The sequence below is a fragment of the Nocardioides sp. FY1077 genome, assembly GCF_058681775.1.
The window spans coordinates 2,501-59,225 of sequence record NZ_JBZWDB010000002.1; the positions used below are offsets into that span (position 1 = coordinate 2,501).

Annotated in this window: 52 protein-coding genes, 1 tRNA gene and 2 rRNA genes (2 of these 55 cut by a window edge); 36 read left to right on the forward strand and 19 right to left on the reverse strand. The window is 73.1% G+C overall.

All coding sequences use genetic code 11. The annotated features are described in order from the left end of the window. Together AC4OR8_RS04915 and rrf are read left to right on the forward strand one after the other, a co-directional pair. Positions 1–2,705 (forward strand): 23S ribosomal RNA (locus tag AC4OR8_RS04915); it begins 433 nt to the left of the window's first position. A 188-nt stretch (positions 2,706–2,893) separates the two neighbouring features. Continuing rightward, positions 2,894–3,010 (forward strand): 5S ribosomal RNA (gene rrf / locus AC4OR8_RS04920). 160 nt (positions 3,011–3,170) lie between these two features. Here the strand turns inward: rrf and AC4OR8_RS04925 are convergent. Beyond that, entirely contained in the window at positions 3,171–3,413 is a 243-nt protein-coding gene (locus tag AC4OR8_RS04925; RefSeq protein WP_492164476.1) for a hypothetical protein, read from the reverse strand. 55 nt (positions 3,414–3,468) lie between these two features. On the opposite strand from AC4OR8_RS04925, the gene AC4OR8_RS04930 reads away from it, so the two are divergent. Continuing rightward, positions 3,469–3,780, forward strand: coding sequence for a DUF4229 domain-containing protein (locus AC4OR8_RS04930; RefSeq protein WP_492164477.1), 312 nt, complete (start codon positions 3,469–3,471; stop codon positions 3,778–3,780). Positions 3,781–3,796: 16 nt separating this feature from the next. Here AC4OR8_RS04930 and AC4OR8_RS04935 read toward each other — a convergent pair whose 3' ends face one another. From AC4OR8_RS04935 to AC4OR8_RS04945, 3 genes are read right to left on the reverse strand one after another with little or no spacing between them, the layout of a single operon-like run. Further along, positions 3,797–3,931 (reverse strand): hypothetical protein, encoded by a 135-nt coding sequence (locus tag AC4OR8_RS04935; protein WP_492164478.1) that lies wholly within the window; start codon positions 3,929–3,931, stop codon positions 3,797–3,799. Between the two features lie 9 nt (positions 3,932–3,940). Further along, entirely contained in the window at positions 3,941–4,828 is an 888-nt protein-coding gene (locus tag AC4OR8_RS04940) for a 1,4-dihydroxy-2-naphthoate polyprenyltransferase (RefSeq protein WP_492164479.1), read from the reverse strand. A gap of 28 nt (positions 4,829–4,856) precedes the next feature. Next, a complete protein-coding gene (locus tag AC4OR8_RS04945) occupies positions 4,857–6,137 on the reverse strand; it encodes an MFS transporter (RefSeq protein ID WP_492164480.1) in 1,281 nt (426 codons plus the stop codon). Positions 6,138–6,174: 37 nt separating this feature from the next. Between AC4OR8_RS04945 and AC4OR8_RS04950 the strand changes: the two genes are divergently transcribed. From AC4OR8_RS04950 to AC4OR8_RS04970, 5 genes are all read left to right on the forward strand, one after another. Next, entirely contained in the window at positions 6,175–7,239 is a 1,065-nt protein-coding gene (locus tag AC4OR8_RS04950; protein ID WP_492164481.1) for an AMP-binding protein, read from the forward strand. Then, entirely contained in the window at positions 7,236–8,216 is a 981-nt protein-coding gene (locus AC4OR8_RS04955) for an o-succinylbenzoate synthase (protein WP_492164482.1), read from the forward strand. Before AC4OR8_RS04950 ends, AC4OR8_RS04955 begins: the two co-directional genes overlap by 4 nt. Further along, complete coding sequence (gene menD, locus AC4OR8_RS04960; RefSeq protein ID WP_492164483.1) at positions 8,213–9,832, forward strand: 2-succinyl-5-enolpyruvyl-6-hydroxy-3-cyclohexene-1-carboxylic-acid synthase; 1,620 nt, start codon at positions 8,213–8,215, stop codon at positions 9,830–9,832. The genes AC4OR8_RS04955 and menD overlap by 4 nt, the downstream gene beginning before the upstream one ends. A gap of 35 nt (positions 9,833–9,867) precedes the next feature. Beyond that, complete coding sequence (locus tag AC4OR8_RS04965; RefSeq protein WP_492164484.1) at positions 9,868–10,212, forward strand: hypothetical protein; 345 nt, start codon at positions 9,868–9,870, stop codon at positions 10,210–10,212. An 88-nt stretch (positions 10,213–10,300) separates the two neighbouring features. Continuing rightward, on the forward strand, positions 10,301–12,163 hold the full coding sequence (locus AC4OR8_RS04970) for a Na+/H+ antiporter (RefSeq protein WP_492164485.1): 1,863 nt from the start codon (positions 10,301–10,303) through the stop codon (positions 12,161–12,163). Positions 12,164–12,200: 37 nt separating this feature from the next. Here the strand turns inward: AC4OR8_RS04970 and AC4OR8_RS04975 are convergent, their stop codons facing one another. From AC4OR8_RS04975 to AC4OR8_RS04985, 3 genes are read right to left on the reverse strand one after another with little or no spacing between them, the layout of a single operon-like run. Next, positions 12,201–13,061: an NAD(P)H-binding protein gene (locus AC4OR8_RS04975; protein WP_492164486.1), complete on the reverse strand. Its 861-nt coding sequence runs from the start codon at positions 13,059–13,061 to the stop codon at positions 12,201–12,203. Then, a complete protein-coding gene (locus AC4OR8_RS04980; RefSeq protein WP_492164487.1) occupies positions 13,058–14,254 on the reverse strand; it encodes a cytochrome P450 in 1,197 nt (398 codons plus the stop codon). Before AC4OR8_RS04980 ends, AC4OR8_RS04975 begins: the two co-directional genes overlap by 4 nt. Beyond that, positions 14,251–14,763, reverse strand: coding sequence for a GNAT family N-acetyltransferase (locus AC4OR8_RS04985; protein WP_492164488.1), 513 nt, complete (start codon positions 14,761–14,763; stop codon positions 14,251–14,253). The genes AC4OR8_RS04980 and AC4OR8_RS04985 overlap by 4 nt, the downstream gene beginning before the upstream one ends. A gap of 39 nt (positions 14,764–14,802) precedes the next feature. Here AC4OR8_RS04985 and AC4OR8_RS04990 point away from each other — a divergent pair, with 39 nt between their 5' ends. After that, positions 14,803–15,438 carry an MBL fold metallo-hydrolase gene (locus tag AC4OR8_RS04990; protein WP_492164489.1) on the forward strand — a complete coding sequence of 212 codons (636 nt, stop codon included), beginning with the start codon at positions 14,803–14,805 and terminating at the stop codon, positions 15,436–15,438. A gap of 28 nt (positions 15,439–15,466) precedes the next feature. Here the strand turns inward: AC4OR8_RS04990 and AC4OR8_RS04995 are convergent, their stop codons facing one another. Beyond that, complete coding sequence (locus AC4OR8_RS04995; protein ID WP_492164490.1) at positions 15,467–16,792, reverse strand: isochorismate synthase; 1,326 nt, start codon at positions 16,790–16,792, stop codon at positions 15,467–15,469. A 60-nt stretch (positions 16,793–16,852) separates the two neighbouring features. On the opposite strand from AC4OR8_RS04995, the gene AC4OR8_RS05000 reads away from it, so the two are divergent. Further along, complete coding sequence (locus AC4OR8_RS05000) at positions 16,853–17,485, forward strand: hypothetical protein (protein WP_492164491.1); 633 nt, start codon at positions 16,853–16,855, stop codon at positions 17,483–17,485. A gap of 30 nt (positions 17,486–17,515) precedes the next feature. Here the strand turns inward: AC4OR8_RS05000 and AC4OR8_RS05005 are convergent, their stop codons facing one another. Next, positions 17,516–18,445 carry a L,D-transpeptidase family protein gene (locus tag AC4OR8_RS05005; RefSeq protein ID WP_492164492.1) on the reverse strand — a complete coding sequence of 310 codons (930 nt, stop codon included), beginning with the start codon at positions 18,443–18,445 and terminating at the stop codon, positions 17,516–17,518. A 176-nt stretch (positions 18,446–18,621) separates the two neighbouring features. Here AC4OR8_RS05005 and AC4OR8_RS05010 point away from each other — a divergent pair, with 176 nt between their 5' ends. The 16 genes from AC4OR8_RS05010 to AC4OR8_RS05085 all read left to right on the forward strand — a co-directional run bounded on the left by AC4OR8_RS05010 (position 18,622) and on the right by AC4OR8_RS05085 (position 36,785). After that, a complete protein-coding gene (locus tag AC4OR8_RS05010) occupies positions 18,622–19,311 on the forward strand; it encodes a demethylmenaquinone methyltransferase (RefSeq protein ID WP_492164493.1) in 690 nt (229 codons plus the stop codon). A gap of 233 nt (positions 19,312–19,544) precedes the next feature. Next, on the forward strand, positions 19,545–19,904 hold the full coding sequence (locus AC4OR8_RS05015; RefSeq protein WP_492164494.1) for an NADH-quinone oxidoreductase subunit A: 360 nt from the start codon (positions 19,545–19,547) through the stop codon (positions 19,902–19,904). A gap of 142 nt (positions 19,905–20,046) precedes the next feature. Then, on the forward strand, positions 20,047–20,601 hold the full coding sequence (locus tag AC4OR8_RS05020) for a NuoB/complex I 20 kDa subunit family protein (protein ID WP_492164495.1): 555 nt from the start codon (positions 20,047–20,049) through the stop codon (positions 20,599–20,601). Beyond that, positions 20,598–21,356 carry an NADH-quinone oxidoreductase subunit C gene (locus tag AC4OR8_RS05025; RefSeq protein WP_492164496.1) on the forward strand — a complete coding sequence of 253 codons (759 nt, stop codon included), beginning with the start codon at positions 20,598–20,600 and terminating at the stop codon, positions 21,354–21,356. The genes AC4OR8_RS05020 and AC4OR8_RS05025 overlap by 4 nt, the downstream gene beginning before the upstream one ends. Positions 21,357–21,378: 22 nt before the next feature. After that, entirely contained in the window at positions 21,379–22,719 is a 1,341-nt protein-coding gene (locus AC4OR8_RS05030; RefSeq protein WP_492164497.1) for an NADH-quinone oxidoreductase subunit D, read from the forward strand. Then, entirely contained in the window at positions 22,716–23,510 is a 795-nt protein-coding gene (gene nuoE, locus AC4OR8_RS05035) for an NADH-quinone oxidoreductase subunit NuoE (protein WP_492164498.1), read from the forward strand. The genes AC4OR8_RS05030 and nuoE overlap by 4 nt, the downstream gene beginning before the upstream one ends. A gap of 59 nt (positions 23,511–23,569) precedes the next feature. Next, positions 23,570–24,883, forward strand: a complete 1,314-nt coding sequence (gene nuoF / locus AC4OR8_RS05040; protein ID WP_492165304.1) for an NADH-quinone oxidoreductase subunit NuoF — start codon at positions 23,570–23,572, stop codon at positions 24,881–24,883. After that, the gene (locus tag AC4OR8_RS05045; RefSeq protein ID WP_492164499.1) at positions 24,880–27,339 is read left to right on the forward strand and encodes an NADH-quinone oxidoreductase subunit G; all 2,460 of its coding nucleotides are present in this window, start codon (positions 24,880–24,882) and stop codon (positions 27,337–27,339) included. The genes nuoF and AC4OR8_RS05045 overlap by 4 nt, the downstream gene beginning before the upstream one ends. Beyond that, positions 27,336–28,667: an NADH-quinone oxidoreductase subunit NuoH gene (nuoH, locus tag AC4OR8_RS05050; protein WP_492164500.1), complete on the forward strand. Its 1,332-nt coding sequence runs from the start codon at positions 27,336–27,338 to the stop codon at positions 28,665–28,667. The genes AC4OR8_RS05045 and nuoH overlap by 4 nt, the downstream gene beginning before the upstream one ends. Next, positions 28,667–29,335 carry an NADH-quinone oxidoreductase subunit NuoI gene (nuoI, locus tag AC4OR8_RS05055; protein WP_492164501.1) on the forward strand — a complete coding sequence of 223 codons (669 nt, stop codon included), beginning with the start codon at positions 28,667–28,669 and terminating at the stop codon, positions 29,333–29,335. Before nuoH ends, nuoI begins: the two co-directional genes overlap by 1 nt. Next, a complete protein-coding gene (locus tag AC4OR8_RS05060) occupies positions 29,332–30,162 on the forward strand; it encodes an NADH-quinone oxidoreductase subunit J (RefSeq protein WP_492164502.1) in 831 nt (276 codons plus the stop codon). Before nuoI ends, AC4OR8_RS05060 begins: the two co-directional genes overlap by 4 nt. Next, entirely contained in the window at positions 30,162–30,461 is a 300-nt protein-coding gene (gene nuoK / locus AC4OR8_RS05065) for an NADH-quinone oxidoreductase subunit NuoK (protein ID WP_492164503.1), read from the forward strand. The genes AC4OR8_RS05060 and nuoK overlap by 1 nt, the downstream gene beginning before the upstream one ends. Positions 30,462–30,484: 23 nt before the next feature. Continuing rightward, entirely contained in the window at positions 30,485–32,416 is a 1,932-nt protein-coding gene (gene nuoL, locus AC4OR8_RS05070) for an NADH-quinone oxidoreductase subunit L (RefSeq protein WP_492164504.1), read from the forward strand. Next, entirely contained in the window at positions 32,416–34,179 is a 1,764-nt protein-coding gene (locus tag AC4OR8_RS05075) for an NADH-quinone oxidoreductase subunit M (RefSeq protein ID WP_492164505.1), read from the forward strand. The genes nuoL and AC4OR8_RS05075 overlap by 1 nt, the downstream gene beginning before the upstream one ends. Positions 34,180–34,182: 3 nt before the next feature. After that, positions 34,183–35,775, forward strand: coding sequence for an NADH-quinone oxidoreductase subunit NuoN (gene nuoN / locus AC4OR8_RS05080; protein WP_492164506.1), 1,593 nt, complete (start codon positions 34,183–34,185; stop codon positions 35,773–35,775). Further along, positions 35,772–36,785: a polyprenyl synthetase family protein gene (locus tag AC4OR8_RS05085; protein WP_492164507.1), complete on the forward strand. Its 1,014-nt coding sequence runs from the start codon at positions 35,772–35,774 to the stop codon at positions 36,783–36,785. Before nuoN ends, AC4OR8_RS05085 begins: the two co-directional genes overlap by 4 nt. A gap of 22 nt (positions 36,786–36,807) precedes the next feature. Here AC4OR8_RS05085 and AC4OR8_RS05090 read toward each other — a convergent pair whose 3' ends face one another. Beyond that, the gene (locus AC4OR8_RS05090) at positions 36,808–37,305 is read right to left on the reverse strand and encodes a MarR family winged helix-turn-helix transcriptional regulator (protein ID WP_492164508.1); all 498 of its coding nucleotides are present in this window, start codon (positions 37,303–37,305) and stop codon (positions 36,808–36,810) included. Positions 37,306–37,422: 117 nt separating this feature from the next. Between AC4OR8_RS05090 and AC4OR8_RS05095 the strand changes: the two genes are divergently transcribed. After that, a complete protein-coding gene (locus AC4OR8_RS05095; protein WP_492164509.1) occupies positions 37,423–38,385 on the forward strand; it encodes an NADP-dependent oxidoreductase in 963 nt (320 codons plus the stop codon). 39 nt (positions 38,386–38,424) lie between these two features. Here the strand turns inward: AC4OR8_RS05095 and rarD are convergent, their stop codons facing one another. Continuing rightward, the gene (rarD, locus tag AC4OR8_RS05100; protein WP_492164510.1) at positions 38,425–39,333 is read right to left on the reverse strand and encodes an EamA family transporter RarD; all 909 of its coding nucleotides are present in this window, start codon (positions 39,331–39,333) and stop codon (positions 38,425–38,427) included. Between the two features lie 101 nt (positions 39,334–39,434). Between rarD and AC4OR8_RS05105 the strand changes: the two genes are divergently transcribed. Further along, on the forward strand, positions 39,435–39,869 hold the full coding sequence (locus AC4OR8_RS05105) for a hypothetical protein (RefSeq protein WP_492164511.1): 435 nt from the start codon (positions 39,435–39,437) through the stop codon (positions 39,867–39,869). 175 nt (positions 39,870–40,044) lie between these two features. Then, complete coding sequence (locus AC4OR8_RS05110) at positions 40,045–40,500, forward strand: hypothetical protein (RefSeq protein WP_492164512.1); 456 nt, start codon at positions 40,045–40,047, stop codon at positions 40,498–40,500. A gap of 42 nt (positions 40,501–40,542) precedes the next feature. Here AC4OR8_RS05110 and AC4OR8_RS05115 read toward each other — a convergent pair whose 3' ends face one another. Both AC4OR8_RS05115 and AC4OR8_RS05120 read right to left on the reverse strand, forming a co-directional pair. Beyond that, positions 40,543–41,646 carry a 2-oxoacid:ferredoxin oxidoreductase subunit beta gene (locus AC4OR8_RS05115; protein WP_492164513.1) on the reverse strand — a complete coding sequence of 368 codons (1,104 nt, stop codon included), beginning with the start codon at positions 41,644–41,646 and terminating at the stop codon, positions 40,543–40,545. Beyond that, positions 41,643–43,685, reverse strand: a complete 2,043-nt coding sequence (locus tag AC4OR8_RS05120) for a 2-oxoacid:acceptor oxidoreductase subunit alpha (protein ID WP_492164514.1) — start codon at positions 43,683–43,685, stop codon at positions 41,643–41,645. The genes AC4OR8_RS05115 and AC4OR8_RS05120 overlap by 4 nt, the downstream gene beginning before the upstream one ends. 281 nt (positions 43,686–43,966) lie before the next feature. On the opposite strand from AC4OR8_RS05120, the gene AC4OR8_RS05125 reads away from it, so the two are divergent. From AC4OR8_RS05125 to AC4OR8_RS05140, 4 genes are read left to right on the forward strand one after another with little or no spacing between them, the layout of a single operon-like run. Then, entirely contained in the window at positions 43,967–45,016 is a 1,050-nt protein-coding gene (locus AC4OR8_RS05125) for a sulfate ABC transporter substrate-binding protein (RefSeq protein ID WP_492164515.1), read from the forward strand. Further along, positions 45,013–45,912, forward strand: coding sequence for a sulfate ABC transporter permease subunit CysT (gene cysT / locus AC4OR8_RS05130; protein ID WP_492164516.1), 900 nt, complete (start codon positions 45,013–45,015; stop codon positions 45,910–45,912). The genes AC4OR8_RS05125 and cysT overlap by 4 nt, the downstream gene beginning before the upstream one ends. Further along, entirely contained in the window at positions 45,905–46,735 is an 831-nt protein-coding gene (locus tag AC4OR8_RS05135; protein ID WP_492164517.1) for a sulfate ABC transporter permease, read from the forward strand. The genes cysT and AC4OR8_RS05135 overlap by 8 nt, the downstream gene beginning before the upstream one ends. A gap of 19 nt (positions 46,736–46,754) precedes the next feature. After that, on the forward strand, positions 46,755–47,783 hold the full coding sequence (locus AC4OR8_RS05140) for a sulfate/molybdate ABC transporter ATP-binding protein (protein ID WP_492164518.1): 1,029 nt from the start codon (positions 46,755–46,757) through the stop codon (positions 47,781–47,783). A gap of 54 nt (positions 47,784–47,837) precedes the next feature. Here the strand turns inward: AC4OR8_RS05140 and AC4OR8_RS05145 are convergent, their stop codons facing one another. After that, positions 47,838–48,329, reverse strand: coding sequence for a YajQ family cyclic di-GMP-binding protein (locus AC4OR8_RS05145; RefSeq protein ID WP_492164519.1), 492 nt, complete (start codon positions 48,327–48,329; stop codon positions 47,838–47,840). 126 nt (positions 48,330–48,455) lie between these two features. Between AC4OR8_RS05145 and AC4OR8_RS05150 the strand changes: the two genes are divergently transcribed. After that, a tRNA-Tyr gene (locus tag AC4OR8_RS05150) sits at positions 48,456–48,537 on the forward strand. An 89-nt stretch (positions 48,538–48,626) separates the two neighbouring features. On the opposite strand, the gene AC4OR8_RS05155 is transcribed toward AC4OR8_RS05150, so the two are convergent. The 3 genes from AC4OR8_RS05155 to AC4OR8_RS05165 all read right to left on the reverse strand — a co-directional run bounded on the left by AC4OR8_RS05155 (position 48,627) and on the right by AC4OR8_RS05165 (position 52,533). Beyond that, the gene (locus tag AC4OR8_RS05155; protein ID WP_492164520.1) at positions 48,627–50,435 is read right to left on the reverse strand and encodes a thiamine pyrophosphate-requiring protein; all 1,809 of its coding nucleotides are present in this window, start codon (positions 50,433–50,435) and stop codon (positions 48,627–48,629) included. Next, complete coding sequence (locus AC4OR8_RS05160; protein ID WP_492164521.1) at positions 50,432–51,391, reverse strand: SDR family NAD(P)-dependent oxidoreductase; 960 nt, start codon at positions 51,389–51,391, stop codon at positions 50,432–50,434. Before AC4OR8_RS05160 ends, AC4OR8_RS05155 begins: the two co-directional genes overlap by 4 nt. Before the next feature lie 86 nt (positions 51,392–51,477). Continuing rightward, on the reverse strand, positions 51,478–52,533 hold the full coding sequence (locus tag AC4OR8_RS05165; RefSeq protein WP_492164522.1) for an SDR family NAD(P)-dependent oxidoreductase: 1,056 nt from the start codon (positions 52,531–52,533) through the stop codon (positions 51,478–51,480). A 191-nt stretch (positions 52,534–52,724) separates the two neighbouring features. On the opposite strand from AC4OR8_RS05165, the gene AC4OR8_RS05170 reads away from it, so the two are divergent. Together AC4OR8_RS05170 and mptB are read left to right on the forward strand one after the other, a co-directional pair. Beyond that, positions 52,725–53,468: a hypothetical protein gene (locus AC4OR8_RS05170; protein WP_492164523.1), complete on the forward strand. Its 744-nt coding sequence runs from the start codon at positions 52,725–52,727 to the stop codon at positions 53,466–53,468. A gap of 166 nt (positions 53,469–53,634) precedes the next feature. Further along, positions 53,635–55,230, forward strand: a complete 1,596-nt coding sequence (mptB, locus tag AC4OR8_RS05175) for a polyprenol phosphomannose-dependent alpha 1,6 mannosyltransferase MptB (RefSeq protein ID WP_492164524.1) — start codon at positions 53,635–53,637, stop codon at positions 55,228–55,230. Here mptB and AC4OR8_RS05180 read toward each other — a convergent pair. Continuing rightward, complete coding sequence (locus AC4OR8_RS05180; RefSeq protein ID WP_492164525.1) at positions 55,152–56,315, reverse strand: fumarylacetoacetate hydrolase family protein; 1,164 nt, start codon at positions 56,313–56,315, stop codon at positions 55,152–55,154. The genes mptB and AC4OR8_RS05180 overlap by 79 nt on opposite strands. Next, positions 56,312–56,725 carry the 3' end of a hypothetical protein gene (locus AC4OR8_RS05185; RefSeq protein ID WP_492164526.1) on the reverse strand. 420 nt of this gene lie beyond the right edge of the window, so 414 of the gene's 834 nt are visible here — the last part of the coding sequence; its start codon lies off the right edge, out of view; the stop codon is at positions 56,312–56,314. The genes AC4OR8_RS05180 and AC4OR8_RS05185 overlap by 4 nt, the downstream gene beginning before the upstream one ends.

Sequence of the window (56,725 nt, forward strand, 5' to 3'; positions counted from 1 at the left end):
GTGACTCTGATGCGTTTTCCCAAGTAACACGGAACCCCTGAAATTCCGTGTGAATCTGGCGGGACCACCCGTTAAGCCTAAATACTCCTTGATGACCGATAGCGGACAAGTACCGTGAGGGAAAGGTGAAAAGTACCCCTGGCGGGGAGTGAAATAGTACCTGAAACCATGTGCCTACAATCCGTCGGAGCCTGGATCGCCCTTGTGGTGGACGGGTGACGGCGTGCCTTTTGAAGAATGAGCCTGCGAGTTTGCGTTGTGTTGCGAGGTTAACCCGTGTGGGGTAGCCGTAGCGAAAGCGAGTCTGAATAGGGCGCCTGAGTAGCACGATCAAGACCCGAAGCGAAGTGATCTATCCATGGGCAGGTTGAAGCGCGGGTAAGACCGCGTGGAGGACCGAACCCACTTAGGTTGAAAACTGAGGGGATGACCTGTGGATAGGGGTGAAAGGCCAATCAAACTTCGTGATAGCTGGTTCTCCCCGAAATGCATTTAGGTGCAGCGTTGCGTGTTTCTTGCCGGAGGTAGAGCACTGGATAGCTAATGGGCCCTACAAGGTTACTGACGTTAGCCAAACTCCGAATGCCGGTAAGTGAGAGCGCAGCAGTGAGACAGTGGGGGATAAGCTCCATTGTCGAGAGGGAAACAGCCCAGACCATCAGCTAAGGCCCCTAAGCGGTGACTAAGTGGAAAAGGATGTGGAGTCGCAGTGACAACCAGGAGGTTGGCTTGGAAGCAGCCACCCTTGAAAGAGTGCGTAATAGCTCACTGGTCAAGTGATTCCGCGCCGACAATGTAGCGGGGCTCAAGTCATCCGCCGAAGCTATGGCATTCATGCGTGTACTTAGCGCACCCTCGAGGTGTGTTCAGGTGTGTGGATGGGTAGGGGAGCGTCGTGTCGCGAGTGAAGCTCCGGAGTGATCCAGGGGTGGATGCGACACGAGTGAGAATGCAGGCATGAGTAGCGAATCACGTGTGAGAAACACGTGCGCCGAATGATCAAGGGTTCCAGGGTCAAGCTAATCTGCCCTGGGTAAGTCGGGACCTAAGGCGAGGCCGACAGGCGTAGTCGATGGACAACGGGTTGATATTCCCGTACCGGCAAAACAGCGCCCATGACGAACCTGGTGATGCTAACCATCTGAAACTCGTTTGACCGGACCCTTCGGGGCGAGGCGGGCGAGCGTAGCGTGGGACCCGAACTGGTAGTAGTCAAGCGATGGGGTGACGCAGGAAGGTAGTCCAACCGTACCGATGGTGGTGTACGGCCAAGGATGTAGGGCGCCAGGTAGGTAAATCCGTCTGGCTGACTTCGATGTCGAGTCTGAGATCTGATGGGGAGCCGTTAGGCGAAGTGGGTGATCCTATGCTGTCGAGAAAAACCTCTAGCGAGCTGTGCGCCGCCCGTACCCCAAACCGACTCAGGTGATCAGGTAGAGAATACCAAGGCGATCGAGCGAACCATGGTTAAGGAACTCGGCAAAATGCCCCCGTAACTTCGGGAGAAGGGGGGCCGGATGCGTGAACCCACTTGCTGGGGGAGCGTTGATGGCCGCAGAGACCAGGCCCAAGCGACTGTTTACTAAAAACACAGGTCCGTGCGAAGTTGTAAGACGATGTATACGGACTGACTCCTGCCCGGTGCTGGAAGGTTAAGGGGACCGGTTAGAGACACTTGTGTTTCGAAGCTGAGAACTTAAGCCCCAGTAAACGGCGGTGGTAACTATAACCATCCTAAGGTAGCGAAATTCCTTGTCGGGTAAGTTCCGACCTGCACGAATGGAGTAACGACTTGGGCGCTGTCTCAACCGTGGACTCGGCGAAATTGCACTACGAGTAAAGATGCTCGTTACGCGCGGCAGGACGGAAAGACCCCGGGACCTTTACTATAGTTTGGTATTGGTGTTTGGTTCGGCTTGTGTAGGATAGGTGGGAGACTGTGAAGTGCACACGCCAGTGTGTGTGGAGTCATCGTTGAAATACCACTCTGGTCGTACTAGATGTCTAACCTAGGTCCATTATCTGGATCAGGGACAGTGCCTGATGGGTAGTTTAACTGGGGCGGTTGCCTCCTAAAATGTAACGGAGGCGCTCAAAGGTTCCCTCAGCCTGGTTGGCAATCAGGTTTTGAGTGTAAGTGCACAAGGGAGCTTGACTGTGAGACAGACATGTCGAGCAGGGACGAAAGTCGGAACTAGTGATCCGGCGCCAGCAGGTGGAAGCGGCGTCGCTCAACGGATAAAAGGTACCCCGGGGATAACAGGCTGATCTTCCCCAAGAGTCCATATCGACGGGATGGTTTGGCACCTCGATGTCGGCTCGTCGCATCCTGGGGCTGGAGTAGGTCCCAAGGGTTGGGCTGTTCGCCCATTAAAGCGGCACGCGAGCTGGGTTTAGAACGTCGTGAGACAGTTCGGTCCCTATCCGCCGCGCGCGTAGGAAACTTGAGAAAGGCTGTCCCTAGTACGAGAGGACCGGGATGGACGAACCTCTGGTGTGCCAGTTGTCCCGCCAGGGGCACGGCTGGTTAGCTACGTTCGGGAGTGATAACCGCTGAATGCATCTAAGCGGGAAGCACGTTTCAAGATGAGGTTTCCCACCCCGTAAGGGGGTAAGGCCCCCAGCAGAACACTGGGTTGATAGGCCGGAGGTGTACAGCAGTGATGCCTAGCCGACCGGTACTAATAGGCCGAGGGCTTGTCCCACACTCATTCAACACAACCTGCAAAGGCTGTTGTTGACAACGATTGTGTGTCTACACGCCGCACGTTATAGCGTATGTTCGCGTCCACGAACCAGTCACGATCAGTGACATTCATAGTCTTGGAGCCCCCAAGACCGCCCTCGACGTGTGTGTTGTCGGGGTGTGTGGTGTGGGGGTGTCCGTCAGAGTTACGGCGGCCATGGCGAAAGGGAAACACCCGGTCCCATCCCGAACCCGGAAGTTAAGCCTTTCAGCGCCGATGGTACTGCAACCGAGAGGTTGTGGGAGAGTAGGACGCCGCCGGGCATCTTTTTCCTCGTGGGGCCACCCGACTTCGGTCGGGTGGCCCCACGAGTCATTTCAGGGCATTCCCGCGTGGGGTCGTCGAGGCGCTCGGGGGTCGCCGTGAATGCAGAAGGCCCACCACGTGGTCGTGGTGGGCCTCTCGTGCGTCCGCGGTTCGCTGCTAGGGGGTGCTGCCCGCAGCGGGCGGGGCGTCCGGGTCGTCAGGGTGCAGCCGCTTGCGGTCGAGGTCGCGCAGGAAGTCCTCGTCGTCGTCCGGGGCCACCAGCTTCGGCTTCGCCGGCGGGCGCTGCCGGGCGGCGGGCCGCTGGGGTGCCTGGGGCAGCAGGCCGCGACGCTGCACCGCACGGATGGTGAGGTAGGTCGCGAGCCCGATGAGGGCGACGACGAGCAGGAGCCTGAGCACCCTTCCAGCGTAGGTCGGGAGTGGTGAGCAGCACAGGGGCGCCTAGGCTGGGGGTGTGAAGGAGTTCCTCGTCTACACCGTGCTGCGCCTGCTGCTGTTCCTGGCCGCGCTGGGGGTCGTCCTCGGCGGGTGGCTGCTGATCGCCGGCAAGGCCAACCTGCTGGGGTCGTTCGTGCTGGCCCTGGTCATCAGCGGCATCGGGTCCTACTACCTCCTGCGCACCCCGAGGGAGGCGTTCGCCCAGCGGGTCGACGAGCGGGCCCGGCGCGCTGCAGCGCGCTTCGAGGAGATGAAGGCCCGCGAGGACGACGAGGCGGCCGAGCAGGCCGAGGCCGAGCGGCGGCAGGGCCGGACGCCCCCGGCCTGAGCCGACCAGCGGTGGGTCAGCGCTTGCGGCGGTCGATCGCGCGCTGCACCCGGGTCTCCGACTGGCCCAGCACCTTGGCCATGATCGGGACGCGGAGCTTCCACGCGACCGCGGCGGCGACGACGACCAGGACGAAGATCAGGAAACCCATGCCTGGAGCCTACGCAGCCAGGACCAGCGCCGCAGCGACGAGCGCCGCCCACACCAGCTCTGCCGCGCCGGTGGAGGCCAGCACCGGCACCAGCTCGCGACCGGTGGCTCGTCCGAGCACCAGTCGCAGGCCCGGAGCGGCGGGTAGCAGGAACGTCAGGCCCACCAGCGCCCACCACGTGGTGAGGGCGGCCACGGCCACCACCGCTGCCGCGGCCAGGACGACCAGCGCGGTGTAGAGGCCGCGGGTGCGGGCCTGACCCAGCAGGACGGCCAGGGTGCGCTTGCCGGCGACGGTGTCGCCGGGGATGTCGCGCAGGTTGTTGACCACGAGGATCGCGCAGGCCAGCGCCCCGATGCCGACCGCGGCGGCCCACGCCGGGCCGAGGTCGTCGAGGTCGGTGCTCTCGACCTGCACGTACGTCGTACCGACCACGGCGACCAGCCCGAAGAACACGAAGACCATGACCTCGCCGAGGCCGAGGTAGCCGTAGGGGCGCGCCCCGCCGGTGTAGAACCAGGCCGCCAGCACGCTGACCAGCCCCACCGCCACCAGCCACCACGCCGTGGTCGCGGCGAGCACGAGCCCGGCCGCGGCGGCGACACCGAAGGCGAGGAACGCCGCCCGCTTCACCGCGGCGGCCGGCGCGGCGCCCGACCCGACCAGCCGCATCGGGCCCACCCGGGCGTCGTCGGTGCCGCGGATGCCGTCGGAGTAGTCGTTGGCGTAGTTGACCGCCACCTGCAGGGCCAGGCTCACCACCAGGGCCAGCAGCGCCTTCCACCACACCGCCTCGTCGACGTGGGCGGCGACGCCCGTGCCGGCGAGCACGGGGGAGACGGCAGCGGGCAGGGTGCGCGGGCGCGCACCGGCGAGCCACTCGGAGGGGGTTGCCACCCGAGGATTCAAGCAGCCGCGGGTCGGCTCACCGCGCCGGGTCGAGGTCGTGACGGACCAGGAAGCGCTGCGCGGCCCGGGCGGAGGGGTGCAGGGCCACGGTCGCTGCCAGCACGAGCGCGGCGATGGTCAGCCATCCCGCGGCGCCCCACTCGAGGGCGAGGAACGTGTAGAGCGCGGGCGCCCAGACGTAGCCGAGCTGGCCGCCCAGGTTGCCGGCGCCCTGGTACTCCCCGCGGCGGTCGGGATCGGACAGCTCGGACTCGAACGACCAGCTCGCGGCCGACAGGAAGAGCTCGGCGCCGGTGACGGTGACGTGGCCCAACCAGATGAGCGCGATGGTGAGCAGGCCGACGGTCTCGTGGGTGACCAGCGTGATGACGCACGAGACGACGAAGAAGGCGCTGCTCACCCGGGTGGCCCGCAGGGCGGTGCCGACGTCGCGCACGCCGCGCGCGGCCGCCATCGGCAGGAAGATGCACATCACGGTGTTGGTGCCGAACAGCAGCGCCAGCAGCACCCGCGGCGCGTCGGTCTCCTCCACCAGCCACAGCGGGATCACCAGGTGCAGCAGCACCTGGTTGGTCTCCAGCACGCCGGCGAAGAACGAGGTGGCGAGGAAGCCCCGGTTGCGCAGCGCCCCCGGCACGTCGACGGCCGCCCCGGCCACCGGTGCCTGCAGCGCCGTGCGCCGCGTGCGGTGCGGCGCGGCCGGCAGCCGGGTGATCCACCAGGCGTTGGCGGCGACGAGCAGCGCCGTCAGCCAGGGCAGCGCCCGGATGACGGAGTCGTCCTCGAAGGCCAGGGCGATGCCGCCGAGCGCGGCACCGAGGGTGAAGCCCAGGTTGAGCGCGGAGTACATGTAGGCCTGGGAGCGCACCCGCTCCGCCCGGGGGAGCAGGTCGAGCACGTAGGCGCCGCGCCCGGCGTTCCCGGCGCTGTTGACCACCTCCAGCACGATGCTCATGGCCAGGAACGCGGTGAACCCGTCGATGAACGGCCACACGGCGTACATCCCGGCGGTGCCGAGCGCGCCGAGGGCCCAGGTGTGCTGTGGGCCGATCCGGTCGGCGAGGCGGCCCGCGGGGACGGCGACGAGCATCGAGACGACGCCGGCGATGGTGATGCCGAGCCCGACCTGGGCCGCGGAGAGCCCGACGACCTGGGTGAAGAAGACCGCGCTGGCGGTCATGAAGGTGCCGTCACCGATGGCGTAGAGCACCGACTGCACCGAGAGCCGACCGGCCAGCGGCGTGGGCGGCGCGGCCTTGCGCGCCCGCGCACGCACGGCGCCGAGGAGGGTGCTCACGCGGAGCATGGAACCACGCGTGGTTAGGGTCGGTCGCGTGGATATCGGCGGCACGACGCGCGAGGTGGTCGAGGCCCTGCGCGGGTGGCTGTCGACCGAGCCCGGGCGCGATCCCGAGCCGCTGGTGGTGAGCACGTCGGGCTCGACCGGCCGGCCCAAGCGGGTGCTGCTGTCGCGCCGGGCGGTGCTCGCGTCGGTGGCGGCCACCGAGCGGCGGCTCGGGTCGAGCGGCCCGTGGCTGCTGGCGCTGCCGGCGACCTACGTGGCCGGGGTGCAGGTGGTGGTGCGCTCGCTGGTGGCCGGCCACGACCCGGTGCTGCTCGAGGACCACGGGTCGTTCGCGCAGGCGAGCGCCGAGCTGGTGCGCCGCGGGCCGTTCGCCACCGGGGCCGCCCAGCAGGCGGGGCAGCGCGGAGACCGGTTCGTCTCGCTGGTGCCGACGCAGCTGCACCGGCTGCTCGACGACCCCGACGACGTCTGGGCGCTGCGCAGCTTCCGCACCGTGCTCCTCGGCGGCGGTCCGCTCGACCCGGCCCTGCGCGCCCGCGCCGAGGCCGCCGGCGTGCGGGTCGTGGCGACGTACGGCGCGGCGGAGACCGCAGGGGGCTGCGTCTACGACGGGGTGCCGCTCGACGGGGTGGCGCTGGCGCTGGGGCGCGACGGGCGGGTGCGCCTGGCCGGCCCCACCCTGTTCGACGGCTACGACGGCGACCCCGTGCTGACCCGTGAGGTGCTGGTGGACGGCTGGTTCCTCACCGCCGACGCCGGACGCCTCGACGCCGACGGACGCCTGGAGGTGCTGGGCCGCCTCGACGACGTGGTGGTCAGCGGCGGGGTCAACGTGCCGGCCCCCGCGGTGGCGGCGCGGCTGCGCGAGCACCCCGCGGTGGAGGCCGCCGAGGTGCTCGGGGTGCCCGACGAGGAGTGGGGCCACCGGCTGGTGGCGTTCGTGGTGGGCGACGTCGACCTGGAGGCCCTGCGCTCCTGGGTGGTCGAGACCTGCCCGCGAGCGTGGGCGCCGCGCCAGCTCGTGACCCTCGACGCCGTGCCGCTGCTCGCCAACGGCAAGCCCGACCGGCTGCGGCTGCGGGGCCTGGCGTGACGCCCGGTGCGGTGCGCGTGGTCGCGGTGCCGATGACGACCCGCTTCCGCGGCATCACCGTGCGCGAGGCGGTGCTGCTCCAGGACCCCGCGACCGGTGGGTGGGGCGAGTGGAGCCCCTTCCTCGAGTACGACGACGCGGTGGCCGAGCCGTGGCTGCGCTGCGCCGAGGAGGCCGCGGCCGGCGACTGGCCCGCCGCCGTGCGCACCAGCGTGCCGGTCAACGTGACCGTGCCGGTGGTGGGCCCGGAGCAGGCCCATGCGCTGGTGCTGCGCGGCGGCTGCCGCACCGCGAAGGTGAAGGTGGCCGACCCCGGCACCACCCTGGCCGACGACCAGGCGAGGCTGGAGGCCGTGCGGGACGCGCTGGGGCCCGAGGGCCACGTGCGCATCGACGTCAACGGGCTGTGGTCGCTGGAGGAGGCCCTGGCCGCGATCCCGGTGCTCGACCGCGCCGCCGGCGGCCTCGAGTACGTCGAGCAGCCCTGCGCCGCCGTGGAGGACCTCGCCGCGGTGCGCCGCCGCCTCGACGTGCCGGTGGCCGCCGACGAGTCCATCCGTCGCGCCGCCGACCCCTACCGCGTGCGCGAGCTCGAGGCCGCCGACGTGGCGGTGCTGAAGGTGCAGCCGCTCGGCGGGGTGCGGGCGTGCCTGCGCATCGCCGAGGACATCGGCCTGCCCGTGGTGGTCTCCTCGGCACTGGAGACGTCGGTCGGCATCGCTGCAGGGGTGGCCCTGGCCGCCGCGCTGCCCGAGCTGCCCCACGCCTGCGGGCTGTCCACCGTGCAGCTGCTCACCGACGACGTGGTGACCGAGCCGTTGCTGCCCGTCGACGGCGCCCTCCCGGTGCGCGCGCCGGCGCCCGATCCGGCCGCGCTCGACCGGCTCGCCGCCTCCCCCGACCGGGTCGCCCACTGGGAGGCCCGCCTCGCCCGGGTGCGCGCCCGGCGGGCGGTCGGGCAGGATCGGCCGCTGTGAGCACCTCCACCGACCTCGCCCGTGCCGTGGTGACCGCGCTGGTGCGCTCCGGCGTCACCGAGGTCGTGGTGGCCCCCGGCTCGCGCAACGCGCCGCTGTCGTTCGCGGTCTGGGACGCCGCGGCCGCCGGGCTGCTGCGCCTGCACACCCGCGTCGACGAGCGCTCCGCCGGCTTCCTCGCCCTCGGCCTGACCCGCGTGGGCGCGCGCGCCGCGGTGGTCTGCACCTCCGGCACGGCCGTGGCCAACCTGCACCCCGCGGTGCTGGAGGCCGCACACGCCGCCCAGCCGATGGTGGTCGTCACCGCCGACCGCCCGACCCGGCTCAGCGGCACCGACGCCAACCAGAGCACCGACCAGGTGGGGGTGTTCGGGCGCCTCGTGCCGACGCGCGACCTCGCCGACGCGGTCGACGTGCCGGTGCTCGACGACCCCTGGCAGCCCACCCACCTCAACGTGCGCCTCGACGAGCCGCTGCTGCCCGACGCCCCGTGGCGACCCGCTCTCGACCCGGCCGTGGAGCCCGGTCCGCGCCCGCCTCGGCCCGGGGCGGGCCCCGACGAGGAACCCGAGCGGCTCGCCCTGGGGCCGCGCACGGTGGTGGTCGCCGGGGACGACGCCGGCCCGCGCGCCCGCCGTCTCGCCGAGCGTGCCGGGTGGCCGCTGCTCGCCGAGCCGTCGAGCGGCTCGCGCACCGGCACCCACGCGCTGCGCTGCTACCGGCTGCTCCTCGACACCGACCTCGGCCGCAGCGTGCAGCGCGTCGTGGTGGCCGGGCACCCCACGCTGTCGCGCCCGGTCAGCCGGCTGCTGGCCCGCGACGACGTGGAGGTGGTGGCGACCCCGGGTCGCGGGGTCTGGTCGCGCCGGCCCTACCGCGTCGACCGCACCCTGGCCTCCGACCACGTGGCGGCCGAGGGCGAGGACGACCCGGCCTGGCTCGCCGCCTGGCGCGACGCCGACCGCGACGTGGGCCGGCGCCTCGACGCCCTGCTGGCCGCCGAGCCCGCCCTCACGCCGTACGCCGTGGCGGGTGCGGTGGCCCGCGCCGTGCCACCGGGCGGGCTGCTGCACGTCGGCGCCTCCCACCCGGTGCGCGACCTCGACCTGATGCTGGGCGGACCCGGGAGCCGCTTCGGGGTGGGGGAGCGGCGCTTCGTCTCGGCCAACCGCGGGCTCGCCGGCATCGACGGGGTGGTCTCGACCGCCGTCGGTGCGGCGCTGGGGCGGCCCCGCAGCACCCGTGCGCTGGCGCTGATGGGCGACGTCACGTTCCTGCACGACAGCAACGGGCTGGTGCTCGGCCCCGACGAGCCGCGCCCCGACCTGACCGTCGTCGTGGTCAACGACGACGGCGGCTCGATCTTCTCCGTGCTCGAGCAGGGCGCCCCCGCCCACGCCGACCGCTTCGAGCGGCTCTTCGCGACCCCCCACGGCGTCGACCTCGCCGCGCTGTGCGCCGCCACCCGCACGCCCCACTGGCGCGTCGACAGCCTGCCCGAGCTCGAGCAGGCGCTGGCCTCCCCGAACGGTGGCATCGACGTGGTCGAGGCACGGGTCGGCCGCAGGGATCGCCGCGACCTCGACGCGCGCATCCGCGCGCTCGCCGACGGCTGAGGCGTGAGGCGGGCGGGAGGGGGCAGGATCTCGGTGTGAGCGAGCTGTCCAGGACCCCCGGCGTCATCGCGTACGTCGACCACCACGAGGGGCCGCGGCGCGCCCTCACCCTGCACCTCAGCGGTGGGGAGCGCTTCCTGCTCTCGCGCCACCGTCCGGTCGTCAGCATCGACGGCCGCCAGTACGTCGTGGTGTGGGGGCAGGTGACCTTCGAGGTGCCGGCCGACCGCAACGTGCACCTCAGCGTGCACCTCGAGGCCGAGGCCATCGTCGGGGTGGCCTCGGCGCTGCTGCCGCCCGGCGGCGAGGAGCTGGTGCTGACCTGGACCGTGCAGGGCTCGGGCACCGGCCTGCTCAGCCCGGGAGGCGCCGTCCGCTGAGCCGCCGTCGGCCGGGCCGACGGCTGGGCGGCGCCCACCGCGCGGCGCTCGGTCGGCCGCACGCCCGGCGGGCTGGGAGGATGGGGGCGTGGAGATCGCCCTGCTGCTGTGCGGACTGGCCGCCGGCGTCCTCGTGTGCACCGTGCTCGCCGAGCGCCTGGAGGTGCCGGCGCCGTTCCTGCTGATCGCGGTGGGGGTCGCGGCGTCGTACGTGCCGCAGGTGCCGCAGGTCTACCTCGACCACGACGTGGTGCTGCTCGGCCTGCTGCCGCCCCTGCTCTACGCCGCGGCGCAGCAGACCTCGCTGGTCGACTTCAACGCCAACCGGCGCTCCATCCTGCTGCTGTCGGTCGGGCTGGTGGTGTTCACCGCGGTCGGCGTGGCCTGCGTCGTCAGGCTGCTGCTGCCGGAGGTGTCGTGGGCGCTGGCGCTGGCCGTCGGGGCCGTGGTCGCCCCGCCCGACGCCGTGGCCGCGACCGCGATCGGTCGCCGCATCGGCCTGCCGCGCCGGGTGGTGACGATCCTCGAGGGCGAGTCGCTGTTCAACGACGCCACCGCGCTGGTCTTCCTGCGCACCGCCCTGGCCGTGGCCGCCGGCACCGGGCTGGACGCCGGGGGCGTGGCCGCCGACTTCGTGCTGGCCGCCGGCGGCGGGGCCCTGGTCGGGCTGGCGATGTTCGTCGTCGTCGCCAAGGTGCGCCGCCGCCTCACCGACCCCGTGATGGACTCGGCGATGTCGCTGGTCGTGCCGTTCGCGGCGTACGTGCTGGCCGAGGAGATCCACGCCTCGGGCGTGATCTCGGTGGTGGTCGCCGGCCTGCTGCTGGGGCACAAGGCGCCCGTCCTGCAGACCGCGCAGTCGCGGATCGCGGAGCGGCTGAACTGGCGCACGGTCGCCTACGTCCTGGAGAACGCCGTCTTCCTGCTGATCGGGCTGCAGGCGTGGTGGATCGTCGAGGGCGCCGTGGACTCCGACCTCGGGCTCGGCCGGATCGCGGGGGTGTGCCTGGCCACCCTCGTCGCGGTCATCGTGCTGCGGCTGGCCTGGGTGTTCCCGGCGCGCTACCTGCTGGTGCGCCCGGGCCCCGACCCCGACCTCGGCCACGACGCGCCGTGGACCTACACGTTCGTCCTCGGCTGGGCCGGCATGCGCGGGGTGGTCACCCTCGCCGCGGCGTTCGTCATCCCCGAGGAGACGCCGTACCGCGAGGTGCTGCTGCTCATCGCCTTCACCGTCGTGGCGGGCACCCTGTTCGTGCAGGGGATGACGCTGCCCCTGGTGGCGCGGCGGCTCCGGGTGCCCTCGCCCGACCCCGCCGAGGACGCCCTGGCCCGCGCCACGCTCCTGCAGCAGGCGTCGAAGGCCGCCCTCGAGGAGCTCGACCGCATTGAGTACGACGACCAGCACGGCGCCGTCGACCTGATCCGCCAGCGCCTCGACCAGCGCAACTTCGCCGCCTGGGAGCGACTCGCCACCGTCGGCGGCCAGGAGTCGCCCAGCGACCTCTACGCGCGGGTGCGCCGCGCCATGCTCGCCGCGGAGCGGAGCCGGGTGCTGGAGATCCGCAGCGCCGGCACGACGCCGGCCGAGGTGGTCGCCGACGTGCTGGCGATGCTCGACGTCGAGGAGTCGATGCTCGACGTCGCCAGCGAGGAGCGCGAGGAGCTGCGCGCCACCGCGACCGGGCGTCCGGGCCAGTCCTGCCACGACCTCGGCGAGCACCCCGCGGTGGAGACCCCGCCCGACCCGGTGTGCGAGGGCTGTCTGGTCGACGGCACCCGGTGGGTCGCGCTGCGCCAGTGCCTGAGCTGCGGCCACGTCGGCTGCTGCGACTCCTCGCCGGCACAGCACTCCACGCGCCACTTCCACGACACCAGCCACGCGGTGATCCAGTCGGCCGAGCCGGGCGAGAACTGGCGCTGGTGCTTCGTGCACCACCTCACCGCCTGACCGGTCGGGCGGTGCGCGACGGGAGGAGGCGGGGCGATCAGCCCTGCAGCGCCTGCTCGAGGGTGCGGGGGTCGCGGCCGGTGACGCGGCGCACGTCGTCGGTGACCTCGGCGCACGACCCGTCGGCGATGGCGGTGTAGGTGCTGACCCAGGCGTCGAGCTGCCAGTCCGGCACGTCGTGGGCGGCGCGGCGCGAGGCGTAGGCCTCCTCGAGCGTCTCGTGGTGGAAGCGCAGGTCGCGCCCGAGCACGGCGCCGGCGCGCGTCGCCACCTCGTCCAGCGTGAGCGCCTCCGGCCCGGTGAGGGTGTACGTCGCGCCGGCGTGCGGGTCGGGGTCGCGCAGCACGGCGGTGGCGACGTCGGCGACGTCGGCGCGGGCCACCGCGGCGACCCGTCCCTCGCCGGCGGGGCCTCGGACGACGCCCTCGGCGTCGGCGAAGAGCGGGAGCACGTCGGCGTAGAAGTTGTCGCGCAGCAAGGTCCACGCCATGCCCGACTCGCGGATCGCGACCTCGGTGTCGTGGTGGTCGCGACCCAGGGTGAAGGTGGCCTCGGGTGCGGCGCCGGAGAACGAGGTGTAGACGACGTGGCGCACCCCGGCGTCGGCGGCGGCCCGCACGAACGTGCGGTGCTGCGCACGGCGCTCGCGGTCCTCGGAGGCCGAGACCATCAGCAGCGTCTCGACCCCGCGCAGCGCCTCCACCGACGCGGCGTGGTCGGCGTAGGTGCACTCGCGCACGTCGCAGTCGACGTCGGGCGCGCGGGCCGCGTCGCGCACGAGCATGCGCAGGTCGAGGCGGAAGTCGGCGCCGGCCAGCGCGCGCACCACCAGGCCGCCCACCGCCCCGGTGGCGCCGGTGACGCCGATCGTGCGCTGGCTGGTCTGGGGGCTGGTCATGGGCGGTCCTCGGGTCGGAAGCGGATGGGGAACTCCAGGGGGCCGGTGTTGCCGGAGACCGGCATCCAGCGGCCCGGGCCGTCGGGGCGGGCGTCGGGCATCCGACGGGCCAGCAGCGGCAGCGCGACGGCCAGGTCGGTGCGGGCGACGGCGTGGCCCAGGCAGTGGTGGACCCCCGCGCCGAAGCCGTGGTGGGGCGGGCGCTCGCCGCGCGCCTGCGCCTCGATGTCGAACCCGGGCACGGCCACGGCCGCGGGGTCGGTGCCCGCGGCGTGCGAGAGCACCTGCACGATGCCACCGGCCGGCACCCGCAGGCCGTGCAGGTCGACGTCGACGAGCGCCTCGCGGGTCACCCAGGTGACCGTCGGGTTGACCCGCATGACCTCCTCCACGGCCGCGGCGCCGAGGTCGGGGCGCTCGGCCAGCAGCCGCCACTGGTCGGGGTGCGCCAGCAGCGTCTGCAGGGCCAGCCCGAGCTGGTTGCGGGTGGTCTCCATGCCGGCGAAGGCGAGGAAGACCAGGGCGACCCCGAGCTCGCGGGAGGACAGCCGCTCCCCGTCGTCGCTGGCGCGCACCAGCGTGGTGACCAGGTCGTCGCGCGGGTGGGCCCGCCGGTCGGCCACCACCTCGTCGACGTAGGAGGTGAGGCCGGCCAGCGCCGCCTCGATGCGGGGCAGCTGCGCGGCGACGTCGACGGAGAACGACGCCCCGAGGTCGTCGGCCCAGCGGGCGACCTGGGGCCACCGGTCCTCGTCGAGACCGAGCAGGAGGCAGATGATGTGGGCGGCGTACGGCTCGGCGAAGTCGTGCACCAGCTCGACCCGGCCGGTGGGGGCGAACCCGTCGACCAGCTCGTCGGCCAGGGCCCGGAAGCGCGGCACCATCGCGTCGACCGCCTTCTTGCGGAACGCCGGCACCATCAGCCGGCGCAGCCGGGCGTGGTCGTCGCCCTCCAGGCTGAGCAGCGTCTCGGCCCACCAGTCGGAGAACAGCCCGGAGTGGATGCCGTTCTGCCCGGGCCAGCGTGCGTTGCCCTGCGCGAAGCGGCGGTCCTTCAGCACCTCGGCCGCCTCGGCGTGGCGCAGGACGGCCCACCCCCAGGTGGTCTCGACGTACCAGTCGCGCTCGCGCGCCTCGAGCACGGTCGGCGAGGTCACGTCGAAGGTCGGGTCGCCGAGGTCGAGCACGCTCACGTGCCGGCCCGCAGCATCCGCACGTGGCGACCGTCGTCGAGCTCGTCCTCGGTGCCGTCGAGGCGGAAGCCCTGGCGCTCGTAGAAGCCGATCGCGCGCTCGTTGCCGGCGAGCACCCACAGGTAGGCGGCGCGGTCGCCGATCGCCGCCCGCAGCAGCGTGTGGCCGACGCCGGTGCCCCAGCGCCGGGCCCGGACGTAGAGCGACCACAGCTCGGTCGGGGTGTCCACGTCGTTGTCGCGTCCCGGGCCGGCGCTGGCGAAGCCCACCAGCTCCTCGCCCTCGGGCCCCTCCTCGACGGCCAGCCACAGCGGCTCGGCCCGCTCCCCGCGCAGGATGGTGCTCCACCGCTCGACCCGGCCGGCCACGTCGGCGCGACGCTCGTCGAGCACCCGCTGGTCCATCAGGCCGGTGTAGGCGTCGTCCCACACGTCGAGGTGCAGGTGGGCCAGCGCCTCGGCGTCCTCGGGGGTGGCGTGGCGCAGCACGACGTCGGGTCGGGGGCTCATCGCGCCATCGTAGGGACCCTGCGGCACTACCGTGGCGCCATGCGTCTCACCAAGCACGGGCACGCCTGCGTCCGCATCGCGCACGGCGGCACCACCGTCGTGATCGACCCCGGCGCGTTCACCGCGCCCGGCGCCGTCGACGGCGCCGACGTCGTCCTGCTCACCCACGAGCACCCCGACCACTACCTCGTCGACCACCTGCGCCGCACCGACGCACGAGTCGTCACCGTGGCCGCGGTGGCGGCGCGGATGCGCGACGAGGCGCCCGACGTCGCCGAGCGGCTCACCGTGGTCGCCCCCGGCGACGAGCTCGACGTCGGGCTGCCGGTGCGGGTGGTGGGGGAGCGGCACGCCGTGATCCACCCCGAGCTGCCCCGCGTCGACAACAGCGGGTACGTCGTCACCTGCGGCGACCAGCGGGTCTACCACCCCGGCGACGCGCTCACCGGCCCCGGCGAGCACGTCGACGTGCTGCTGTGCCCGGTGAGCGCCCCCTGGCTGAAGGTGTCCGAGGCCATCGACTTCGCCCGCGACGTGGCCGCCCCCCGGGTGCTGGCGATCCACGACGCGATCTACTCCGAGGTGGGCCTGGGCGTCGTCGACGGCCACCTCGACCGGTTCCTGTCGCCGCGCGGGCAGACCTACGTCCGCCGCGGTGCCGGCGAGGACCTCTGAGCGCCCGGCCCGCCCGTGGGGTCCCGGGTCAGCCGGCGCTGACGGCGTCGCGCACCGGCACGAACTTGGCCTGCGCCTCGGCCAGCTCCGACTCGGGCGCGGAGTCGCCGACGATCCCGCAGCCGGCGAACAGGCGCACGGTCGCGCCGTCGACCGAGGCCGAGCGCAGCGCGATGCCCCACTCGCCGTCGCCTGAGGCGTCCATCCAGCCCACCGGCGCGGCGTAGCGGCCGCGGTCCATGCCCTCGATCTCCTCGATCAGGGCGGTGGCGGCCGCGGTGGGGGTGCCGCCGACGGCGGCCGACGGGTGCAGCGCCTCGGCCAGCTGCAGCGACGACACCGTGGCGGCGTCGTGCACCACGCCGGCGACGTCGGAGGCGAGGTGCATGACGTTCGGCAGGTGCAGGACGAACGGCGCCTCGGGCACGTTCATCGACGAGCAGTGCGGCTCCAGCGCGTCGGCGACCGAGCGCACGGCGTACTCGTGCTCCTCCAGGTCCTTCGACGACCGGGCCAGCTTGGCGGCCAGCGCCAGGTCGCGCTGGTCGTCGCCGCTGCGCCGGATCGTGCCGGCCAGCACCCGCGACGTCACCAGACCGCGCTCGCGGCGCACCAGCATCTCGGGGGTGGCACCGAACATGCCGTCGACGTGGAACGTCCAGCACATCGGGTAGTCCTCGGCCAGGCGCCGCAGCGGCCACCGCACGTCGACCGGCTCGCTGGCGGTGGCCAGCAGGTCGCGGGCCAGCACCACCTTCTCCAGGTCGCCGGCCGCGATGCGGGCCACGGCGTCGGCCACGACCGCCATCCAGCGCTCGCCGTCGAGCGCCCCGTCGACGAAGGTGACCCCCACCGGGGGACGCGGCACGTCGGCGGGCACGAGGCGGACGTCGCTCGCCCCGGGCTCGTCGGCGGGGCCGACGGTGGTGACCCACGCCCGGTCGCCGCGTCGACCGACGACCACCGCCGGCACGACCAGCACCGAGCCGGCGGACGCGCCGGGGTCGCCGGGGCCGCTGGGACCACGGGGCTCGTCGGCGAAGGTGAACGAGCCGAAGCACACCGGGCCGGTGCCGGGCTCCTCGACGTCGTCGGCGACCTCGCAGCGCGCGACCAGCTCCGTCCACCACTTCGCGGCGTCGGCGAAGCGGGTGGGGCCGTCGGTGCGCACCTCGGCGGCCACGCCCCAGCCGACCAGGCCCTCGCCGCGGCGCAGCCAGGTGACGGGGCGGTGTGCGGGGAGCAGGGCGAGCAGGTCGTCGACGGCGTCGGCGGCGACCGCGACGGTGCGGGCCACCAGGGGGCCGGCGACCCGGGGGTCCCCGGTCGCACCGGGCGTCGTACCACTGCTCACGTCGCCGAGCGTACTCAGCCGCCGGTCGGTCGCGACCCGGACGTGGGTAACGTCACCGGGGTGACCACCACTCCCACGATCGTCCGCAGCCGGGTGCTCGGCGTCCTCGGCGGCGCCGTCCTCCTGGCCCTCCTCATCGTCTTCGCCGTGGTGCTGCCGCGCGCCGACGGCGGCTCCGCGAGCGGCTCGGCCGCCCTGCCCGACGAGCTGCCGGGCGGGCTGCGGGCGCTCGACCTCGGCGACATCGAGCCCACCGAGGAGCGCACCGCGGAGCAGGTGGCCGAGGTGGCCGAGCGCCAGGTGGGCCTGCAGGACTCCGCCGCGGAGCGGCTCGAGGAGCTCTACGACACCACGGCGCAGGTGCGCACCTACGCCGACGCCGAGCTGCAGGCCCAGGCCGCGGTGGCGGTCGTCGACGTGCCCGCCGGGCTGTTCCTGCCCGGTGCGCTGCCGGTCGACCCGGGCCTGCTGGGCCTCACGCGCAACGCCTCCGACCTGCAGCGGGTCGGCGACGCGGTGTGCGAGCTGACCTGGGGCCAGCCCGTCGCGGAGGGCCAGGAGGTCCCCGAGGGCGACCCCTCGTCGGTCACCTGCCAGCTCGACGGCGACGAGGCGACGTACTGGATCCAGGGCGGCGGCCTCAGCGCCGAGGAGGCCGCGGCGGTGCTCGACGACATCGCTGCCGCGGCCTGACCCCGGGACGAGGGCAGCGCGCGACCCGGCTCAGGACCAGTACACGACGACGTCGTCGCCGACCTGCACCTGGGCGAAGAGCGCGGCGACGCCGGCCTCGTCACGGATGTTGACGCAGCCGTGGGAGGCGCCGGCGTACCCGACGGCGGCGAAGTCGGGCGAGTAGTGCACGGCCTGGCCGCCGGAGAAGAACATGGCGTAGGGCATCGGGGTGTCGTAGAGGCTCGACACGTGGTCGCGGTTCTTCAGGGTGACCTGGAACGCACCGTCGCGGGTCGGGGTGGCCGCGCCGCCGAAGCGGGCGTCGAGGGTGGTGAGCACCTCGCCGTCGACCACCCAGCGCAGCGTGCTCGACGACTTGTCGACGCACAGGACCCGGCCGGTGAGGCACCGCGGGTCGAGCGGCGCGGCCGGCTGCGTGGCGTCGGTCGACGGGTCGAGCCCGCTCAGCTCGGCGGCGCTGGGCTCGGTCGTCATCGCGAGCAGCCGGTCCTGCGTGCGCCCGTCGACCTCGCCGGTCACCGGGATCTCGCGCTTGGCCTGGAACCCGCTCACCGCGGCCTCGGTGACCTCGCCGTAGAAGCCGGTGACGCCCGCGTCGAACCAGTCGACCTGCGCGAGCCGTGCCTGCAGCTCGCGCACCGCGTCGCCCTCGTCGCCGGGGGTGAGCAGGGCGGGTCCGGGCACGAGCTCCGGGGCCGGCCGAGGTGCCGGTGCGGGGGCCGGCGTGGGCCGGACTGGCGGCGTGCGCCGGGCCACGGGCGAGGGCCGGGCCCCGGGGACGTCGGCCCGCGGGGCCTGCGCGGCCTGCGGGGCCGGGGTGGCCACCGCGCCGCTGCGGTCGGGCCGGTCTCGACCCAGCCCGACCGCGAGGGCGGAGGCCCCGAGGAGCACGGCGACCCCGAGCGCGAGGACGACGACCAGGGCGAGGCGGCGGGCGGGTGTCCGGGCGGGTGACATGGCGGGTCCTCCGGGAGGGGCCGGTGCGGCCGGCGGGTGGGGCCGACGGGTGCCGGTCACCTGGGAGACGCCCCAGCAGCCCGCTTGGTTGCACCGCCCGCGCATCCGGCCCCCGTTCACGGCCGGGCGCCGGAGCCGGATCGGCCGGGGGAGGGGCCACCGCCTAACCTCGGGGTGTGGCCCGTGCGCAGCTCGACAAGCAGCCCTCCGACGTCCGACGGATGTTCGACACCGTCGCCCGTCGCTACGACGTCACCAACGACGTGCTGTCGTTGGGCCAGGACCGCCGCTGGCGCCGTGACGTGATCGACGCCGTCGCGCCGGTCGCCGGCGAGCGGGTGCTCGACCTCGCGGCCGGCACCGGCACGTCGAGCGAGCCGTTCCACGACCGTGGCGCCACCGTCGTGCCGTGCGACTTCTCCCTCGGCATGCTGCGGGTCGGCAAGCAGGCCCGCCCCCACCTGCCCTTCACCGCCGGCGACGGCACCCGCCTGCCCTTCGGCGACGCCACCTTCGACGCGGTGACCATCTCCTTCGGCCTGCGCAACATCGTCGACCCGCTGGCCGGGCTGCGCGAGCTGCGTCGGGTCACCCGGCCCGGCGGGCGCCTGGTCGTCTGCGAGTTCAGCCACCCCACCTGGGTGCCGCTGCGCACGGTCTACCTCGAGTACCTGATGAAGGCGCTGCCGCCCGTGGCGCGCACGGTCTCGTCGGCCCCCGACGCCTACGTCTACCTCGCCGAGTCGATCCGCGCCTGGCCCGACCAGCAGGGGCTGGCCGACCTCGTCGCGGAGGCCGGCTGGGCCGGCGTCGAGTGGCGCAACCTGAGCGGCGGCATCGTCGCCCTGCACCGCGCCACCGCCTGACGCCGGTCCGTCGGCCCGGCAATTACGGCACGCCGTCGTGACGTAACTGCGCAGGTCAGCGCACTGTCGGGGCCCTGGTGTGGTCTGGGACACCCCGGGTCGCCACACCCGAAAGGGAGTGGCAGTATGTGTTCCGCGCCACTTAGTGATTCTCTTCACAAGGCCACAAGCGGGCCCGCGGAGCATCACCCGGACCGGCGCGGACGACCCCGACGGAGACGGAAGGCCCGGCCATGGAGCTCTACACCCCGGTGCTGGTGCTGGCCCTGCTGGCAGCAGGGTTCGCCGTGTTCTCCGTCGCGGTCAGCACGCTGACCGGGCCCAAGCGCTACAACCGCGCCAAGCTCGACTCCTACGAGTGCGGCATCGAGCCCACTCCGCAGCCCGTCGGCGGTGGCCGCTTCCCGGTGAAGTACTACATCACCGCGATGCTCTTCATCGTCTTCGACATCGAGATCATCTTCCTCTACCCCTGGGCCGTGCACTTCGACGCCATGGCGCTCTTCGGGCTGGTCGAGATGGTCATCTTCATCGCCACCGTGTTCGTCGCCTATGCCTACGTGTGGCGACGCGGCGGCCTCGAATGGGATTGAGCGCCGCCATGCGCGCACATCGCCAGCGTTGTCGTCGGTCGACGGCCGCTCCGCTGCGCTCCGCTGAAGGCCGCCTTCCCTCCTCCGCCTTGGCGCTGCGCGCGCCTGGCGACGCTCAACCGCTGCAGAGAGGACCGTCCTGATGGGTATCGAGGAGAAGCTGCCGAGCGGCGTCCTGCTGACGACCGTCGAGGGCGTCGCGGGCTACATGCGCAAGGCGTCGTTCTGGCCGGCCACCTTCGGCCTGGCCTGCTGCGCCATCGAGATGATGACCAGCGGCGGCCCCAAGTACGACCTCGCCCGCTTCGGCATGGAGGTCTTCCGCGCCAGCCCGCGCCAGGCCGACCTGATGATCGTGGCGGGCCGGGTGAGCCAGAAGATGGCGCCGGTGCTGCGCCAGATCTACGACCAGATGGCCGAGCCCAAGTGGGTGCTGGCCATGGGCGTGTGCGCCAGCAGCGGCGGCATGTTCAACAACTACGCGATCGTGCAGGGCGTCGACCACGTCGTGCCGGTCGACATGTACCTGCCCGGCTGCCCGCCGCGCCCCGAGATGCTCATCGACGCCATCCTCAAGCTCCACGACCAGGTGCAGGCCACCAAGCTCGGCGCCAACCGCAAGGCCCAGATCGTCGAGCTCGAGGCCGAGGCCCGCGCCGCGCTGCCGACCTCCGACATGCGGGGCCTGCTGCGATGAGCCCCGAGGAGCCCACGCAGGGCGGCGCCCGGGGCGCGGTCGAGCAGCCCGCCACCGACCAGAGCCCCGAGAACCTCCCCTCGCCCCCCGACGGTCCGGGCGTGCGCCGTGCCGGCGAGCGCCGGGGCATGTTCGGGGTCAAGGGCACCGGCGACACCAGCGGGTACGGCGGCCTGCGCGCGGCGACCACCTACCCCGCGCTGAGCGCGCGGCCCTACGGCGGCTGGTTCGACGAGGTCGCCGACGCCCTCGAGTCCGCGAGCGCCGCCGCCGGCCTCGCGCCCGCGGTCGAGGGCGTCGTCGTGCACCGCGGCGAGATCACCTTCCACGTGCGCCGCGACGACCTGCTCGCGCTGGCCCGGCTGCTGCGCGACGACCCGCGGCTGCGCTTCGAGCTGCTCTCCGGTGTCAGCGGGGTGCACTACCCCGCCGACAGCGGGCGCGAGATGCACGTCGTCCACCACCTGCTGTCGATGACCCACAACCGGCGCATCCGCCTCGAGGTGTCCGTGCCCGACACCGACGCCCGCCTGCCCTCGGTGGTGCCGGTCTACCCGACCGCCGACTGGCACGAGCGCGAGACCTACGACATGTTCGGCATCGTCTTCGAGGGCCACCCGTCGCTGACCCGCATCCTGATGCCCGACGACTGGCCGGGCCACCCGCAGCGCAAGGACTACCCGCTCGGCGGCATCCCGGTCGAGTACAAGGGCGGCTCCGTGCCGCCCCCCGACCAGCGCCGGTCCTACACCTGATGGCCCCCCGGGAGACGCAGCGATGACCACGCAGGACGACATGTACGCCGGCACCAGCGAGACCACCGAGGGGCGGGTCTTCACCGTCACCGGCCAGGACTGGGACCAGATCGCCGACGGCCTGGCCGAGGACGCCGAGGAGCGCGTCGTGGTCAACATGGGCCCGCAGCACCCCTCGACCCACGGCGTGCTGCGGCTCATCCTCGAGCTCGAGGGGGAGACGGTCACCGAGGCCCGCTGCGGCATCGGCTACCTGCACACCGGCATCGAGAAGAACATGGAGTACCGCTCCTGGGTGCAGGGCGTCACGTTCTGCACCCGGATGGACTACCTCAGCCCGTTCTTCAACGAGGCGACGTACGTGCTCGGCGTGGAGCGGCTGCTCGACATCGAGGACCAGGTGCCGGAGAAGGCCCGGGTCATGCGGGTGCTGCTCATGGAGCTCAACCGGATCTCCTCCCACCTGGTGGCCATCGCCACCGGCGGCATGGAGATCGGCGCGCTGACGGTGATGACCATCGGCTTCCGTGAGCGCGAGCTGGTGCTCGACCTGTTCGAGCTGATCACCGGCCTGCGGATGAACCACGCGTTCATCCGCCCCGGCGGGGTCGCCCAGGACCTTCCCGACGGCGCCCTCGACGACGTCGCGGCCTTCGTGGCCCTGATGAAGAAGCGGCTGCCCGAGTACGCCGCGCTGTGCAACGCCAACCCCATCTTCAAGGCCCGCCTCGAGGGCGTGGGCCACCTCGACCTCGAGGGCTGCCTGGCCCTGGGGCTCACCGGCCCCCCGCTGCGCGCCAGCGGCTACCCGTGGGACCTGCGCAAGACCCAGCCCTACAGCGGCTACGAGGACTACGACTTCGACGTGCAGACCTGGGACACCGCCGACGCCTACGGCCGCTTCCGGGTGCGCCTGGCCGAGATGTGGGAGTCGCTGCGCATCGTCGAGCAGGCCGCGGCCCGCCTCGCCGACCTCGAGGGCGCGCCGGTGATGGTCGGCGACAAGAAGATCGCCTGGCCCAGCCAGCTGGCGATCGGCTCCGACGGCATGGGCAACAGCCTCGAGCACATCCGCCACATCATGGGTGAGTCGATGGAGGCGCTGATCCACCACTTCAAGCTGGTCACCGAGGGCTTCCGGGTGCCGGCCGGCCAGGCGTACGTGCCGGTCGAGTCGCCCCGCGGCGAGCTCGGCGCCCACGTGGTCTCCGACGGCGGCACCCGCCCGTTCCGCGCGCACTTCCGCGACCCGTCGTTCACGAACCTGCAGGCCACCAGCGTGATGAGCGAGGGCGGCATGGTCGCCGACGTGATCGTCGCGATCGCCAGCATCGACCCCGTCATGGGAGGCGTCGACCGATGAGCATCACCCAGGAGACCTACGACGAGCTCACCGCGATCGCGGCGCGCTACCCCGAGGCCCGCTCGGGGCTGCTGCCGATGCTGCACCTCGTGCAGTCGGCCCAGGGGCGGGTCACCCCGGAGGGGATCCAGACCTGCGCCGACATCCTCGGCCTCTCCGCCGCCGAGGTCAGCGGGGTCGCCACCTTCTACACGATGTACAAGCGCAAGCCGGTCGGCGACTACCACGTCGGGGTCTGCACCAACACGCTGTGCGCGGTGCTCGGCGGCGACGAGATCCTGGCCCGACTGCAGGACCACCTCGGCGTCGGCAACGACGAGACCACCGCCGACGGCACGATCAGCCTCGAGCACGTCGAGTGCAACGCGGCCTGCGACTACGCCCCGGTGATGATGGTCAACTGGGAGTTCATGGACGACATGACGCCCACCTCGGCCGTCGACCTGGTCGAGGACCTGCGGGCGGGCCGCGAGGTCCGCTCCACCCGCGGCGCCCGCATCTGCACCTGGCGCGAGGCCGAGCGGGTGCTCGCCGGCTTCCCCGACGGCCGCGCCGACGAGGGCCCCTCCGCGGGGCCGTCGTCGCTGGCGGGGCTCACGATCGCCCGCGAGCGCGGCTGGGGCGCCCCGGCGTCCGCCACGGCGCAGGCCGACCACCAGGACGTGCCGGAGGAGCGCGGCGAGGAGCTCGCCGCGGCACGGACCTCCGACGACCACCAGGCCGAGCAGGCCGTGGTGGAGGAGAAGAGCGGCACCAGCGAGACCGCCGCGGAGAAGGGAGAGGCCCAGTGAACGCCTCAGTGAACAGCCCCGTGGCCACCACGGCACCCGAGCCGGGCGGCAGCCCGGCGATCGACACGCTGACGCCCGTGCTGACCGACAACTGGGACGCCGAGCGCAGCTGGACCCTGGCCTCCTACGAGCGCCAGGACGGCTACCAGGCGCTGCGCCGCGCGCTGACGATGACCCCCGACGACGTGATCACCGCGGTCAAGGACTCCGGGCTGCGCGGCCGTGGCGGCGCGGGCTTCCCCACCGGCATGAAGTGGGGCTTCATCCCCCAGGACAACCCCAAGCCCAAGTACCTCGTGGTCAACGCCGACGAGTCGGAGCCGGGCACCTGCAAGGACGTCCCGCTGATGATGGCCAGCCCCCACACCCTCGTGGAGGGCGTGATCATCAGCTCCTTCGCCATCCGCGCCCACACCGCGTTCATCTACATCCGCGGCGAGGTGCTCCACGTCGTGCGCCGGGTGCAGGCCGCGGTCGCCGAGGCGTACGCCGCAGGCCACCTCGGCAAGGACATCCACGGCTCGGGCTTCGACCTCGACGTGGTGGTGCACGCCGGGGCCGGTGCCTACATCTGCGGGGAGGAGACCGCGCTGCTCGAGGGGCTCGAGGGCCGCCGGGGCCAGCCGCGGCTGCGCCCGCCGTTCCCCGCGGTCGCCGGGCTCTACGCCAGCCCCACGGTGATCAACAACGTGGAGTCGATCGCCTCGGTGCCGAGCATCGTGCGCCACGGCGCCGACTGGTTCTCCTCGATGGGCACCGAGAAGTCGAAGGGCTTCGGCATCTTCTCGCTCTCGGGCCACGTCACCCGGCCCGGGCAGTACGAGGCGCCGCTCGGCATCACCCTGCGCGAGCTCGTCGACCTCGCCGGCGGCATCCGCGAGGGCCACCGGCTGAAGTTCTGGACGCCCGGCGGGTCGTCCACGCCGCTGCTCACCGACGAGCACCTCGACCTCCCGCTGGACTTCGAGGGGATGGCCGCGGCCGGCACCATGCTCGGCACCCGCGCCATCCAGCTCTTCGACGAGACCACGTGCGTGGTGCGCGCGGTGCTGCGCTGGACGGAGTTCTACAAGCACGAGTCGTGCGGCAAGTGCACGCCGTGCCGCGAGGGCACCTGGTGGCTGGTGCAGACCCTTGCCGCGCTGGAGCGCGGCCAGGGCACCGAGGCCGACCTCGACCTGCTGCTCGACCAGTGCGACAACATCCTGGGCCGCTCGTTCTGCGCCCTCGGCGACGGCGCCACGAGCCCGGTGTCGAGCTCGATCAAGCACTTCCGCGAGGAGTACCTCGACCACCTGCGCCACGGCGGGTGCCCGTTCGACGCGGCCGCCTCCACCGTGTGGGCCCGCGAGAGCGTCGGGGCCGGACGATGACGACCACCCCCTCGACGTCGCAGGCACCGGCCGTCGTCACGCCGCCCGACCTCGTCACCGTCACCATCGACGGCATCCAGGCGAGCGTGCCGCGCGACACCCTGGTCATCCGTGCCGCCGAGCAGGTCGGCGTGCAGATCCCCCGCTTCTGCGACCACCCGCTGCTGGCCCCGGTGGGGGCGTGCCGCCAGTGCCTCGTCGAGGTGCCGGACGCCGGCAACGGCCGCGGGTTCCCGAAGCCGCAGGCCTCCTGCACCCTGCCCGTGGCCGACGGCATGGTGGTCAGCACGCAGCTGACCAGCGAGGTCGCCGACAAGGCCCAGCAGGGCGTGATGGAGTTCCTGCTGGTCAACCACCCCCTCGACTGCCCGGTGTGCGACAAGGGCGGGGAGTGCCCCCTGCAGAACCAGGCGATGAGCAACGGCCGTGGCGAGTCGCGCTTCACCGGCTCCGGCTCGGGCGGGGTCAAGCGCACCTTCCCCAAGCCGATCAACCTCTCCCCGCAGGTGCTGCTCGACCGGGAGCGCTGCATCGTGTGCCAGCGGTGCACCCGCTTCGCCGAGGAGATCCCCGGCGACCCGTTCATCGCGCTGGTCGAGCGCGGCGCCCAGCAGCAGATCGGCATCGCCGAGGGTGCGCCGTTCCTGTCGTACTTCTCCGGCAACACCATCCAGATCTGCCCGGTCGGCGCGCTCACCTCGCAGTCCTACCGGTTCCGCTCGCGCCCCTTCGACCTGGTCTCCACGCCGTCGGTCGCCGAGCACGACGCGTGCGGCTCGGCGGTGCGCGTCGACCACCGTCGCGGCAAGGTCGTGCGCCGCCTGGCCGGCAACGACCCCGAGGTCAACGAGGAGTGGATCACCGACAAGGACCGCTTCGCCTTCACCTACGCCACGCAGCCCGACCGGCTCGCCTACCCGCAGGTCCGCGACACCGACGGCTCGCTGCGCCCGGCGTCGTGGCCCGAGGCCTTCGCGGTGGCCGCCCGGGGGCTGGCCGCCGCAGGACGGGCGGCGGTGCTCACCGGCGGTCGGCTGACCGCCGAGGACGCCTACGCCTACGCCAAGCTCGCCCGCGTGGGCTTGCGCACCAACGACGTCGACTTCCGCGCCCGGCCGCACTCCGCCGAGGAGGCGTCGTTCCTGGCCGCCCACGTCGCGCTCACCGGCCCCGACGACGGCGCGGTGACCTACGCCGACCTGGAGGCCGCCTCGTCGGTCGTGCTGGTCGGGTTCGAGCCCGAGGAGGAGGCCGGCGCGGTGTTCCTGCGGCTGCGCAAGGCCACCCGCCGCGGGCTGCGCGTGGTGGCGCTGGCGCCGTTCACCACCCGCGGCCTGGCCAAGCTCGACGCCACCGTGCTGCGCACCCGACCCGGTGACGAGCCGGAGGCGCTGCGCTCGCTGCTGGGCCACGCCGACCACGGCGTCGACGCGCGCGCGGTCGTGCTGCTCGGCGAGCGCCTGGCCGGCGTGCCCGGGGCGCTCAGCGCCGCCGTCGAGCTGGCCGCGAAGACCGGTGCCCGGCTGGCCTGGGTGCCGCGCCGCGCCGGCGACCGCGGCGCGGTGGAGGCCGGCTGCCTGCCGGGCCTGCTGCCCGGCGGCCGACCCGTCGCCGACGCCGCCGCCCGCGTCGACCTCGCCGCCACCTGGGGCGTGCCGTCCCTGCCCGAGGCACCGGGCCGCGACGCCGACGCGATCGTGGCCGCCGTGCTCGCCGGTGAGGTGGGCGGCCTGCTCGTGGGCGGCGTCGACCCCGACGACACCACCGACCCCGCCGCCACCCGCCGTGCGCTCGAGGCGGCGTCGTTCGTGGTGTCGCTGGAGCTGCGCGAGAGCGACGTGACCCGCGTGGCCGACGTCGTGCTGCCGGTGGCCCCGGTGACCGACAAGGCCGGCACCTTCGTCACCTGGGAGGGGCGCACGCGTCCCTTCGAGGCCGTGCTGGCCACCGCCGGCTCGCTGCCCGACCTCCGGGTCCTCGCCGGCATCGGCGAGGAGCTCGCCGCCCTCGGCCACGGCGTCCCGCTGGGCTTCCGCACGGTGGCCGAGGTGCGCGCCGAGATGGCCGAGGTCGGCCCCTGGGACGGCGCGCGCGCCCCGTTCGAGGCCGTCGCCGCGCCGGCGTCCCCGGCTGCCCGGGCCGGTCGGCAGGCCGCTCCCGGCATGCTGCTGGCCACCTGGAAGCAGCTGCTCGACCTCGGCTCGATGCAGCACGGCGACGAGCACCTCGCCGCGACGGCGCGCGCCGCGGTGGCGCTGGTGCCCCGCGCGGTGGTCGAGGCCCTCGGGCCGGTGGTCACCGTCACCGGTGACCGCGGTGCGGTGACGCTGCCGGCCCAGGTCGCCGACCTGCCCGACGACGTGGTGTGGGTGCCGACGCGCTCCACCGGCCGCGGCGTGCTGGCCGACCTCGCCTCCCCGGGCAGCCGGGTCACCGTGACAGGAGCAGCCCAGTGAGTCCCGACGACCTCTCCGCCTTCGGGCAGGACCCGTGGTGGCTGGTGCTCGGCAAGGCCGTCGCCATCTTCGTGGTGCTGGTGCTGCTGACCCTGTTCAACATCTGGTGGGAGCGGCGGGTCGTGGCCCGCATGCAGCACCGCATCGGCCCCAACCGCAACGGCCCGTTCGGCCTGCTGCAGTCGCTGGCCGACGGCGTGAAGCTGGCGCTGAAGGAGGACCTGATCCCCAAGGCCGCCGACAAGGTGGTCTTCGTGATCGCGCCCGTGCTGGCGGTGATCCCGGCGTTCGTCACGTTCTCGGTGATCCCGTTCGGCCCCGTGGTCGGCCTGCCCTTCACCGACCGCACCACCCCGCTGCAGCTCACCGACATGCCCGTGGCCGTGCTGTTCGTGATGGCGATCGCCTCGGTCGGCATCTACGGCATCGTGCTCGGCGGCTGGTCGAGCGGCTCGACGTACTCGCTGCTCGGCGGGCTGCGCTCCAGCGCCCAGATGATCTCCTACGAGGTCGCGATGGGCCTGGCGCTGGTCGCGGTGTTCCTCTACGCCGGCTCCATGTCGACCTCGCAGATCGTCGCGGCCCAGGAGGACGTCTGGTTCGGGCTGATCCTGCTGCCGTCGTTCGTCATCTACGTCATCGCGATGGTGGGGGAGACCAACCGCGCGCCGTTCGACCTCCCCGAGGCCGAGGGCGAGCTGGTCGGCGGCTTCCACACCGAGTACTCCTCGCTGAAGTTCGCGCTGTTCTTCCTCGCCGAGTACATCAACATGGCCACTGTCTCGGCCGTGGCCACCACGCTGTTCCTCGGCGGCTGGCGTGCGCCGTTCGGCCTGGAGCGGGTCTGGGACGGCGCCAACGAGGGCTACGTGCCGCTGGTGTGGTTCTTCGCCAAGATGCTGGTCTTCATCTTCTTCTTCATCTGGCTGCGCGGCTCGCTGCCGCGGCTGCGCTACGACCAGTTCATGGCGTTCGGCTGGAAGGTGCTCATCCCGATCGCGCTGATCTGGACGGTGGCGGTCGCCACCATGCGCCTGGCCCGCAACGAGAACTGGTTCGCCGAGCTGCGCGACCCCGTCAGCCTCGCGATCGCCGTCGGCATCGCCGTGCTGCTCGTCGCCGCGCTCTTCTTCATCACCGGCTCCCCGGAGCCCGAGCCGACCGTCAGCCACACCGAGGCCCGGCCCGGCGGCTTCCCCGTGCCGCCGATGCCGACCGGCGGCGCCCGCCGCGGTGCCGCTGCCCCCCTCACGTTCGAGACCGGGACGTCGACCCCGCCGACCCCGGCCCCCGCCACGGTCCCCGCAGGTGCGGGGGAGGAGAACTGATGCCGCCGTCCAGTCCCACCCAGGGCCCCGCCGACGACCCGACCCGCGGTCCCACCGGCCCGGAGGGCAGGCCCACCCTGAAGGAGCAGTTCTGGGACCCCGTCGCCGGCTTCGGCGTCACGTTCCGCACGATGTTCCGCAAGGTGGTCACCGAGCAGTACCCCGAGGACAAGCAGCCCACCGCGCCCCGCTTCCACGGTCGCCACCAGCTCAACCGCTGGCCCGACGGCCTGGAGAAGTGCATCGGTTGCGAGCTGTGCGCCTGGGCCTGCCCCGCCGACGCGATCTACGTGGAGGGCGCCTCCAACACCGACGCCCCCGTGGACGGGGAGGACTCCGGGCGGTTCAGCCCCGGCGAGCGCTACGGCCGCGTCTACCAGATCAACTACCTGCGCTGCATCCTGTGCGGGCTGTGCATCGAGGCGTGCCCCACCCGGGCGCTGACGATGACCAACGAGTACGAGCTGGCCGACGACAACCGCGCCGACCTGATCTACGAGAAGTCCGACCTGCTGGCCCCGCTGCTGCCCGGCATGGAGCAGCCGCCCCACCCGATGCGCCTCGGCGACGACGAGGGCGCCTACTACCGCGGCGCCACCGGCGCGCCCGCCCCCACCGCGGCACCCACCGGCGGGTCCACCGCGGCTCCCGCAGGGGAGCACGCATGATCGCCTTCTGGGCCCTGGCCCCGGTGATGGTGCTGGCCGCGCTCGGCATCCTGTTCGTGCGCAAGGCCGTGCACGCCGCCCTGCTGCTCGCGGTGGTGATGGTCAGCCTGGCCGTGCTCTACGCCGCCCTCGACGCGCCGTTCCTGTTCGCGGTGCAGATCATCGTCTACACCGGCGCGATCCTGATGCTGTTCCTCTTCGTGCTGATGCTGGTGGGCGTCGACGCCTCCGACTCCGTCGTCGAGACCATCCGCGGGCAGCGGGTGCTCGCCGTGGCCGGCGGGCTGCTGCTCGGGGCCCTGCTGGTCACCGGCATCGGCCAGCTGACCCTCGGCACCGTCGTGGGCCTCGACGAGGCCAACTCCGGCGGCAACATCGAGAACCTCGCCAACATCCTGTTCAGCCGCTACGTGTTCGCCTTTGAGACCACCAGCGCGCTGCTGATCACCGCCGCCGTCGGCGCGATGGTGCTGGCCCACCGCGAGCGGCTGACGCCCAAGGCCACCCAGGCCGCGCGGGCCGACCAGCGGGTGCGCGACTTCACCGACAAGGGCACCCACCTCGGGCCGCTGCCCTCTCCCGGGGTCTACGCCCGCCACAACGCCGTGGACACCCCGGCGCTGCTGCCCGACGGCACCCCGGCGCCCGACTCGGTGTCGCGGGTGCTGGCCAGCCGCGGCACGATCCGCTCCGCTCCCGCGCTCGCCGACGACATCGAGCAGGTCCGCCGCTCGGTCGAGGGCCCGCCCGGAGGCGCCTCCGGTGTCGGCCCCGCCCCCAGCGGCCACGACACCGAGCAGCGCGCGCACGAGGAGGACGGACGCTGATGGAGACCATGCCCTACGTCGTGCTCTCCGCGATCCTGTTCACCATCGGCACGATCGGGGTGCTCACGCGCCGCAACGCCATCGTGGTGTTCATGTGCGTCGAGCTGATGCTCAACGCCGGCAACCTGGCGCTGGTCGCCTTCGCCCGCCAGCACGGCAACCTCGACGGGCAGGTCGCGGCGTTCTTCGTCATGGTCGTCGCCGCGGCCGAGGTCGTCGTCGGGCTGGCCATCATCATGACCATCTTCCGCACCCGTCGCTCGGCCTCGGTCGACGACGCGAGCCTGCTGAAGTACTGAGAACAGGACCGGTGACTTCGCCGATGTACCTCATGTCCGAGGGTGGCCACAGCATCCCCGTGGTCGCCCCCCTCGAGGCCGACGGTGCCCTCTCGTTGGTGTGGCTGGTGATCGCGCTGCCGCTGGCCGGCGCCGCGATCCTGCTCCTGGGCGGGCGCGCCACCGACCGGTGGGGCCACCTGCTCGGTACGGCCACCGCGCTGGGCTCGTTCGTCACCAGCGTGGTGCTGTTCCTCCAGCTCCTCGGTCGCGGGGAGGAGGAGCGCCAGGTCGGCCTGCGGCTGTGGGAGTGGATGGAGGTCGGCGGGTTCTCCGTCGGCATGGACCTGCTCTACGACCCGCTGTCGGCGCTGTTCCTGCTGCTGATCACCGGTGTCGGCACCCTCATCCACGTCTACTCCATCTCCTACATGGAGCACGACCCCCGCCGGCGCCGCTTCTTCGCCTACCTCAACCTCTTCGTCGCCGCGATGCTCGTGCTGGTGCTGGCCGAGAACTACGTCGTGCTGTTCCTCGGCTGGGAGGGCGTCGGCCTGGCCTCCTACCTGCTGATCGGGTTCTGGCAGCACAAGCCGTCGGCGGCGGCCGCGGCCAAGAAGGCGTTCGTGATCAACCGCGTCGGCGACATCGGGCTCAGCCTCGCCATCGCCCTGATGTTCGTCACCTTCGGCACCGCCTCGTTCACCGGCGTGAGCGAGCTGGCCTCGGGTGCCAGCGAGGCCACGCTGACCACCCTCGGCGTGCTGCTGCTCCTCGGGGCCTGCGGCAAGTCGGCGCAGGTGCCGCTGCAGGCCTGGCTGCTCGACGCGATGGAGGGCCCCACCCCGGTCTCGGCGCTCATCCACGCCGCCACCATGGTCACCGCCGGGGTCTACCTGGTGGTGCGCTCCAACTTCGTCTTCGAGCTCGCCCCCCACGCCCGCACCGCGGTGGTCGTCGTGGCCACCGTGACGCTGCTGTGGGGCGCGGTCATCGGGTGCGCCCGCGACGACATCAAGAAGGTGCTGGCCGGCTCCACGATGAGCCAGATCGGCTACATGATGCTCGCCGCCGGCCTGGGCGTGTACGGCTACGCGTTCGCGATCTTCCACCTGATCACCCACGGCTTCTTCAAGGCCAACATGTTCCTCGGCGCCGGCTCGGTGATGCACGGCATGGACGACGACGTCGACATGCGCCGCTACGGCGCGCTGCGCGCGGCGATGCCGGTCACCTTCCTCACCTTCGCGATGGGCTACCTCGCGATCATCGGGTTCCCGCTGTTCTCCGGCTTCTGGTCCAAGGACAAGATCATCGAGACCGCGCTCGTCGAGAGCCCGGTCGCCGGGGTGTGTGCGCTCATCGGGGCCGGGGTCACCGGCTTCTACATGACCCGGCTGATGCTGATGACGTTCTTCGGCGAGAAGCGCTGGAAGGACGGCGTCCACCCGCACGAGTCGCCGTCGCTGATGACCGGCCCGCTGGTCGTCCTCGCGGCGCTCTCGGTGCTGGGCGGCCTGCTCTACCTCGGGCACTGGATCGTCGACTGGCTCTCGCCTGTGGTCGGCGAGGCCCCCGAGCACGAGCCGCCGGTGCCGGCGATCTTCATCACCCTGCTCGTCCTCGCCGTCGTGGCGGCCGGCGTGGCCACGGCGTTCCTGGTCGTCGGGCGCCGCCCGGTGCCGGCCACCGCGCCGCGCGACGTCTCGTTCGCGACCCGCGCCGCCCGCGCCGACCTGTACGGCGACGCCGTCAACGACCGCCTCGTCGTGCGGCCCGGCACCCGCCTGGTCGGCGGCCTGCTCGCCTTCGACCGTCGCGGTGCGGACGGGTTGTTCAGCGGGGGAGGCCGGTTCGTCGGCGCGGTCGGCGGCCAGCTGCGCCGCGTGCAGAACGGCTTCGTGCGCTCCTACGCCCTGTCGGTGCTCGCCGGCGTCCTGATCGTCGTGCTCGCCCTCCTGGTGGTGAACCTGTGATGACCGACCTCCCCTGGCTGACAGTCCTGGTGCTGGTGCCGCTCGTTGGCGCCGTCGCCCTGGCCCTCCTGCCGCTCGCCGCGACCCGGGCCAAGCAGCTCGGCCTCGCGGTCGCGCTGCTGACCCTCGGCCTCGCCGTGGCGGTGGCGGTGCAGTTCGACGTCGACGGCGGCATGCAGCTCACCGAGACCCACGACTGGATCTCCGCCTTCGGCGTGCACTACGCGCTCGGCGTCGACGGCCTGGGCCTGCTGCTGATCCTGCTCACCGCGGTGCTGGTGCCGGTCGTGCTGCTCGCGGCCTGGCCCGACGCCGACGCCACCGGGTCCGCCGACGGGCCCACCCACGAGCACGACGACGACCCCGAGGCCCACGGCCGCGGCAGCGCCCGGGCGTTCGTGGCCTGGACGCTGGCGCTGGAGAGCCTGTCGCTGGCGGTCTTCGCCGCCACCGACGTGTTCCTCTTCTACGTCGTCTTCGAGGCCACCCTCATCCCGGCCTACTTCCTGGTCGGCGGCTTCGGCCGCGACGGCCGCAGCGCCGCCGCGTTGAAGTTCCTGATGTTCCAGCTCGCCGGCGGCCTCGTGCTGCTCGGCTCGGTCATCGGGCTCTACGTCGTCTCCGCGCAGCAGGGCACCCCGTCGTACCTGCTCTCCGACCTCGAGCAGCTCGACATCGGCACCGAGGCCGGCCGCTGGCTGTTCCTCGGCTTCTTCATCGCGTTCGCGGTCAAGGCGCCGCTGTTCCCGCTGCACACCTGGCTGGCCGACACCACCGAGAAGGCGACCCCGGCGACCAGCGTGCTGCTGGTCTGCGTGCTCGACAAGATCGGCACCTTCGGCATGCTGCGCTTCTGCCTCGGGCTGTTCCCCGAGGCCTCGCGCTGGGCGACCCCCGTGGTGGTCGCCCTGGCGCTCGTCTCGATCGTCTACGGCGCGCTCATCGCGATCGGCCAGGACGACCTGCTGCGCCTGATCGGGCTGACCTCGCTGAGCCACTTCGGCTTCATCACCCTCGGCATCTTCGTGCTGAACACCCAGGGCGGCTCGGGCGCGGTGCTCTACATGGTCAACCACGGCCTCGGCACCGCCGCGCTGTTCCTGGCCGCCGGGTTCGTGATCCGGCGACGGGGCACCGCCCTGATCAGCCAGATGGGCGGGGTCGAGAAGGTCACCCCGGCGCTGGCCGGCCTGTTCCTGGTCGCCGGCCTGGCCACCCTGGGCCTGCCCGGCCTGAGCACCTTCGTCTCGGAGTTCCTGGTGATCATCGGTGCCTTCCAGTACCGGTGGTGGGTCGGTGCGATCGCCGTCACCGGCATCGTCCTGGCCGCCATCTACGTGCTGTGGGCCTACCAGCGGGCGATGACCGGGCCCACCGTGCCGGCGCTGCCCGGCGGCGAGCACCCGGTGGAGCACGACGCCGACCACGACCCCGCCGACCACACCGGCCACGACGGCCACGACACGGGCCACCCGGTGCACCGCACCGGCGGCGCCACGGCGGTCACCACCGCCACCCGCCCCACCCGGGCCACGGGCACGACGGGCACGACCCGGCGCGACCTGTCGTTGCGCGAGGGCGTGGTGCTGGCCCCGCTGGTGGCGGGGCTGGTGCTGTTCGGCTTCTACCCCGCGCCCCTGCTCGAGACCGCCAACCCGTACGTCGGGTCGCTGCTCGAGCGGGTCGGGGTCGACGACGACGCCCCCACCGTCACCTCCCCGGCGTCCGAGACCGCCGAGACCTCCTCCGAGGAAGGCCGCTAGCCCATGGACTCCGTCGACTTCGTCAAGCCCAGCCTCGACTACGCGACCATCTGGCCGATCCTCCTGGTCCTCGGCGTGGCCGCCCTCGGGGTGGTGGTCGAGGCGTTCCTGCCGCGCGGGCGCCGCTTCCTCGCCCAGACCGTGCTGGCCCTGGCCGGCCTGGTCGGTGCCCTGGTCGGCACGGTGCTGGTCGGCCTCGACCTCACCGAGGTCGGCGGGGGCGCCGCCCGCGGTGCGATCACCGCGGGCGGCACGCTCGTGGTGGACGGCCCGGCGGTCTTCCTGTGGGGGCTCATCCTGGTCTTCGCCATCGGCGGGGTGCTCCTGTTCGCCGAGAGGCGCCTCGAGGGCGGCGTCTCGGCCTTCGCCGGGCAGGCCGCGGCGCTGCCCGGCACCGAGGCGGAGCGGCAGGCCCAGGGCCTCGACCACACCGAGGTCTACCCGCTGATGATGTTCGCCGTCGCGGGCATGCTGATCTTCCCGACCGCGGGCGACCTGCTGACGATGTTCGTGGCGCTCGAGGTGCTCTCGCTGCCGCTCTACCTGCTCTGCGGCCTGGCCCGTCGCCGGCGCCTGCTCAGCCAGGAGGCGGCGCTCAAGTACTTCCTGCTGGGTGCCTTCTCCTCGGGCATCTTCCTGTACGGCGTCGCGCTGACCTACGGTTTCGCGGGCTCGATGGACCTGACCGCGATCGACCTCGCCGTGCGCTCCGACACCGGCAACGACACGCTGCTGGCCCTCGGCATGGGCCTGCTCGCGGTGGGCCTGCTGTTCAAGGTGGGTGCGGTGCCGTTCCAGTCGTGGACCCCCGACGTCTACCAGGGCGCACCGACCCCGGTGACCGCCTTCATGGCGGCCGGCACGAAGATCGCGGCGTTCGGCGCCATCCTGCGGCTGTTCTACGTCGCCTTCGGCTCCGACCGCTGGACCTGGCAGCCGATGCTGTGGGTCGTGGCGATCCTGACCATGGTGGTCGGCGCCGTGCTGGCGATCTCGCAGACCGACGTCAAGCGGATGCTCGCCTACTCCTCCATCGCCCACACCGGCTTCCTGCTGACCGGGGTGCTCGGCGTGCAGAGCAGCGCCGACCTCGCCGACGGCGAGGTGACCTCGATGCAGGCGATCCTCTTCTACCTCACCGCCTACGGCTTCTCGATGGTCGCGGCGTTCGCGATCGTGACGCTGGTGCGCGACTCCTCCGGCGAGGCCACCGCCTTCGACCGGTGGGCCGGGCTGGGACGGCGCTCGCCGTGGGTGGCCGGGGCGTTCGCGTTCCTGCTGCTGTCGATGGCCGGCATCCCGCTGACCGGCGGCTTCGTCGGCAAGTGGGCGGTCTTCACCGTCGCCTTCTCGGCCGGGGCGTGGCCGGTGGTGCTGGTGGCGATCTTCTCCAGCGTCGTGGCGATCTACTTCTACGTGCGCCACATCCGGCTGATGTTCTTCACGATGCCCACCGACGCCTCCGCGTCGGTGGTGACCCCGTCGCTGCTCACCTCCGCCACGATCGCCGTCGGTGTGCTCGCCACCGTCCTGCTGGGCGTGGTGCCCGGCCCGGTGCTCGACCTCGCCGGCCATGCAGGACAATTCATCAGGTGACGTCTCCTCCTGCTCCGGCCGGCCTGGCGCTCCCGGTGACCGACGCCGCCCTGGCCGCTCGCCTGCGGGACCGGATGGCGGCGGTGGAGGGCCTGCTGGTCGGCCACGTCGAGGGCCGCACGGCGTACGTCTCGCAGGCCGCGCGCCACCTGCTCGACGCCGGCGGCAAGCGCATCCGCCCGCTGCTGGTCCTGCTGGCCGCCGAGGCCGGGCCCCGCCCCGACGCCGACGAGGTGCTGACCGCTGCCTGCGTCGTGGAGATCACCCACCTCGGCTCGCTCTACCACGACGACGTGATGGACGAGGCTGCGCTGCGCCGCGGTGCGGTGTCGGCCAACGCCCGCTACGACAACCTGGTCGCCATCCTCACCGGCGACTTCCTGTTCGCCCGCTCCTCCGAGCTGACCGCCACGCTGGGTGCCGACGCCGTGCGGATCCAGGCCGAGACGTTCACCCGCCTCGTCGAGGGCCAGATCATGGAGACCGTCGAGCCCGGCCCCGACGAGGACCCGCTGGGCCACTACCTCGACGTGGTCGCCGGCAAGACCGGCTCGCTGATCGCCACCTCCGCGCGCTACGGCGCCCGCTTCAGCGGCGCCCCCACCGACGTCGAGCTGGCCCTGGAGGCGTACGGCGAGATCGTCGGCTGCGCCTTCCAGCTCGCCGACGACATCCTCGACGTGGCCTCCGACTCCCAGGAGTCGGGCAAGACCCCCGGCACCGACCTGCGCGAGGGCGTGCCGACGCTGCCGGTGCTGCTGGCCCGTGCGTCGGTCGATCCCGCCGACGCCCGGCTGCTCGAGCTGCTCGACGCCGACCTCGCCCACGACGACGTCCTGCACGCCGAGGCGCTCGCACTGCTGCGCGCCCACCCGGCCATGGACGAGGCCCGCGCCTACGTGCTGGCCCAGGCCACCGAGGCCAAGGCGCTGCTCGGGGTGCTGCCCGCCGGGCCGGTCCGCGAGGCGCTGGAGGCCTTCGCCGACCTCGTCGCCGTCCGCACCGCCTGACGCACCTGACCAGGGGCCCGGGTCAGCGGCGTCGCCGCGCGCCTGCCGACCGCGGGGGCGCGGCGCGCATGTGCTCGCGCACCGGCGCCAGGAGGTCGCCCAGCGCCCGGGTGTCGTGGTGCGACAACGGGGCGAGCAGCTGCTGACGCACGACCTCGACGTGACCGGGGAGCACCTGCGCGAGCCGTGAGCGCCCGGCGTCGGTGATGGTGACGGTCACGCTGCGCTCGTCCTCGACCGACGGCGCGCGCACGACCAGGCCGGCCTTCTCCAGCAGGCCTGCCTGGTACGTCAGGCCGCTGCGGCTGTAGACCACGCCGTCGGCCAGGTCGGTCATCCGTCCGCTGCCGGTCGGTGAGTCCAGGCCGAGCCGCGCCAGGACCTGGAACTGCACGTAGCTCAGGTCGCCGTCGTCGCGCAGCTGCTGCTCGACCGCGTGGCGCAGCAGCCCCGCCACCTCCATCAGGGAGAAGTAGGTGCCGAGCTGGACGGGGTCGAGGGAGGGGGCGGGGTCGGTCACGGCGGCAGCCTACCAACTGCTTCAGGTTCGAAGTGCTTGCTTTGAAGTCGAAGCATGTGTACCGTCCGTCGTGTGCTTCGAACTCGAAGCACTTGACCCCCGACGAGAGGCTCCACCATGAAGGTCATCCGCTTCCACCAGTACGGCGACGCCGGCGTCCTGCGCCACGAGGACGTCGAGGTCCCCGTCCCCGGCCCCGGCCAGGTGCGCGTCCGCGTCGCCGGCACCACGTTCAACGGCGTCGACGCCAACATCCGCGCCGGCCTGATGCAGGGGCCGATGCCCCTGACGCTGCCGCACGTGCCCGGCCTGGACGTCGCGGGCACGGTCGACGCGATCGGCGACGCGGCGGGTGAGGAGACCACGGGCCTGCGGCTCGGCGACCGGGTCGTCGGCTTCCTGCCCTTCGGTGCCGACGGCGCCTCCGCCGAGCTGGTCGTCGCGCCGGCCGACGCCCTGGCCCCGGCCCCGACCTCCATCCCGCTGGCCGACGCCGCGGCCCTGCCGGTGGTCGGCCTGACCGCGTGGCAGGCCCTGTTCGACCACGCCGGCCTCCGGTCCGGTCAGCGCATCCTGGTCAACGGCGCGAGCGGGGCGGTGGGGAGCTACGCCGTGCAGCTGGCGAAGGCCGCCGGAGCCCACGTCGTGGCCACCGGCAGCGCCCGCAGCAGCGCGCACCTCCTGGCCCGCGGTGCCGACGAGGTGGTCGACCACACCACCACCGACGTGGCCACCGCGGTGACCGAGCCGGTCGACGTCCTGCTCAACCTCGCCCCGGTCACCCCCGAGCAGCTCGAGGCGCTGACGGCCCGGGTCGGCGACGGTGGGGTCGTGGTGAGCACCACCGTGTGGATGCCCACCCCGGGGGACGAGGGGCGCGGTGTGCGCGGCGTCGACCTCTACGTGCGCAGCGACGCGGCGCAGCTCGCCGAGCTCACGGCGCGCGTCGACCGCGGCGAGCTCGTCGTCGACGTCGCCGAGCGGGTGGCGCTGGCCGACCTCGCCTCCGTGCACGCCCGCGCGGCCGCCGGGACGCTCGGCGGCAAGGTCGTCGTGGTCCCCGACGGCGGCCCGCGCTGACGCCCTCGCCCGGCGGCCTCGCGGGCGGGTCCACCGGGCCTACTGGGCCGTCGAGGCCGCCACCGTGAGCCGCACCTGGCGGTGGTGGTGGGTGGCCTCGACGGTGAACAGCGCGAGCGCCACCCACACGATCGCGAAGCCGACCCACCGTCCGGTCGACATGTCCTCGCCGAACCACAGCACGCCGAGGGCGAACTGCAGCACCGGCGCGAGGTACTGCAGCAGCCCGAGGGTCACCATCGGCACCCGCGTGGCCGCGGCACCGAAGCACAGCAGCGGCACGGCGGTGGCGACCCCGGTGGTGGTGAACAGCAGCGCGTGGCCCAGGCCGTGCTGGCCGAACTGCGCGGCACCGGTGGCGCCGAGCCAGCCGAGGTAGGCCACGGCGAACGGCGTGATCAGCGCCGTCTCCACGGCCAGGCTCTCCACCGCGCCGACGTCGGCGGTCTTCTTGGCCAGGCCGTAGGTGCCGAAGGAGAACGCCAGCACCAGCGCGACGTACGGCGGGCGCCCGTAGTCCCAGGTCAGCACGGCCACCGCGGTGGCGGCCACGCCCATGGCGACCCACTGCAGCCGGCGCAACCGTTCACCGAGCAGCAGCACGCCCATCAGCACGGTGACCAGCGGGTTGATGAAGTAGCCCAGCGAGGTCTCCACGACGCGGCCGTTGGTGACGCCGTAGATGTAGGTCGCCCAGTTGCAGGTGATGGTGGCCGAGGCCAGGACCAGCAGCAGCAGGGTGCGGCGGTCGGCGAGCAGCGTGCGCACCCCGCCTGCGCGGCGCAGCACCACCACGACGACGGCCATCGTCAGCGCCGACCAGAGGACGCGGTGGGCGAGGATCTCCAGCGCCCCGGCCGGCTCGAGCAACGGGAAGTACAGGGGGAAGGCGCCCCACATGAGGTAGGCCGCTGCCCCCAGGGACACGCCCCGTCGCGAGTCCGACACCTGCGCAGCATAGGTCGCCGGGCGAGCCGGGTTTGCGCCCGGTGCGCCGGGGCAGGGTGTCGGTCGTCCCCACCCCCCACGACCCACCAGGAGCCCCCTCCATGCGGATCACCCGCCTCGTCGCCGGACTCGTCGCGCTGCTGCTCGCCGCAGCCATGTCCGTCGTCGTCACCTCCTCCGCCTCCACGGCCGCGCCCGCGCGCGCCAAGGAGGCCCGCACCATCACGATCAACATCGAGGAGGTGAGGACCAACCGGTTCGTCATCCGCGGTGCCATCAAGCCGGGCTCCGGTCCCATCAAGTACGTCGTCGAGCGCAAGCTGTGCAGCCAGCGGGCAGGGCAGGCGGAGCGACCGTGCAAGGGGAGCTGGAAGCGCTACACCAGGGACAAGTCCAAGGCCAACGGCCGCTACAACGAGAAGGTCGGCCTCCCGCCGCGCGGCAGCAACTACGCGTGGTACCGGGTCAAGACCCTGGCCTCGCCCAAGTACAAGCGCGCGGCGTCGGGCGCGGTGGCCATCTACGTCATCCGCTGACGCGTCGGCGACCCGACCCGAGCAGGGCCCCCACCGCGGTGCGGTGGGGGCCCTGCCGCGTCCGGGACACGCCCCGCCGCGAAAGCCGCGCCTCCGCAGCACCGAGCGGAATCCTGGGATGCTCGCTGGAGCACCACCCCTTCCCCGTACGCCTCGCACCACCCAGGAGCACCCCATGCGCCACCCCCGCCTCACCGCCGGGCCCACGGCCGGCCTGGTCGCCGGCCTGGTCGCCGGACTCGTCGCCCTGCTGCTCGCCGCCGCCCTGCTGCCGTTCGTGAGCGCCTCGGCCTCGGCCTCGGCACCGGAGCAGCGCGCCAAGCAGGAGCGCCGCATCGTCATGGAGCGCGACGCCGTCGGCCAGAAGTTCTACGTGCAGGGCCGCATCTCGCCCGGTGACGGCCGCATCCGCTACCAGATCCTGCGCAAGGTCTGCGGCGCCGACCGCAACTGCGACAAGCCCTACCGCACCTGGGACACCCGCAAGACCTACGAGGCCGGCCGCTACCGCGACCGCATCTACGGCCCGCGGGGCGACGCCCGGCGCGTCTACTACAAGATCGCCACCCGGGCCACGCCGAAGTACAAGCGCTCCGTGGCGCGCAACTCGTTCTACATCTACTACCTCTGATCCAGGCCGTCGGGCGCTGGTCAGCGCACGATCAGAGCACGGTCAGAGCACCGTCCAGCTGTCGCCGCCCCCGAGCAGGGCCGCCAGCCGCTCGTCGGGATCGCCGGGCGCGGCGTCGCGGGCGCTGGCCAGCTGAGCACGGCTCTGGTCGTCGTACGTCGGCCGCTCGACCTGGCGGAAGACGCCGATCGCCGAGCGGTCGGGGTGCCCGGCCCGGGTCAGCCGCGAGATCGCGAACGCCGTCGACGGGTCGTCGGCGTGGGCGTCGTGCACCAGCAGGTCGGCGTCGTCGACGTCGGTGACCGTCACGACCTCGACCCCGCCGGAGGCCGCGCGCACCAGCCCGCGCCTGCCGCGGCCGTCGTCGCCGGGCGCACCGAACCGCACCTGCTCGCCGTGCACCAGCGGGACGACCGCCTCGACCCGGTTGTCGCGGTCGGTGACGTCGTCGAACGCGCCGTCGTTGAAGATCGGGCAGTTCTGGTAGATCTCCACCAGCGACGTGCCCCGGTGGGCCGCGGCGGCGGCCAGCACGCCGGTGAGGTGACGCCGGTCGGAGTCGACGGTGCGCGCCACGAACGTCGCCTCCGCGCCCAGCGCCAGCGACACCGGGTTGAACGGGTGGTCCAGGGAGCCCATCGGGGTCGACTTGGTGATCTTGCCGGCCTCGGAGGTCGGCGAGTACTGGCCCTTGGTCAGGCCGTAGATGCGGTTGTTGAACAGCAGGATCGTCATGTTCACGTTGCGCCGCAGCGCGTGGACGAGGTGGTTGCCGCCGATCGACAGCGCGTCGCCGTCGCCGGTGACCACCCACACCGACAGGTCCGCGCGCGCGGTGGCGATGCCGGTCGCGATGGTGGGGGCGCGCCCGTGGATCGAGTGCATCCCGTAGGTGTCCAGGTAGTAGGGGAAGCGGCTCGAGCAGCCGATGCCGGAGACGAACACGATGTTCTCCCGGCGCAGCCCGAGGTCGGGCAGGAAGGACTGGACCGTCTTCAGCACGGCGTAGTCGCCGCACCCGGGACACCAGCGCACCTCCTGGTCGGAGGCGAAGTCCTTCCCGCTCTGGGTCTCGCCCTCGCCCAGGGCGGGCACGGCCTCGGTGCCGTGGCGGCGACCGGGCGACGGCAGGTCGGTGGTGCTCATGCGGGGTCCTCCCCGTCGTGGGGCGCGGTCTGGGCCACGGTGGTCGGGTCGACGGTGGTCAGGTCGACGGTGGTCGGATCGACAGGTGTCAGGTCGACAGGGGTGCCCTCCACCTCGCCGACGAGCACGGCGACGGCCTCCGCGAGCTCGGCGGCCCGCAGCGGTCGTCCCCGCACCTGCTGGTAGCCCACGGCGTCGACGAGGTAGCGCGCCCGCAGCAGCAGGGCGAGCTGGCCGAGGTTCATCTCCGGCACCAGCACCCGGTCGTAGCCCCGCAGCACCGCGCCGAGGTCGTGGGGGAACGGGTTGAGGTGGCGCAGGTGCACCTGGGCGACGTCGTGCCCGGCCCGGCGCACCCGGCGTACGCCGGCGCCGATCGCGCCGTAGGTGGAGCCCCAGCCGACCACCAGCACCCGGGCCCGTCCCGACGGGTCGTCGACCTCGAGGGGCGGCAGCGCGTCGGCGACGGCGTCGACCTTGGCCTGGCGGGTGCGCACCATCAGGTCGTGGTTGTCCGGGTCGTAGGAGATGTCGCCGTGCCCGTCGCCCTTCTCCAGCCCGCCGACGCGGTGCTCGAGCCCGGGGGTGCCCGGCACCGCCCAGGGCCGGGCCAGCGTCCCGGGGTCGCGCAGGTAGGGCCAGAAGTCGCGCCGCGGCTCCGCGCCGTCGGCGACGGCCACGTCGTGGTTGGGCGCGGTCGCGAAGCCGGGGTCGATCACCGGCAGGTCCGCGACGTCGGGCACCCGCCACGGCTCGGAGCCGTTGGCGAGGTAGCCGTCGGAGAGCAGCAGCACCGGTGTGCGGTGGGTGACCGCGATGCGGGCGGCCTCGAGTGCGGCGTCGAAGCAGTCGGCGGGGGAGCGGGGCGCCACCACCGGCACCGGTGACTCGCCGTTGCGCCCGAACATGGCCTGCAGCAGGTCGGCCTGCTCGGTCTTGGTCGGCAGCCCGGTGGAGGGCCCGCCGCGCTGCACGTCGACCACCAGCAGCGGCAGCTCGGTCATCACCGCCAGGCCGATGGCCTCCGACTTCAGCGCCAGCCCCGGCCCCGAGGTGGTGGTGACGCCGAGCTGGCCGACGAACGACGCACCGATGGCCGCACCCACCCCGGCGATCTCGTCCTCAGCCTGGAAGGTGGTGACCCCGAACGCCTTGTGCTTGCTCAGCTCGTGCAGCACGTCGGAGGCCGGGGTGATCGGGTAGGACCCCAGGAACACCGGCAGCCCGCTGCGCACCCCCGCAGCGACCAGGCCGTAGGCGAGGGCGAGGTTGCCGGTGATGGTGCGGTAGGTGCCCGGCGCGACCGGTGCCGGCGCCACCTCGTAGCGCACCGCGAACGTCTCGCTGGTCTCGCCGAACGCCCAGCCGGCCGCGAACGCCGCCAGGTTGGCGTCGCGCACGGCCGGCGTCCGCGCGAAGCGCCGGGCGAGGAACGCCTCGGTGGAGCCGGTCGGGCGGCCGTAGAGCCACGACACCAGCCCGAGGGCGAACATGTTCTTGGCCCGGGCGGCGTCCTTGCGCGACAGCCCGTGCTCGGCCACCGCGGCCACCGTCATCGCGGTGAGGTCGAGGGCGTGCACGGCGTAGCCGGCCAGGGGTGAGGCGGCCGAGCCGACGTCGGCGAGCGGGTCGGCGGCGTAGCCCGCCTTCGCGAGGTGGCGGCGGTTGAAGTCGTGGGTGTCGACCACGACCGTCGCCCCGCGGGGCAGGTCGGGCAGGTTGGCCCGCAGCGCGGCGGGGTTCATCGCCACCAGCACGTCGGGGGCGTCGCCCGGGGTGAGGATGTCGTGGTCGGCGAAGTGCACCTGGAACGACGAGACGCCCGGCAGGGTGCCCTGGGGGGCCCTGATCTCGGCGGGGAAGTCGGGCAGCGTCACCAGGTCGTTGCCGAAGGCCGCCGACTCCTGGGTGAAGCGGTCGCCGGTGAGCTGCATGCCGTCGCCGGAGTCGCCGGCGAAGCGGATCACCACCCGGTCGAGGCGCCGCACCTCGCGCTCGGGCCGGTCCGGTACGGGCTGCTGCGCGGGCTGGTCGGGCACCTGGGCCACTCCTCGACCTCGGCACGGCTCCGGCACCGCCGCGGACGGCGGTCGGGTGCGGGGTCGCGGAGGCGGGCGCAGCCGGACGGACGTCCTCAATGTAGTCCGCGTCACACCGAAGGCCCGCCCGGCAGGCTCCGGGACGGCGGGCGACACGCCGTGGTCCAGACCGGTGCGCCGCGCTGTAGTAAATGCAGTAATCTACGCGACATTACTGTTTCGCTCTGGTTCGCGCCGGGCGACGAGCAGCCCCTGGGTGCAGGGGCAGGGAAGAGAACGACATGAAGACGACCACCACCGCACGGGTCGTGCTCGCGGCCACCGGGGCGCTGGCGCTGACCGCGTGCTCCACCGCGGACGGGAGCGAGTCGGGCCCGGGCATCGACGTGAACGCGTTCTCCGTGATGGAGGCCGCCAACGTCCCCGTCTTCGAGGCGTTCACCGGCACCGACGCCGGTGCGGACATGGCGACCGACGACTTCAGCACCTCCTACGGCGCCTCGGGCGACCAGAGCCGTGCCGTGGCGGCCGGGGCCGACGCCGACGTCGTGCACTACTCCCTCGACACCGACATCACCCGGCTCGTCGACGAGGGCCTGGTCGCCGAGGACTGGAAGGACACCCCGACCGAGGGCATCGCCACCTCGTCGGTCGTCGTCTTCGTCGTGCGCGCCGGCAACCCCGACGACATCCAGACCTGGGACGACGTCGTCGAGCCCGGCGTGGAGGTCATCACGCCCAACCCCGGCTCCTCGGGCTCCGCGCGCTGGAACATCCTGGCCGCGTGGGCCCACGTGACCGGGGCCGGCGGCTCCGAGGACGAGGCCAGCGAGTTCCTGACCTCGCTGCTCGACAACACCATCGCGCTGCCGGGCTCGGGCCGCGAGGCCACGACCGCGTTCACCGACGGCAGCGGCGACGTCCTGCTGTCGTACGAGAACGAGGCCATCCTGGCCAAGCAGAGCGGTGCCGACATCGACTACGTCGTGCCGCCGGACACCCTGCTGATCGAGAACCCCGCGGCGGTGACCGTCGACGCCGACGAGACCGCCCAGGCGTTCCTCGAGTTCATGACCAGCCCCGAGGCCCAGGCCGGCTACGCCCAGTCGGGCTTCCGCCCGGTCGTCGACGGCGTCGACATCGGTGAGATCGACGGCGCCAACGACCCGGCCGACCCGTTCCCGACCCCGGAGACCCTCTACACCATCGACGACGACTTCGGCGGCTGGGACGAGGCGGCCGACCTGTACTTCGGCGACGGCGAGGAGGGCAACCCGCTCGGCATCATCACCGAGCTGCAGCAGGAGACCGGCAAGGTGGGCGAGGAGTGACGAGCTCCGTGCTGGTCGGCCCGGGCACCCCACCGGGCGGCACGACCGGGCCGGCGTCCTCCCCCGCGGGAGGGCGCCGGCCCCGGCGCACGGGTCGGACGACCCCGCGCAGCACCCTGACCCCGGGCGCCGGCCTGGGCCTCGGCATCGCGATGCTGTGGTTCAGCATCCTGGTGCTGCTGCCGCTGGCCACCGTGGTGGCGGTGGCCGCCGAGGGCGGCTGGTCGCGCTACTGGTCGGTGCTGCACAACGACCAGACCTGGGCGGCGGTGACCCTCACGGTGTCGCAGGCGCTGGTCGTGACGCTGGTCAACGCCGTGGTCGGCACCGTGATCGCGTGGGTGCTGGTGCGCGACCGGTTCTGGGGCAAGCGGGTGCTCGACGTCGTCATCGACGTCCCGTTCGCGCTGCCCACCATCGTGGCCGGGCTGGTGCTGCTCTCGCTCTACGGGCCCAACAGCCCGCTCGGGCTGCACTGGGCCTTCACGCCGAACGCCGTCACGCTCGCCCTGGCCTTCGTGACCCTGCCCTTCATCGTGCGCACCGTGCAGCCGGTGCTCGAGGAGCTCGAGACCGACGTGGAGGAGGCCGCGGCCTCGCTGGGTGCCAAGCGCTCGACGATCTTCCGTCGCGTGATCCTGCCCAGCCTGGTGCCGGCGATCACGGCCGGAGCGGCCCTGTCGTTCGCCCGGGCGATCTCGGAGTACGGCTCGCTGGTGCTGCTGAGCGGCAATCGGCCCTTCGAGACCGAGGTCGTCTCGGTGCGGGTGCTGACCTTCATCGAGAACGGCAACAACGCCTCGGCGGCGGCGCTGGCCTCGGTGATGCTCGCGATCGCCCTGGTGGTCATCGTCCTGCTCGACCTGCTCCAGCGACGGGTGTCGCGCCGTGGCTAGCCGGGTCGCGACCAACACGATGGTGACCCCGCCGGTGCGGTGGGCCCTGCGCCTGGTCGCCGTGGGCTACGTCTTCTTCCTGGTGGCCTGGCCGCTCGCGCTGCTGGTGCGCCAGACCTTCGACGGCGGCATCGGCAACCTGGTCGACACCCTCGGTGACGAGCAGGTCGTCGGCGCCCTCCAGCTGACCGCGATGGTGGCGCTGTGGGCGGTGGCGATCAACCTGGTGTTCGGGGTGACCATCTCGATCCTGCTGGTGCGCTACGAGTTCCCGGGCAAGCGGGTGCTCTCGGCGCTGATCGACCTGCCGCTCTCGGTGTCGCCGGTCGTGGTCGGGCTGGCACTTGTGCTGGCCTACAACGGCCGCGACGGCGTGCTGGGGCCCTCGCTGGAGGGTGCCGGCGTCCAGGTCATCTTCGACTCGCCGGGCATGATCATGGCGACCTGCTTCGTGGCCCTGCCGCTGGTGATCCGCGAGGTCGTCCCCGTGCTGGTCGAGGTCGGTGACGACCAGGAGCAGGCCGCGCGCAGCCTCGGGGCGAGCGCGCCGCAGACCTTCTGGCGCATCACCCTGCCCAGCATCAAGTGGGGGGTCGTCTACGGCGTGGTGCTCAGCCTGGCCCGCTCGGTCGGCGAGTTCGGCGCCGTGAAGATCGTGTCGGGCAACTACACCGGCCGCACCCAGACCGCGACGCTCGCGGTGGAGCAGAAGTACCAGAACTTCCAGCAGGGCGAGGCCTACGCCACGTCGTTCCTGCTGATCCTGGTCAGCATCGCCTGCCTCGTCGTCGTCGCCCTCCTCCGTCCCTCGCACGACTCGTGACCCTCCGAAGGAGCCACCCGTGAGCATCGAAGTCTCAGGCCTCACCAAGAAGTTCGGTGACTTCGTCGCCCTCGACGACGTCTCCGTGTCGCTGCCCACCGGCCAGCTGACCGCCCTCCTCGGGCCGTCCGGCGGGGGCAAGTCGACGCTGCTGCGCATCATCGCCGGGCTCGACACCGCCGACTCCGGCACCGTGTCGATCGAGGGCACCGACGCGACCCGGCTGCCGCCCCAGAAGCGGGGCGTCGGGTTCGTCTTCCAGCACTACGCGGTCTTCAAGCACATGACCGTGGCCAAGAACGTCGCGTTCGGCCTGGAGATCCGCAAGCGGCCGAAGGACGAGGTCGCGCGTCGCGTCGAGGAGCTCCTCGAGCTGGTGCACCTCTCGCAGTTCTCCCACCGCCTGCCCTCCCAGCTCTCCGGTGGTCAGCGTCAGCGCATGGCGCTGGCGCGGGCGCTGGCCGTCGAGCCGAAGGTGCTGCTGCTCGACGAGCCGTTCGGCGCGCTCGACGCGAAGGTGCGCAAGGAGCTGCGCGACTGGCTGCGTCGCCTGCACGACGAGGTGCACGTCACGACGGTGTTCGTGACCCACGACCAGGAGGAGGCCCTGGAGGTCGCGGACGAGATCGTGGTGATCAACGAGGGGCGGGTCGAGCAGGTCGGCTCGCCCGACCAGCTCTACGACGAGCCGGCCAACGACTTCGTCATGGGCTTCCTAGGGGAGGTCACCAGCCTCGGCGGGGTCGTGCTGCGTCCGCATGACATCGACGTCGCCCTGCAGCCCGGGGTCGTCGGCGCGCTGCCGGGGACCGTGACGCGCGTGCTGCGGGTCGGCTTCGAGGTGCGGGTCAGCGTCGTCCTGGGGACGCACGGCACCGACAGCGACGCCCGGCCCGACACCACGGTGGTGCTCACCCGCACCCACGCCCGCCAGCTCGCCCTGGCGCCCGGCGCCCGGGTCTGGCTGGCGCCCACCACGGGGGCCACCGCGGTGCCGTCGATGGCGCGGGCCGCCCTGGACGACCGCGCTGCCGTGGCAGCGGGGTAGGGGGTCCGCAGAGCTCGTGCGGCGGGCGGAGGCGCCCGCCGCGCGAGCCGGGGCTCAGCGGTAGTTGGTGAACTGCACCGCGAAGTCCCACTCCTGGCCGCGCACCAGCGCCTGCACGGCCTGCAGGTCGTCGCGCTTCTTCGACGACACCCGCAGCTCGTCGCCCTGGATCTGCGCCTTCACGCCCTTGGGGCCCTCGTCGCGGATGAGCTTGGAGATCTTCTTGGCGTCCTCGGTCGTGATGCCCTCCTTGAGCGCGATCGCGATCTTGCTCTGCTGGCCCGACTGGCGCGGCTCGGAGGCGTCGAGCACCTTGAGGCTCACGTCGCGCTTGACAAGCTTGCCCTGGAACACGTCGAGCACGGCGCTGGCGCGGTCGTCGGCCGAGGCGCTGATCTCGATGGCCTCGTCGCCCTGCCACTCGATGGTGGCGCCGGTGCCCTTGAAGTCGAAGCGCGTCGCGATCTCGCGCGCGGTCTGCCCGAGGGCGTTGTCGACCTCCTGGCGGTCGAGCTTGCTGACGATGTCGAACGACGAGTCGGCCATGGTGCGGTCCTCCGTGCCGGTGGTCCGGCGGTCGGTGCAGGTGCCGCGGGGGTTTTCTCCTGCGCTGGCGGCTGCGCTATTGTTCCGTCTCGTCGTCCTCCGGCCAAGCCGGGGTGACGGACACCCGGCAGGTTGCCCGAGCGGCCAATGGGAGCGGACTGTAAATCCGTCGGCGTAGCCTTCGAAGGTTCGAATCCTTCACCTGCCACGAGAAGCCCCGGGTCTCCACCGACCCGGGGCTTCTTTCGTTCCGCAGCCACCCGTCAGCGCCACCCGACAGCGTCGTCAGCGCCGTCGTCAGCGCCGTCGGCGGGCCTCTTGCTCGGCCTGGGCGTCGAGCAGTGCCCGGGCCCGGGGGTTGCCACCCGGCTCCTGGGCCAGCCCGCGGTGGAAGCTGTCCAGCTTCTGCTCCCCGGACGGGAACGGCGGGAGCAGCGGCACGTCGGGGTCGACCAGCGCCTCGAGCACCACCGGCCGGTCGGCGGCCAGCGCCCGGTTCCACGCGGCCTCGACGTCGTCGGGCCGCTCGAGCAGCACCCCGCGCAGGCCGAGCAGCTCGGCGTAGGCGGCGTACGGGAACGTCGGCAGCGCCTGGCTGTCGGCGAAGCGCGGGTCGCCCTCGGTCTCGCGCTGCTCCCAGGTGACCTCGGCGAGCTCGCGGTTGTGCAGCACCAGCACGACGAAGCGCGGGTCGGCCCAGTCGCGCCAGAGCCGCGAGACCGTGACCAGCTCGGCGATGCCGTTCATCTGCATCGCGCCGTCACCGGCGAGCGCGACGACCGGCCGGTCGGGTGCGTCGAGCTTGGCGGCGATGCCGTAGGGCAGCGCCGAGCCCATCGTGGCCAGGGTCGACGACAGGTGGGCCTGCACCCCGGACGGCAGGGTGAGGTGGCGGGCGTACCAGTAGACCGACGACCCGACGTCCACGCTGACGCGGGCGTCGGCGGGCAACCGGGGGGTCAGCGCCCGCACGACGTGCTCGGGGTTGATCGGCTCGGCGGGCAGCGCGGCGCGCTCGGCGGCGATCTCGTGCCACTCGCGCACCCAGCCCTCCACCTGCTCGCGCCAGGCGGTGGACGCGCGCGGCTCCAGCAGCGGCAGCAGCGCGGTGAGGGTGTCGGTGGTGTCCCCGGTCAGGCCCACCTCCACCGGGTAGCGGTTTCCGAGGTGGCGCCCGTCGAGGTCGACCTGCACCGCCCGGGCCTGCCCGGGCGCGGGGTAGTACTCCGTCCAGGGGCTGTTGCACCCCACGAGCAGCAGGGTGTCGCACTCCTCCATCAGCCGGCCGGAGGCGGTGGTGCCGAGGTGGCCCATGACTCCGCAGCTGGTCGGCAGCGTCTCGTCCCACCAGGGCTTGCCGAGCAGGCTGGTGGTCACGCCGGCGCCGAGGAGCTCGGCCACCTCGCGCACGACGGCCTCGGCGCCGCGCACGCCCTGGCCCACCATCAGGGCCACCCGCTCGCCGGCGTTCAGCACGGCGGCGGCCTCGACCAGGTCGGCGTGGCGCGGCACGACGTGCGGACGCCGCCACTCGACCGCCGTCGGCACCACGCCGTGCTCGTGGGCGGGGAGCTCGCCCAGCGCCTGGGGCGCCGGCTGCTGCTGCACGTCGTGGGGCACGATCACCACGCACGGCGAACGGGTGGCCAGCGCGGTGCGGAACGCCCGGTCGACGACCATCTCGGCCTGCTCGGGGGCCAGCACGGTCTGCACGTACTGCGCCGCCACGTCGCTGAACAGGTGGGCGAGGTCGATCTCCTGCTGGTACTCCGAGCCGAGCACGGTGGTGTCCTGCTGGCCGACCAGCGCCACCACCGGCACGTGGTCGAGCTTGGCGTCGTAGAGGCCGTTCAGCAGGTGCACCGCACCCGGGCCCTGGGTGGACATCATCACGCCCACCTCGCCGGTGTACTTCGCGTGGCCGACCGCCATCAGGGCGGCGTTCTCCTCGTGGCGTGCCTGGACCAGCACCGGGTCGCCGTCGGCGCGGCGCAGCGCGCCCATCACGGCGTTGATGCCGTCACCGGAGTAGCCGAAGACGCGGTGCACGCCCCAGGCCCGCATCCGGTCGACGATCAGGTCGGCGACCAGGCGCTCGCCGCTCACGTCAGCGCACCCTCGGCGACCGGCGCCCCGTCGACGGCCCCGTCGTCCCCCTCGGCCCCGTCGTCCCCCTCGGCGCTGTCGTCGCGACGGCGGGAGACCAGGTCGAAGACCGGGCCGACGGTGCGGTCCCACACCGCGGGGGCCAGCGCGAAGGCGAGGATCAGGCCGTAGTTGCTCAGCGCGGTCTGGGCGCGCGGGCGCGGGTCGTCGACGACGGCGGCGAGCTGGCGGGCGACGCGCTCGGGGCTGATGCTGGGCGGCGGCGGGGTGTTCACCATGCCGGCGGAGTCGAGGGCGCTGGAGTAGATCGGGGTGTCCACGCTGCCGGGCGACACGTGGCACACGTGCACGTGGGGCATGTCGGAGCTCTCGATCTTCAGCTGCCGGGCCAGCGCGCGCACGCCCCACTTGCTCACGACGTACGGCGTCATGTCGGGCACGTTGACGTGGCCGAGCAGCGAGCCGACCAGCACGAGCACGCCCTGCTCCTGCTCGCGCAGGCGCCGCACGGTGTGGCGCGCGACGTTGGCGGAGGCGAGCAGGTCGGTGCGCACGACGGAGTCGAAGGTCTCGGCGGGCAGCTCGTGGGCACGGCCGTAGGCCACCACGCCGGCGCAGTGCAGCACGGCGTCGACGCGGCCGTGGCGCTCGACCACCAGGTCGATCATGGCGGCGACGTCGGGGTCGTCGTCGAGGTCGCAGGGCAGCACGGTGGCGCTGGCGGCACCGGCGTCGCGGCACTCCTCGCCGACCTCGTCGAGCACCTCCTCGCGGCGGGCGACCAGCACCAGGTGGTCGCCGCGGGCGGCCATCTCCAGGGCGGTGGCGCGGCCGATGCCGCTGGAGGCGCCGGTGACCACGACGACGCGGGGGTCGTCGGAGCGACGTGCACGCAGCGGGAGCACGAGGGGCAGGGGCAGCGGGGGCAGCAGGCGGGGGATCAGTCGGGTGAGCACAGGAGTCTCCGGAGGGTCGGTGGCGGCGGTCGAGGTGACCGGGTGGTCGCGGTGGTCGGGGAGGGCGAAGGGGAGGGCGGCGCGCGTCAGCGGCGCCAGTGCGCCCCGCCCTCCTGGCGGCGCCGGCGTCCGAGCAGCGTCCAGACGCCGTGCTCGGTGTGGCCGGTGCGGGCCGGGGCGAGCACGTTGCCGGCGTCGGGGCCGACGGCGGGACCGCGCAGCACCACGCGCTCGACGAGCGGGCCGGCGAGCCGGTCGAAGGCCCACGGCGCGAGCCGGAAGCCGAGGACGGTCACCACGTTGGCGGGGCCGACCTCGACGTGCCGGCGGCGCGGGCGGTCGAGGCAGCCCTCCACCGCGCGGGCGACCCGGTCGGGACCGACGACGGGCGGCGGCGCCGAGCCACGGCTGCCGGCGTACGTCGCCGCCTCGTCGTAGATGGGGGTGTCGATGGCGCCGGGGGAGACCAGGCAGACGTGGAGGCCGCGCTCGGGGCGCAGCTCGAGCTGCAGCGAGCGCACCAGGCCGAGCTGGCCCCACTTGGCGCTGACGTAGGTGCTCATCGACGGCACCGCGATCTCGGCGAGCAGCGAGCTCACCACGACCAGCGTGCCGGAGCCCTGGGACCGGAAGACCGGGACGACCGAGCGGGCGAGGTTGGCGGTGCCGTGCACGGCGGTCTCGACGACGTGCTCGAACACCTCGCGCGGCACCTGGTCGACGCGCCCGTAGGCCATGCCCTGTGCGGTGGTGACCACGGCGTCGAGGCGGCCGTAGGTGGCCACCGCGTGGTCGACGGCGTGCTGCACGGCGTCGGCGTCGGTGAGGTCGGCGGTGACCACGGTGGCCGCGGCCGCGCCGTGGTCGACGGCGACCAGCGCCGCCCGGTCGAGGGCCTCGGCGTCGCGGGCCACCAGCGTGAGGCGGGCACCGCGGGCGGCGAGGCGTCGCACCGTGGCCAGCCCGATGCCGGAGGAGGCGCCGACCACCATCACCGCGGGCACGGCCGCGCGGGGACCGGTGGCGGGGGTCCGGTCGAGGTGGCGGGCCGGGTGGGCCGGGTGGTCGGGCGCGGGCGGGTCGGCGGGCGGGGCGGTGGGGTCGGGACGGTCGGGCGACGGCGGCACGGAGGGCCCTCTCACGGGGGACGGGTCCTCCTCGACGCTACCCGCGCCGCGCCCGCCGACCCCCGCCCCAACGGGTGGAAGTGACGGTGGTGGACCAGACCGGCCGAAGGAACTTCGCCGCCGCCCCATCCGGATGCCGAGCGGCTCCGAACAGCAGGCGTCACGACCTCGTGCGCCAGGTCACACCCGCCAGGAAAGGCCCCACCGTGAAGCTCCCTCAGCTCCGCCGTCCCTCCCCGTCGATGGCCGTCTCCGTGATGGCCCTCGTGGTCGCCACCGGCGGCACCTCGTACGCCGCCGCGACCATCTCGTCGCCGGACGTCGTCAACAACTCCCTCACCGGCTCCGACATCAAGAACGACTCGGTGGCCTCCATCGACGTCCGCAACGGCACCCTGCAGTCCAAGGACTTCCGCGACGGCGTGCTGCCCCAGGGCCCCGAGGGTCCCGCGGGCCAGGACGGCGCCGGTCGCTGGGCCCTCATCGGCACCGACGGCACCATCACCGCCCAGTCCGGCGGGTTCACCCTCGTCGAGGGCTACCCGACCCTGCCGAACACCGCTCCCGCCGGCAGCCCGAGCAACGCGCTGCGCGCCAACGGCAACGTCTACATCAACGCCGGCGAGGAGCTGTCGGACAACGGCATCGTCGCCAGCGTCGTCCTGCAGAACACCGTCGACCAGAACGGCGACGGCGTCACCTCCGGCCGCGCCCCGGCGGCCGACGCCAACCCGGAGTTCTCCGGCGAGATCGCGGTGAGCCGCTGCAACACCGGCGCGCCCACCACGCCCCCCTCGGGCCCGACCAACTGCGCGCCCGCCGGCGCCCAGAACGCGTCGAGCTTCGTGGTGAGCCCCCGCAACAGCGACGGCACCGTCACCACCGACGGCACCCGCAAGGCGTTCTACGTGATCGTCACCGGCGACTCCTCGGACCTCGCGACCCGCTGAGCCCCCGCACCGCCCCGCACCCACCCCGCAGCACCCGCAGCACTCCGACGCCCCGGGCACCCGCCCGGGGCGTCGGCGCGTCCCGGGGGGCACCTGTCGACCCCGGTTGTCGTGTCGTTCACCCGGCGCTCCGCGCGGGGTCGCCCGGCGTCCCTAGCCTGGGCAGGTGCTGACTCGTGGCCTGATCGGCAGCCTGCTGGTGCTCCTCGGGGGCCTGGTCGTCTCGACGCTGCCCCAGAGCGCCCCGATCATGTCCTCCCACCTGCTGGTCGCGCTGCGCACCTCCGAGGCCGGTCGGATGCTGGGGCTCGCCACGGTGCTGCTCGGGCTGGGCCTGCTGGCCGCGGCCTGGTTGCGGCTGTCGCGCCACGTCGCCGGCCTCGCCCCGACCACTCCCGGCGGTCGCCGCGCCGCCCTGGCCGACGACGAGGCGGTCGCGCTCGTGCGCCACGCCACCGTCGTCTGGAGCGCCCCGCTCGTGGTCGCACCGCCGCTGTTCAGCCGCGACGGCTGGTCGTACGCCGCGCAGGGCATGCTCACCCACGTGGGGCTCTCGCCCTACGAGCACGGTCCGTCGGCGCTGCGGGGCCCGGTCGTGGAGGCCGTCGACCCGATGTGGTTCGACACCGTCGCCCCCTACGGCCCGGTGCCGCTGGTCGGTGGCGACCTCGCCGCAGGCCTCACCGGCAACCCGTGGATGCTCGTCGTGGCCCACCGCGGCCTGGCCCTCGTGGGGCTGGTCCTGCTGGCCTGGGCGGTGCCGCGCCTCGCGGCGTGGGCGGGCGTCGACGCGGGCCTGGCCAGCGCGCTCGTGCTGGCGTCGCCGCTGATGCTGGCCAACGGCGTCGGTGGCCTGCACAACGACCTGCTGATGGTGGGGCTGATGGCGGCCGCGCTGGTCGTGGCCGCCGAGCAGCACTGGGTGGCCGGTGCGCTGCTCGGCGCCCTGGCCGCCGGGGTCAAGGCCCCCGGCGGACTGGTGTGCGTCGGGGTGGTGCTCCTGTCGCTGCCGGTGGCCGCGTCGCTGGCCGACCGGGTGCGCCGCACGCTCAGCGTGGCCGCGGTCTCGGTGGGGGCGCTGCTCGGCCTCGGGGTGGTCGCCGGCACCGGCGCGGGCTGGATCGGCGGGCTGGCCGTCCCGGCCACCGTCAACACGCCCCTGTCGCTGACGACGCTGCTCGGCGGCGCCCTCGACCGCGTCGCGGGCTGGCTCGGCCTCGGGCTGGCGCCGGCCACCTTCCTCGACCTGGTGCGCGACGCCGGCACGGCGGCGGCGCTGGGGCTGGCCGTCTGGGCGATGCTGCGCCGCCCCACCGGCGACCGGTCCTCGGCGGTGGCCACGGTGGCGCTGGTGGTGGGTGCCACCGTGCTGCTCAGCCCGGTGGTGCACCTCTGGTACTTCCTCTGGGTCGTGCCGCTGCTGGCGGTGCTGCCGCTGAGCCGGCTCGGCCTGATGGGGCTGGTCGGCGCCTCCACCGTGCTGGGGCTGGTCGCCCCGCTCGACTCCTCGCTGCACGGGGCCTACCTGGCCATCGTCTTCGGGTCGATGCTGGTGGCCGGTCTGGTGCCGGTGCTGCTGCTCACCCGCGGTGCCCGGGCGCGCCTGGAGCGCATCGTGGGCGCCCACTGGCTGCGCGCCCCCGTGCTCGGTCCGGCCCAGCCAAGCCGGCCAGGACAGCCAGGTCAGCCGGCGGCCGGGAGGACCGTGGCCCTCACCTCGCCGAGGGTGATCCGTCCGCCCGAGGTGCCGAGCGCGGAGTAGCGGAGCACCACCTCGTCGCCGTCCTCGAGGAAGCCCCGCCCGGCCACCTGCACGGTGCCGCCCCGGGTGAGCTCGAGCAGGCAGCCCCGCTCGTCGTCGCCGGGTCCGCTGACGGTGCCGGAGGCGAACAGGTCGCCGGTGCGCAGCGCGGCGCCGTTGACGGTGAGGTGGGACAGCATCTGCGCCGGCGACCAGTACGTCGAGGCGTACGACGGGCGGCTCACCACCGTGCCGGCCACCTCCACCTCCACGGCGATGTCCAGCCCGCGGGGCGAGCCGCCGTCGGCGGGGCGCAGGTAGTCCAGCGGCACCGGGTGCTGCGGGGGCACGTCGCACCACGCGGCGTCGAGCGCCGCCAGGGGGGTGACCCACGCCGAGACGCTGGTGGCGAACGACTTGGCGAGGAACGGCCCGAGCGGCACGTACTCCCAGCCCTGCACGTCGCGCGCCGACCAGTCGTTGAGGCCCACCACGCCGAAGACGTGCCCGGCGAGGTCGTCGTGGGCCACCGCGGTGCCCGGCGCCGACGGCGCGCCCACCACGAAGCCGAGCTCGGCCTCCAGGTCGAGGCGCCGGGTCGGGCCGAACGTCGCCACGTCGGGCCGCTCGCGGGTGGGCCGGCCCTGCCCGCGCGGCCGGGTCACCGGCGTGCCGCTGACCACGACCGTGCCGGCCCGGCCGTGGTAGGCCACCGGCAGGTGGCGCCACTGCGGCGGGAGCGGGTCCTGGCCCGGGCGCATCAGCTCGCCGACGCGGGTGGCGTGGTGCTCGGAGGCGTAGAAGTCGACGTAGTCGGCCACCTCGAACGGCAGGTGCAGCCGCACCCGGTCCAGCGGCAGGCTCGGCGCCGCGCCGGTGGCGGCGAGGTCGCGCACCTGCTCGCGGGTCTCGCGCCACACCACCGGGCCGAGGGCCATCAGCGGGTTCAGGCTGCCCGCGGCCAGCTCGGGGCGACCGGTGGCCCCGGCCAGGTCGACCACCCGGTCGCCGAGGCGCACGCCCACCCGCGGCGCGTCGCCGTCGACGGAGAACACGCCGTAGGGCAGGTGGTCGAGCCCGAACCCGACGAGGTCGTCGGCGCTCACCCGAGCACCCCCTGCGCGCGCAGGCCGGCGAGGTCGTCGGCGGCGGTGACCACGTCGGCGGGGGAGGCGACCCCGACCGCGGTGAGCCAGCGGCGGGCACCGCCGAGGGACTCGGTGGCCAGCAGGTCGGCGGCGTCGGTGGAGGCCAGGGTGGCCTCGACCTCCGCGCGCGGGGCACCGTCGAACGCACGGCGGACGGCGGCCAGCAGCGCCAGCCAGCCGTGGTGGCCCGGGCCCGGCAGCGCGTGGCCGCTCCCGCCGGTCAGCACGACCGGCGTTTCCCGGTCGAGGGCGGCGTCGAGCCAGGCCGCGAGCGCGGCGCGCTCGGCGGGCCCGGCGCCCGACACGTCGAGGCGCAGCGCGAGGCCCAGCTCGGCGGCCGCCACCTCGTCGGCCGCGGCGAGCCACCC

Bases quoted from the DNA above. Each gene is read 5' to 3' on its own strand.
- AC4OR8_RS04935 (WP_492164478.1), bottom strand. From the start codon at position 3,931: ATGGGTTTCCTGATCTTCGTCCTGGTCGTCGTCGCCGCCGCGGTCGCG.
- AC4OR8_RS04975 (WP_492164486.1), bottom strand. From the start codon at position 13,061: ATGACCAGCCCCCAGACCAGCCAGCGCACGATCGGCGTCACCGGCGCC.
- AC4OR8_RS04985 (WP_492164488.1), bottom strand. From the start codon at position 14,763: ATGAGCCCCCGACCCGACGTCGTGCTGCGCCACGCCACCCCCGAGGAC.
- AC4OR8_RS04990 (WP_492164489.1), top strand. From the start codon at position 14,803: ATGCGTCTCACCAAGCACGGGCACGCCTGCGTCCGCATCGCGCACGGC.
- AC4OR8_RS05005 (WP_492164492.1), bottom strand. From the start codon at position 18,445: ATGTCACCCGCCCGGACACCCGCCCGCCGCCTCGCCCTGGTCGTCGTC.
- AC4OR8_RS05015 (WP_492164494.1), top strand. From the start codon at position 19,545: ATGGAGCTCTACACCCCGGTGCTGGTGCTGGCCCTGCTGGCAGCAGGG.
- AC4OR8_RS05020 (WP_492164495.1), top strand. From the start codon at position 20,047: ATGGGTATCGAGGAGAAGCTGCCGAGCGGCGTCCTGCTGACGACCGTC.
- AC4OR8_RS05025 (WP_492164496.1), top strand. From the start codon at position 20,598: ATGAGCCCCGAGGAGCCCACGCAGGGCGGCGCCCGGGGCGCGGTCGAG.
- AC4OR8_RS05030 (WP_492164497.1), top strand. From the start codon at position 21,379: ATGACCACGCAGGACGACATGTACGCCGGCACCAGCGAGACCACCGAG.
- nuoE (WP_492164498.1), top strand. From the start codon at position 22,716: ATGAGCATCACCCAGGAGACCTACGACGAGCTCACCGCGATCGCGGCG.
- AC4OR8_RS05045 (WP_492164499.1), top strand. From the start codon at position 24,880: ATGACGACCACCCCCTCGACGTCGCAGGCACCGGCCGTCGTCACGCCG.
- nuoI (WP_492164501.1), top strand. From the start codon at position 28,667: ATGCCGCCGTCCAGTCCCACCCAGGGCCCCGCCGACGACCCGACCCGC.
- AC4OR8_RS05060 (WP_492164502.1), top strand. From the start codon at position 29,332: ATGATCGCCTTCTGGGCCCTGGCCCCGGTGATGGTGCTGGCCGCGCTC.
- nuoK (WP_492164503.1), top strand. From the start codon at position 30,162: ATGGAGACCATGCCCTACGTCGTGCTCTCCGCGATCCTGTTCACCATC.
- nuoL (WP_492164504.1), top strand. From the start codon at position 30,485: ATGTACCTCATGTCCGAGGGTGGCCACAGCATCCCCGTGGTCGCCCCC.
- AC4OR8_RS05075 (WP_492164505.1), top strand. From the start codon at position 32,416: ATGACCGACCTCCCCTGGCTGACAGTCCTGGTGCTGGTGCCGCTCGTT.
- nuoN (WP_492164506.1), top strand. From the start codon at position 34,183: ATGGACTCCGTCGACTTCGTCAAGCCCAGCCTCGACTACGCGACCATC.
- AC4OR8_RS05095 (WP_492164509.1), top strand. From the start codon at position 37,423: ATGAAGGTCATCCGCTTCCACCAGTACGGCGACGCCGGCGTCCTGCGC.
- AC4OR8_RS05105 (WP_492164511.1), top strand. From the start codon at position 39,435: ATGCGGATCACCCGCCTCGTCGCCGGACTCGTCGCGCTGCTGCTCGCC.
- AC4OR8_RS05110 (WP_492164512.1), top strand. From the start codon at position 40,045: ATGCGCCACCCCCGCCTCACCGCCGGGCCCACGGCCGGCCTGGTCGCC.
- AC4OR8_RS05115 (WP_492164513.1), bottom strand. From the start codon at position 41,646: ATGAGCACCACCGACCTGCCGTCGCCCGGTCGCCGCCACGGCACCGAG.
- AC4OR8_RS05125 (WP_492164515.1), top strand. From the start codon at position 43,967: ATGAAGACGACCACCACCGCACGGGTCGTGCTCGCGGCCACCGGGGCG.
- AC4OR8_RS05145 (WP_492164519.1), bottom strand. From the start codon at position 48,329: ATGGCCGACTCGTCGTTCGACATCGTCAGCAAGCTCGACCGCCAGGAG.